Source organism: Actinoplanes sp. NPDC049802 (assembly GCF_040656595.1).
Taxonomy (GTDB): Bacteria; Actinomycetota; Actinomycetes; order Mycobacteriales; family Micromonosporaceae; genus Actinoplanes.
On the sequence record NZ_JBFAMR010000028.1, the window covers coordinates 1 to 57,146 of the forward strand.

50 protein-coding genes (1 of these 50 running past the window's edge) are annotated in these 57,146 nt (G+C 70.6%); 30 read left to right on the forward strand and 20 right to left on the reverse strand.

The window, feature by feature from the left end; translation table 11 throughout:
• The first annotated feature begins 77 nt into the window (after window positions 1–77).
• A complete protein-coding gene (locus tag AB0I88_RS20370; RefSeq protein WP_361026720.1) occupies window positions 78–791 on the forward strand; it encodes a GAF and ANTAR domain-containing protein in 714 nt (237 codons plus the stop codon).
• Window positions 792–1,003: 212 nt separating this feature from the next.
• Complete coding sequence (locus tag AB0I88_RS20375) at window positions 1,004–1,447, forward strand: hemerythrin domain-containing protein (protein ID WP_361026437.1); 444 nt, start codon at window positions 1,004–1,006, stop codon at window positions 1,445–1,447.
• Window positions 1,448–1,573: 126 nt separating this feature from the next.
• Here AB0I88_RS20375 and AB0I88_RS20380 read toward each other — a convergent pair whose 3' ends face one another.
• Window positions 1,574–2,392, reverse strand: a complete 819-nt coding sequence (locus tag AB0I88_RS20380) for an SPFH domain-containing protein (RefSeq protein WP_361026440.1) — start codon at window positions 2,390–2,392, stop codon at window positions 1,574–1,576.
• 368 nt (window positions 2,393–2,760) lie between these two features.
• On the opposite strand from AB0I88_RS20380, the gene AB0I88_RS20385 reads away from it, so the two are divergent.
• The 4 genes from AB0I88_RS20385 (at window position 2,761) to AB0I88_RS20400 (ending at window position 4,655) form a co-directional block, all read left to right on the forward strand.
• Window positions 2,761–3,333: a universal stress protein gene (locus AB0I88_RS20385; protein WP_361026444.1), complete on the forward strand. Its 573-nt coding sequence runs from the start codon at window positions 2,761–2,763 to the stop codon at window positions 3,331–3,333.
• Between the two features lie 151 nt (window positions 3,334–3,484).
• Window positions 3,485–4,054 (forward strand): hypothetical protein, encoded by a 570-nt coding sequence (locus tag AB0I88_RS20390; protein WP_361026447.1) that lies wholly within the window; start codon window positions 3,485–3,487, stop codon window positions 4,052–4,054.
• Window positions 4,055–4,080: 26 nt separating this feature from the next.
• Window positions 4,081–4,260, forward strand: coding sequence for a hypothetical protein (locus AB0I88_RS20395; protein ID WP_361026450.1), 180 nt, complete (start codon window positions 4,081–4,083; stop codon window positions 4,258–4,260).
• Between the two features lie 41 nt (window positions 4,261–4,301).
• Complete coding sequence (locus AB0I88_RS20400; RefSeq protein WP_361026453.1) at window positions 4,302–4,655, forward strand: hypothetical protein; 354 nt, start codon at window positions 4,302–4,304, stop codon at window positions 4,653–4,655.
• Between the two features lie 132 nt (window positions 4,656–4,787).
• Here the strand turns inward: AB0I88_RS20400 and AB0I88_RS20405 are convergent, their stop codons facing one another.
• The 4 genes from AB0I88_RS20405 to AB0I88_RS20420 form a co-directional block, all read right to left on the reverse strand.
• The gene (locus AB0I88_RS20405; protein ID WP_361026456.1) at window positions 4,788–5,687 is read right to left on the reverse strand and encodes a dihydrodipicolinate synthase family protein; all 900 of its coding nucleotides are present in this window, start codon (window positions 5,685–5,687) and stop codon (window positions 4,788–4,790) included.
• Between the two features lie 244 nt (window positions 5,688–5,931).
• Window positions 5,932–7,341: an aldehyde dehydrogenase family protein gene (locus AB0I88_RS20410; RefSeq protein WP_361026459.1), complete on the reverse strand. Its 1,410-nt coding sequence runs from the start codon at window positions 7,339–7,341 to the stop codon at window positions 5,932–5,934.
• A 432-nt stretch (window positions 7,342–7,773) separates the two neighbouring features.
• Window positions 7,774–8,877 carry an alcohol dehydrogenase catalytic domain-containing protein gene (locus AB0I88_RS20415; RefSeq protein WP_361026462.1) on the reverse strand — a complete coding sequence of 368 codons (1,104 nt, stop codon included), beginning with the start codon at window positions 8,875–8,877 and terminating at the stop codon, window positions 7,774–7,776.
• A gap of 217 nt (window positions 8,878–9,094) precedes the next feature.
• A complete protein-coding gene (locus AB0I88_RS20420; protein ID WP_361026465.1) occupies window positions 9,095–10,891 on the reverse strand; it encodes a helix-turn-helix domain-containing protein in 1,797 nt (598 codons plus the stop codon).
• A 499-nt stretch (window positions 10,892–11,390) separates the two neighbouring features.
• Here AB0I88_RS20420 and AB0I88_RS20425 point away from each other — a divergent pair, with 499 nt between their 5' ends.
• The 11 genes from AB0I88_RS20425 to AB0I88_RS20475 all read left to right on the forward strand — a co-directional run bounded on the left by AB0I88_RS20425 (window position 11,391) and on the right by AB0I88_RS20475 (window position 22,891).
• Window positions 11,391–12,842 carry a 4-hydroxyphenylacetate 3-hydroxylase family protein gene (locus tag AB0I88_RS20425; RefSeq protein WP_361026468.1) on the forward strand — a complete coding sequence of 484 codons (1,452 nt, stop codon included), beginning with the start codon at window positions 11,391–11,393 and terminating at the stop codon, window positions 12,840–12,842.
• Window positions 12,843–12,859: 17 nt separating this feature from the next.
• Window positions 12,860–13,216, forward strand: coding sequence for a NifU family protein (locus AB0I88_RS20430; protein ID WP_361026471.1), 357 nt, complete (start codon window positions 12,860–12,862; stop codon window positions 13,214–13,216).
• A gap of 17 nt (window positions 13,217–13,233) precedes the next feature.
• Entirely contained in the window at window positions 13,234–14,562 is a 1,329-nt protein-coding gene (locus tag AB0I88_RS20435) for an acetyl-CoA hydrolase/transferase C-terminal domain-containing protein (RefSeq protein ID WP_361026474.1), read from the forward strand.
• A complete protein-coding gene (locus tag AB0I88_RS20440; protein WP_361026477.1) occupies window positions 14,547–15,704 on the forward strand; it encodes an acyl-CoA dehydrogenase in 1,158 nt (385 codons plus the stop codon). Before AB0I88_RS20435 ends, AB0I88_RS20440 begins: the two co-directional genes overlap by 16 nt.
• A 31-nt stretch (window positions 15,705–15,735) precedes the next feature.
• Window positions 15,736–16,527 (forward strand): hypothetical protein, encoded by a 792-nt coding sequence (locus tag AB0I88_RS20445; RefSeq protein WP_361026480.1) that lies wholly within the window; start codon window positions 15,736–15,738, stop codon window positions 16,525–16,527.
• A 1-nt stretch (window position 16,528) separates the two neighbouring features.
• Window positions 16,529–17,437, forward strand: coding sequence for an electron transfer flavoprotein subunit alpha/FixB family protein (locus AB0I88_RS20450; protein ID WP_361026483.1), 909 nt, complete (start codon window positions 16,529–16,531; stop codon window positions 17,435–17,437).
• Window positions 17,437–18,753 carry an FAD-dependent oxidoreductase gene (locus tag AB0I88_RS20455; protein ID WP_361026486.1) on the forward strand — a complete coding sequence of 439 codons (1,317 nt, stop codon included), beginning with the start codon at window positions 17,437–17,439 and terminating at the stop codon, window positions 18,751–18,753. Before AB0I88_RS20450 ends, AB0I88_RS20455 begins: the two co-directional genes overlap by 1 nt.
• Window positions 18,750–19,037: a 4Fe-4S dicluster domain-containing protein gene (locus tag AB0I88_RS20460; protein WP_361026489.1), complete on the forward strand. Its 288-nt coding sequence runs from the start codon at window positions 18,750–18,752 to the stop codon at window positions 19,035–19,037. Before AB0I88_RS20455 ends, AB0I88_RS20460 begins: the two co-directional genes overlap by 4 nt.
• A 726-nt stretch (window positions 19,038–19,763) precedes the next feature.
• Window positions 19,764–20,915 (forward strand): DegT/DnrJ/EryC1/StrS family aminotransferase, encoded by a 1,152-nt coding sequence (locus tag AB0I88_RS20465; protein ID WP_361026491.1) that lies wholly within the window; start codon window positions 19,764–19,766, stop codon window positions 20,913–20,915.
• 15 nt (window positions 20,916–20,930) lie between these two features.
• Window positions 20,931–21,662 carry a class I SAM-dependent methyltransferase gene (locus AB0I88_RS20470; RefSeq protein ID WP_361026494.1) on the forward strand — a complete coding sequence of 244 codons (732 nt, stop codon included), beginning with the start codon at window positions 20,931–20,933 and terminating at the stop codon, window positions 21,660–21,662.
• Window positions 21,659–22,891 (forward strand): class I SAM-dependent methyltransferase, encoded by a 1,233-nt coding sequence (locus tag AB0I88_RS20475; protein ID WP_361026497.1) that lies wholly within the window; start codon window positions 21,659–21,661, stop codon window positions 22,889–22,891. Before AB0I88_RS20470 ends, AB0I88_RS20475 begins: the two co-directional genes overlap by 4 nt.
• Window positions 22,892–22,936: 45 nt before the next feature.
• Here AB0I88_RS20475 and rfbC read toward each other — a convergent pair whose 3' ends face one another.
• From rfbC to AB0I88_RS20500, 5 genes are read right to left on the reverse strand one after another with little or no spacing between them, the layout of a single operon-like run.
• Window positions 22,937–23,557: a dTDP-4-dehydrorhamnose 3,5-epimerase gene (gene rfbC / locus AB0I88_RS20480; RefSeq protein WP_361026500.1), complete on the reverse strand. Its 621-nt coding sequence runs from the start codon at window positions 23,555–23,557 to the stop codon at window positions 22,937–22,939.
• Complete coding sequence (locus AB0I88_RS20485) at window positions 23,557–24,855, reverse strand: nucleotide disphospho-sugar-binding domain-containing protein (RefSeq protein ID WP_361026503.1); 1,299 nt, start codon at window positions 24,853–24,855, stop codon at window positions 23,557–23,559. The genes rfbC and AB0I88_RS20485 overlap by 1 nt, the downstream gene beginning before the upstream one ends.
• Before the next feature lie 12 nt (window positions 24,856–24,867).
• Window positions 24,868–26,172, reverse strand: a complete 1,305-nt coding sequence (locus AB0I88_RS20490; RefSeq protein WP_361026506.1) for a TfuA-like protein — start codon at window positions 26,170–26,172, stop codon at window positions 24,868–24,870.
• Window positions 26,169–27,356 (reverse strand): YcaO-like family protein, encoded by a 1,188-nt coding sequence (locus tag AB0I88_RS20495; RefSeq protein ID WP_361026508.1) that lies wholly within the window; start codon window positions 27,354–27,356, stop codon window positions 26,169–26,171. Before AB0I88_RS20495 ends, AB0I88_RS20490 begins: the two co-directional genes overlap by 4 nt.
• Before the next feature lie 58 nt (window positions 27,357–27,414).
• Window positions 27,415–29,076, reverse strand: a complete 1,662-nt coding sequence (locus tag AB0I88_RS20500) for a long-chain fatty acid--CoA ligase (RefSeq protein WP_361026511.1) — start codon at window positions 29,074–29,076, stop codon at window positions 27,415–27,417.
• A 146-nt stretch (window positions 29,077–29,222) separates the two neighbouring features.
• Here AB0I88_RS20500 and AB0I88_RS20505 point away from each other — a divergent pair, with 146 nt between their 5' ends.
• Window positions 29,223–30,671 (forward strand): MFS transporter, encoded by a 1,449-nt coding sequence (locus AB0I88_RS20505; RefSeq protein ID WP_361026514.1) that lies wholly within the window; start codon window positions 29,223–29,225, stop codon window positions 30,669–30,671.
• A 170-nt stretch (window positions 30,672–30,841) separates the two neighbouring features.
• On the opposite strand, the gene AB0I88_RS20510 is transcribed toward AB0I88_RS20505, so the two are convergent.
• From AB0I88_RS20510 to AB0I88_RS20535, 6 genes are read right to left on the reverse strand one after another with little or no spacing between them, the layout of a single operon-like run.
• Window positions 30,842–31,552: a DUF899 domain-containing protein gene (locus AB0I88_RS20510; RefSeq protein ID WP_361026517.1), complete on the reverse strand. Its 711-nt coding sequence runs from the start codon at window positions 31,550–31,552 to the stop codon at window positions 30,842–30,844.
• An 11-nt stretch (window positions 31,553–31,563) separates the two neighbouring features.
• The gene (gene rfbB, locus AB0I88_RS20515; RefSeq protein WP_361026520.1) at window positions 31,564–32,586 is read right to left on the reverse strand and encodes a dTDP-glucose 4,6-dehydratase; all 1,023 of its coding nucleotides are present in this window, start codon (window positions 32,584–32,586) and stop codon (window positions 31,564–31,566) included.
• A 43-nt stretch (window positions 32,587–32,629) separates the two neighbouring features.
• On the reverse strand, window positions 32,630–33,370 hold the full coding sequence (locus tag AB0I88_RS20520) for a methyltransferase domain-containing protein (protein ID WP_361026523.1): 741 nt from the start codon (window positions 33,368–33,370) through the stop codon (window positions 32,630–32,632).
• A 23-nt stretch (window positions 33,371–33,393) separates the two neighbouring features.
• Complete coding sequence (locus tag AB0I88_RS20525) at window positions 33,394–34,368, reverse strand: NAD-dependent epimerase/dehydratase family protein (protein WP_361026723.1); 975 nt, start codon at window positions 34,366–34,368, stop codon at window positions 33,394–33,396.
• A gap of 8 nt (window positions 34,369–34,376) precedes the next feature.
• Window positions 34,377–35,726: a nucleotide sugar dehydrogenase gene (locus AB0I88_RS20530; RefSeq protein WP_361026526.1), complete on the reverse strand. Its 1,350-nt coding sequence runs from the start codon at window positions 35,724–35,726 to the stop codon at window positions 34,377–34,379.
• 38 nt (window positions 35,727–35,764) lie between these two features.
• Window positions 35,765–36,949: an acyl-CoA dehydrogenase family protein gene (locus tag AB0I88_RS20535; RefSeq protein WP_361026529.1), complete on the reverse strand. Its 1,185-nt coding sequence runs from the start codon at window positions 36,947–36,949 to the stop codon at window positions 35,765–35,767.
• A 175-nt stretch (window positions 36,950–37,124) separates the two neighbouring features.
• Between AB0I88_RS20535 and AB0I88_RS20540 the strand changes: the two genes are divergently transcribed.
• Complete coding sequence (locus AB0I88_RS20540; RefSeq protein WP_361026532.1) at window positions 37,125–37,838, forward strand: class I SAM-dependent methyltransferase; 714 nt, start codon at window positions 37,125–37,127, stop codon at window positions 37,836–37,838.
• Here AB0I88_RS20540 and AB0I88_RS20545 read toward each other — a convergent pair.
• Window positions 37,831–38,931, reverse strand: coding sequence for a DegT/DnrJ/EryC1/StrS family aminotransferase (locus AB0I88_RS20545; protein WP_361026535.1), 1,101 nt, complete (start codon window positions 38,929–38,931; stop codon window positions 37,831–37,833). The two genes, AB0I88_RS20540 and AB0I88_RS20545, sit on opposite strands and share 8 nt — an antisense overlap.
• Window positions 38,932–39,075: 144 nt before the next feature.
• Between AB0I88_RS20545 and AB0I88_RS20550 the strand changes: the two genes are divergently transcribed.
• Entirely contained in the window at window positions 39,076–40,269 is a 1,194-nt protein-coding gene (locus tag AB0I88_RS20550) for a dTDP-4-dehydro-6-deoxyglucose aminotransferase (RefSeq protein ID WP_361026538.1), read from the forward strand.
• 139 nt (window positions 40,270–40,408) lie between these two features.
• Window positions 40,409–41,764 carry a dTDP-4-amino-4,6-dideoxy-D-glucose ammonia-lyase gene (gene desII, locus AB0I88_RS20555; protein ID WP_361026541.1) on the forward strand — a complete coding sequence of 452 codons (1,356 nt, stop codon included), beginning with the start codon at window positions 40,409–40,411 and terminating at the stop codon, window positions 41,762–41,764.
• Window positions 41,765–41,815: 51 nt separating this feature from the next.
• Here desII and AB0I88_RS20560 read toward each other — a convergent pair whose 3' ends face one another.
• Window positions 41,816–42,367, reverse strand: a complete 552-nt coding sequence (locus tag AB0I88_RS20560; RefSeq protein ID WP_361026544.1) for a copper resistance CopC family protein — start codon at window positions 42,365–42,367, stop codon at window positions 41,816–41,818.
• Window positions 42,368–42,369: 2 nt separating this feature from the next.
• A complete protein-coding gene (locus AB0I88_RS20565; RefSeq protein ID WP_361026547.1) occupies window positions 42,370–42,927 on the reverse strand; it encodes a hypothetical protein in 558 nt (185 codons plus the stop codon).
• A gap of 176 nt (window positions 42,928–43,103) precedes the next feature.
• Between AB0I88_RS20565 and AB0I88_RS20570 the strand changes: the two genes are divergently transcribed.
• On the forward strand, window positions 43,104–43,898 hold the full coding sequence (locus AB0I88_RS20570) for a TIGR03084 family metal-binding protein (RefSeq protein ID WP_361026550.1): 795 nt from the start codon (window positions 43,104–43,106) through the stop codon (window positions 43,896–43,898).
• Window positions 43,899–44,043: 145 nt separating this feature from the next.
• On the opposite strand, the gene AB0I88_RS20575 is transcribed toward AB0I88_RS20570, so the two are convergent.
• On the reverse strand, window positions 44,044–44,316 hold the full coding sequence (locus AB0I88_RS20575) for a chorismate mutase (protein ID WP_361026553.1): 273 nt from the start codon (window positions 44,314–44,316) through the stop codon (window positions 44,044–44,046).
• Between the two features lie 292 nt (window positions 44,317–44,608).
• On the opposite strand from AB0I88_RS20575, the gene AB0I88_RS20580 reads away from it, so the two are divergent.
• From AB0I88_RS20580 to AB0I88_RS20615, 8 genes are all read left to right on the forward strand, one after another.
• Complete coding sequence (locus tag AB0I88_RS20580; RefSeq protein ID WP_361026556.1) at window positions 44,609–45,718, forward strand: carboxymuconolactone decarboxylase family protein; 1,110 nt, start codon at window positions 44,609–44,611, stop codon at window positions 45,716–45,718.
• A gap of 30 nt (window positions 45,719–45,748) precedes the next feature.
• Window positions 45,749–46,723, forward strand: coding sequence for a DUF1702 family protein (locus tag AB0I88_RS20585; protein WP_361026559.1), 975 nt, complete (start codon window positions 45,749–45,751; stop codon window positions 46,721–46,723).
• Window positions 46,724–46,756: 33 nt separating this feature from the next.
• Entirely contained in the window at window positions 46,757–47,722 is a 966-nt protein-coding gene (locus tag AB0I88_RS20590) for a DUF1702 family protein (protein WP_361026562.1), read from the forward strand.
• A gap of 81 nt (window positions 47,723–47,803) precedes the next feature.
• The gene (locus AB0I88_RS20595; protein WP_361026565.1) at window positions 47,804–53,614 is read left to right on the forward strand and encodes a type I polyketide synthase; all 5,811 of its coding nucleotides are present in this window, start codon (window positions 47,804–47,806) and stop codon (window positions 53,612–53,614) included.
• Between the two features lies 1 nt (window position 53,615).
• The gene (locus tag AB0I88_RS20600; protein WP_361026568.1) at window positions 53,616–54,065 is read left to right on the forward strand and encodes an acyl-CoA thioesterase; all 450 of its coding nucleotides are present in this window, start codon (window positions 53,616–53,618) and stop codon (window positions 54,063–54,065) included.
• Entirely contained in the window at window positions 54,062–54,577 is a 516-nt protein-coding gene (locus AB0I88_RS20605; RefSeq protein WP_361026570.1) for a flavin reductase family protein, read from the forward strand. Before AB0I88_RS20600 ends, AB0I88_RS20605 begins: the two co-directional genes overlap by 4 nt.
• The gene (locus AB0I88_RS20610; RefSeq protein ID WP_361026573.1) at window positions 54,574–55,932 is read left to right on the forward strand and encodes a cytochrome P450; all 1,359 of its coding nucleotides are present in this window, start codon (window positions 54,574–54,576) and stop codon (window positions 55,930–55,932) included. Before AB0I88_RS20605 ends, AB0I88_RS20610 begins: the two co-directional genes overlap by 4 nt.
• A 153-nt stretch (window positions 55,933–56,085) precedes the next feature.
• Window positions 56,086–57,146, forward strand: partial view of a CRTAC1 family protein gene (locus AB0I88_RS20615; protein ID WP_361026576.1) — the 5' portion only. 913 nt of this gene lie beyond the right edge of the window; only the first 1,061 of its 1,974 coding nucleotides appear in the window; its start codon is at window positions 56,086–56,088; the stop codon falls past the right edge of the window.

Here is a 57,146-nt window from a genome sequence, read left to right on the forward strand (position 1 = left end):
CGTCCGCAGCCAACGACAACAACGCTGGGGCCGACCCCGACTCAAGGCCGCCTGAACCTCAGACCCGGCAAACGTTCATGGACAACGCACTAGCGTCGATCTTTGTCGAGGTCGCCGACACCCTTGTCGAAGAGTTCGACCTGATCGACTTCCTGCACATGCTCACCGACCGGACCGCGGACCTGGTCGGCGCGGCCGCCGTCGGGCTGATGCTCGCCGACGGCCGCGGCAACCTCGAGTTCATGGCCGGGTCGAACGAGAACGTCAAGCTGCTGGAACTGTTCCAACTGCAGACCAGGGAAGGCCCGTGCCTCGAGGCCTACCGCACCGGGCAGGCGGTCATCAACGTCGACCTGAGCACCGCCACCGCCCGGTGGCCCCGGTTCGCGCCGCGCGCGACCGACTCCGGGTTCCAGTCCGTGCACGCCTTTCCCCTGCGGCTGCGCAGCCAGGTCATCGGGGCGTTGAACGTGTTCGGCGACACCAAAGGCGGCGACTTCAGCGGCGCGGACGTACCGATTGTGCAGTCCCTCGCGGATGTGGCTGCCATCGCACTGCTGCAAGAACGTGCTCTTCGTCGCGGCGAAGCACTGACCGAACAACTTCAGGGCGCGCTCAACAGCCGGATCATCATCGAACAGGCCAAAGGCGCCGTCGCCTACGCCCAAGCAATCACCGTCGACCGGGCATTCACCCGGATCCGGAACTACGCCCGGAATCACAACCGCAAGCTGACCGAGGTCGCACAGGCCATCGTCAACGACCAGACCACCCCACCGGAGCTTGACTGACGCTTCGCTCTCTCAGCGGCCGGGCGGGAGGCCGACACGGCGCCGCGGCATTCGGTGCGGGAGGCGGAGTACCGTGGAGATGTCAACCACAACGCTCCGGACCTCGGCGTTTCATCGTTCTGATTCAAGATCCGGGGTTCGGTCATGAGGTTCTCGATCCACATCGCCTCGCACACCACCACCCATCCGTGTGATGCGGCCAGGTGGTTCTGATGGGCTACTCCGACGTCATCGACCTCCTGTTGGAGCAGCACAACGAGATCCGCCGGCTGTGCGCCGGCGTCGAACGCTCTCAGGGAACGCAAAGAGAGCGGCAGTTCGCGGAGCTTGCCGAGCTGGTTCACCTGCACGAGCGCGGCGCACGGGTGGTAGTCCATCCCGCCACCCGCAACGGCACCGCCACCGGGAACATGGTCGGTGTGGCTCGCCTGCTGGAGGGAGCCGCCATCGAACGGGCCCTCACGGCACTGCACGACCTCGGCACCCGCCACCTTGATTTCGAGAACGGGTTCGCAGCACTGCACCGCGCGATCCTGGAACACGCCACGCGGGAGGAACTGGACGAGTTCCCGATCCTGCGCGTCCAGGTGCCGGTCCAGCGGTTGCACATGATGGCCGGTGAGCTGCACGACGTCCAGGTCATGGATGCCGCCTGACCGCACGGACTCCTGTGGGCCGCCGGGCCCCCTCGCCCGGCGGCCCACAGGACTCCTCTACTCGGGAAAAGCTGGTTTCTCGCCTCGCCGTCACCGATCACGGACGCCACGTGGGAGATGCCGCCGTCAGGAGGTCGGCGTCATCGGTACGCCGTTGATCAGCGGCATACCGGGCGGCGTGGCTGCCGCGGCACTCTCCCGGGCGAGGAACGAGCCGAGCTCACCGATGGTGCTCATCAGCGGGGCCGGGAACACGACGGTGCTGTTCTTGTCGACACCCAGCTCGACGAGGGTTTGCAGGTTGCGCAACTGCAGGGCGAGCGGGTGGGCCATCATGATGTCGGCGGCGGTGCCCAGTGCGTCGGCGGCCAGCGCCTCACCCTCAGCGGCGATGATCTTCGCGCGCTTCTCCCGCTCGGCCTCGGCCTGCCGCGCCATCGCCCGTTTCATGCTCTCCGGGAGCTGAATGTCCTTCAGCTCGACCAGGGTGACCTGGACGCCCCAGTCCTCGGTGGCGATGTCCAGGATCGTCTTGATGTCGACGTTGATCCGGTCGGTCTCGGACAGGGTCTCGTCGAGGGTGTGCTGGCCGACGACCTTGCGCAGGGTGGTCTGGGCGATCTGGTTGATCGCCGTTCCGACATGCTCGATCGCCACGACTGACTTCTCGGCGTCGACGATCCGGTAGTAGGCGACCGCGGAGACGTCGACGCTGACGTTGTCGCGGGTGATGATGCCCTGCGACTGGATCGGCATGGTGACGATCCGCAGGCTCACCCGGTTCAGCACGTCCACGAACGGGATGATCACGGTGAGGCCGGCTTTCCGGACGGCGATGACCTTGCCGAGCCGGAACAGCACGCCCTGCTCGTACTGCTTGACGACCTTCACAGCGAGAAACGCCATGGCGAACAGGACGATGAGGGCGATCCACAGGTACCACATGGTGGGGATCCTGACTTCGGCCGTAGCCGGATACTCGTGCCCGAGAACAATCTGCGTGAGGAACGCAGCCGATCGCTGCGGAGGCGAGAAACGCCGAACACGCACAGCAGCCAACTACCTGGCCACCGGGGTCTCGGGCGACACCTCGACACTACCCCTGTTCACGACACCCGGCAGTGGAGCCGCGCCCAGATTCGGCAGGCGCGGCAAAGAGAGCGTACGGTCGAAGTGCCGCCCAAGACCCCAGTGGCCGCCGAGACCCACCGTCGCTGAGCTGGAGACTCTACCGAGCGGCCGCGGAGGCCGCGGCCGGAGCACGGCCGGCCGCCCTGAGCAGGTGGCGCCGCTCTCCGCTCGTTTCCGCCGACGTGCTGAACGCGCGACGGAACATGGGCCATGGAGATCCGGAGGAACCCGTATACGCCTTCGGTAACCCCGCAAGGCGTACACCACCTCGCCCGCGCACTACACCGCTGAAGGGAATGGACATGGCAGACCACGCTGTCGAGAACACCCACCGCATCGTCGTCGGAGTCGACGGTTCGCCGGGTTCGAAGAACGCACTGAAGTGGGCCATGAATCAGGCACGGCTGACAGGCGCGACCGTCGAAGCGATCACCAGCTGGCAGGATCCCGCCAAACACGGAACGGCCTTCGGCTGGACTTCCGCGGCGTTCGAAGGTGACACGTACGCCATCACGATGGTCAGGGTTCTCGACGACACCATCGCCGAGGTCGCCGCTCAGACGTCGCATCCCGGCAAGGTGCTCGCCCAAGTCGTCGAAGGTCACCCGGTCGAGGCGCTGGTGCGTGCGGCCACCGGAGCGGATCTGCTGGTGGTGGGCAGTCGCGGGCACGGCACGTTCGCGGGCATCATGCTCGGTTCGGTCAGCCAGCAATGCGTTCAGCACGCACCGTGCCCGGTCCTCGTCGTCCGGTGAACGGATGACCGGTGAACGGATGACCGGTGAACGGATGAGCAGCATCCGGCGGCGCTGCGGGGTGAGTCGCACAGCACGACGGCCGCTGTGCCCAGTTTCATGGCCCTACTACTGTCCTGGGTGACATCCGCTGAGCTCCCGGGGAGACGACATGCTCGCCGAGCACCTTCGCGACGCCGCGGTGACCACGGCGGTGTTCGGCTTCTTCGCCGCAGCCTGGTTCGGCTGGGCTCAGGAGGCTCCACCGCCTGCCTGGCGCAAGCCGCTCATCGCCGGCACGGTCGTGTCCTACCTGGTGTTGATCGCGGGCGGGCTGCTGGCATGGCGGTACTGGCATGACGGGAGCGTGTTCGATGCCCCCACCAGCCGCGCATTCGGCATCATCGTGGGCGTGGAGGTCGCAGCCGCCGCGCTCGGAGCCGTGGCGCTCACGGTACGGCGCCACCGAGAGCTGATCCCGGTCTGGATCGCGTTCGTGGTCGGCGTCCACCTGTTCCCGGTCGCGTCACTGATCGCGTACCCGGCCGTCCACGTGGTTGCCGCGCTGGTCACCTTCGCCACCGTGGTCTCCGTCCCGGTGGCCCGGTCCCGTTCGATCACCCCGAGCGCCGTCGTGGGCACAGCCACGGGCGCCGTGTTGCTCGCCGGCGCCTTCTTCTCCCTAGCCGTGGCAGCGCTCGGCCATCCCGGCTCCCTATGGGCAACCGGGATGCCGGCGTAGCCGAGGATCCGCCAAGGCTGTTTACGATGGTGTTGAGTGACGGCGTGTTCCGGACCGATCTGCCGGTGACGTGGTTGGTCAACGCGGTGCAGTACATCCTGCACGGCGCCGCGGAGGAAATCCGTCTGGGCCGTCTCGATCCGGCGGAGGCGCCCGGTGTCGTGACCGCCACGGTGCAGTCGATCCTGGCCGTTCCGGCACGCTAGGCGGACCGGTGAGGAAGCCTCCGGGGCTCAGCATTCCGAACGTGCTGAGCCCCGAAGGCCTCTTGCTGTGCGCGGTCTCCATCCTCATGCAGATCGCTGGGGGCGCCGACTACCCCACCGTCCCGCCGGGTGCGGTGATCACCGCGGCTGCCGGTCTCATCGTGCTCTTCGTGTCGAGCCGTTACATCGTCATCCTCGGCCTGCTCGTCGCCGCGTTCATCACGTTCGGCGCGTTCGCGGCACCGGACACCGCCGAGCATCTCGCCGAGCCCGGCGAGTTCCTCGTGTTCCTCGGTTCCGTGGTGCAGATCGCCGCGCTCGCCGTTGCCGTCATCGGCGGCCTGGTGGCCACGGTGCGGGCCTTCCGCCGCAGCCCGGCCGTGACCCCGCGGTAATCGACCGGCCAGGTCCTTGCCGCTTTTACCGCGCAGACGGACCGCTTCGGAGGCTGAGGTCAACGTCGGCCAGCAGCAGGCCGACGATCTCCGACAGCCGGGCCCCGGTATTGGCGTACGTCCAGCCCGAGTTCATCCGGTCAGGCCGAGCCGTTCGATGACCTCCACGACCTCGGCCCGGGCGGCTGCGGACAGGCCGCGGATCGGCCGGGGCAGGGCCGGCGCGGTGACCAGGCCCAGGTACTCGGCGACGGCCGCGACCACCCGCAGGCTGCCGCCGTGCTCGGCGAACAGGTTCCACAACGGCTGGAGCCGTGCCGACTCGGCCGTCGCCGTGGCGCTGTCGCCGGCCTGCGCGGCGCGGGTGATCGTCAGCGCCGGCTGCGGGAGGGTGCCGCCGACGACCGAGTACCAGGCGTCGCAGCCGGCGACCAGTCCTCCGGCGCCGTACGCGTCGCCGGAGACCCCGAGGGTGACGTGCGCGGGAAGCAGATCGCGCAGCCGGGCGACGTGGGCCCTCGCCGCGGCCGGGTCGGCAGGCACACCGGGGATCTTGATCGAGGCCACGTTCGGCAGTGCGGCGACGGCCTGGTAGAGCTGGTCGGTGAAGGTGAAGTGGGTGGTTCCCGGGTTGTCGTACACGGCCAGTGGCACGGACAGCTCCCGGGTCACGTCCTCGTACAGGCCGAAGACGTCATCGGCGGTCAGCGCCTGGTACGACACCGGCGCGAGCAGCACGGCCGACACACCGGCCTTCTGCGCGTCCTCGGCCAGGGCGAGGACGTCACGGGTACGGGTCGCGCCGATGCTGACCATGACCGGGACACCGGCGGCGTGTGCCACGGCGAGGCGTGTCAACCGGGCGCGTTCCTCCGGGCGCAGGTAGGCGTACGAGCCGGTCGATCCGAGCGGTGCGATCGAGTCGGCCCCGGCCGCGACGAGGCGATCCACCAGCGCGGTGAAGGCTTTCTCGTCGACCGTTCCGTCTGCGGCGAAGGGGGTGAGGGGGAAGGCGCTGAGGCCGGTCAGCATGATCGGTTTCCTTCGGTGAGGGTGTGCGGCTCGGCGGCCGTCGCGTTCGCCCGGACCTGGCCTGCCCCTGATCGGCGACAGGCTGCCGGGACGGCGGGAAGCACACGAAGGGGCCTGTGCGGACTCGACGTCCGCACAGGCCCCTTCGTCACCAAAGGTGAGAGGCTTCATCCGGGTCAGGACGGTACCTTCCGCACCCCAGGGAGGGGTGGGCAGGCCTACCGGCCGGGATCAGCCCTGGGGATCATTCCGCCCAGATCGCCTCGTCGGTCGGGATCGGGCCCTCATTGCGCAACCCGATCTGGGACACGTTGATCAGGTGCGTGAAGTTGAGGTTCTCCGAGATGCTGTTGTTGCCCCAGGAGCCACAGCCGAGCGTCGTCGTGGGCGAGAAACCGTTCATGAGGTTTCCGCCGGCGCCCGTCGACGACGGCTGGTTGACGACCACGCGGCTCACCGGCAGCACCTCGCCCACCCGGCGGATGTTCTCGTCGTTCGCGGAGTGGATCGCGGCGGTGTGCCCCTTCCCCTCGTAGAAGAGGTTGCTGCGGGCGATCGACATCGCTTCGTCGAACGTGTCGTAGGGAATGGCGACCATGACGGGGCACATCTTCTCTTTGCAGAGAACGTCCTCCCTGCCGACACCCCGCGCCTTGAGCAGGATGATCTTCGTGTCCTGCGGAACCTCCACGCCCGCCATCGCGGCGATCTGCTGAACGCTCTGGCCGACGACGTCCCTGCTGATCGCTCCGCCGTCCGGGAAGATCGTGTCCGCGAACTTCTGGACCTGCTCCGGGTCCTCGATGTAGAAGGCGCCGTTCTTCTCGAAGGCCCTGATGATCTGGTCGAAATCGTCCTTCGGCGCGATCAGGCTCTGCTCGCCCGAGCAGATGATGCCGTTGTCGAACATGCGACCGGCGATGATGTCCGCCGCGGCCCGGTCGTAGTCGATCCCGCGGTCGACGATCACCGGGACGTTCCCCGGGCCGACACCGAACGCGGGCTTGCCACTGGCGTAGGCCGCCTTGACCATGGCGGCCCCGCCGGTCGCGACCACGACGTCAGCGTTCTGCATGACCTGCTTGGTGATGTCCAGAGACGGGCGTTCCACGGTCTGGATGAGGTCCTCGGGCAGGCCGAGCTTCTTGAGCTCCGCCCGGAAGAGGTCGATCACGTACTTGTTGACCTTCGCCGCGCGCGGGTGCGGCGTGATGATGATCGCGTTCTTGCCCTTCAGCGCGAACATGGAGTTGCACAGGGGCGTGACGACAGGGTTCGTCACCGGGGTGACGGCACCGACGACACCCTTCGGCTTGGCGACCTTGATGATGCCGGCAGCCTCATCCACCTCGATGATGCCGACCGACTTCTTGCCCTTCAGGCTGTTCCAGATCGTCTTCGACTTGCCCTTGCACTTGGCGACCTTGTCCGTGTAGACGCCCATCCCGGATTCGTCCACGGCCATCTGCGCCAATTCCTCGGCGCGGTTGTAAACGACTTGACCGAGTGCTCGAACGGCGGCATCCACCAACGCCTGGTCCGCTGTCTCCTCGAACTCTTTCTGGGCCGCGCGGGCCTTTTCGAACATCTGGCTCATCGACACCTGGCCGGTGGCTTCGGAGTCAGAAGTTGGCGCCAATGACAGCACGGACATGTTTGTTCCTTCGCGAGATCAGGCAAGGAACGTCCGCGGTCGGGGTCACCGAGAAGTGACTCATGACCAGGTTCCTTGCTCGAGGATGTTGAAGTCGGCAGGCGTGCCGGATCAGCACCTCACGGGGCGCATCACAGTGGTTGCACCGTGTGGATTCCCACCACGTTTCCTGCTCGAGTCGGGGCCCGGACCTCAGCGTCTCGAGCGCCCGTTTGATTCACCGGGCACGCACGAAATCATACGCCTCACGAGAACGTGTGGATTACTGTCGATCGTCAGGACGAGTCCGGGCCGATGGCCCTGGATTCATTGTTCACCGACCGCGGAGCAGGAACACATCGCTCCGCGGCCAGTGACGCAATAGACAAAACACGGCTGCGGATACTAATCGTCAGGTATGGCGGCCTGTCACACAGTTCACCGGTGTGACGTTCAAGACAGATCGATGATCTGCCGCAGAGCGTGGCCCTGCGCCAGAGCGTCCATCCCCTCGTTGATCTGGTCGAGCGTGATGTGACTGGAGATCAGGGCCTCCACCGGAAGCTTGCCGTCCAGCCACATCTGGGCGTAGACCGGGATGTCCCGGGCGGGAATGGCGGAGCCCAGGTAGCTCCCGATGATCGTTCTGGCTTCGGCGGTCATCACCGCGGCCGAGATGGCGGACTTCGCCTCCGGGTGCGGCAGCCCGACGGTCACGGTGCGCCCGCCCGGAGCGGTGATCGCGAACGCCGTCTCCAGCGCGCGGGGGTGACCGGCGGCCTCGATGACCACCGGCACCCTGATCCCGGCGGCGATGGCCTCTTCCGGAGTGTAGGTGGCCTGCACGCCGAGTTCCCTGGCCTTCTCAAGCTTGTCCGGCAGGGCGTCGACCCCGATCACCCGGCCACGGCCGAGCGCGACGGCGGTGATCACTGCCGCCATGCCCACCCCACCCAGGCCGACCACGGCGACGTCCTCGCCCTGGTCGGGCTTCCCGGCGTTCATCACCGCTCCGCCGCCGGTGAGAACCGCGCAGCCCAGGACGGCGGCGATGTGCGGGGGCACCTTCTCGGACACCGGCACGACCGAACGTTCGTCGACGACGGCGTGGGTCGCGAAACCGGAGACGCCGAGGTGATGCAGGACGAATCCACCTTCCCGGTGGATCCGGATGCCACCGGACAGCAACGTCCCGGTGGCGTTGGCGGCGCTGCCGGGGACACAGGGCAGCCGGCCGTTGGTCAGGCATCCGGAACACTTGCCGCAACGCGGGAGGAAGGCCATGACGACCCGCTGTCCCACCTCGAGGTGGGTCTGGGAGCCGACCTGCTCCACGATGCCCGCCGACTCGTGCCCCAGAAGCATGGGAGCCGGCCGGGGCCGGGCACCGTTCACCACCGACAGGTCGGAATGGCAGATGCCTGCCGACTCGATACGGACCAGCACCTCGGTGGGCCCCGGCGGATCGAGTTCCATCTCCGAGATGGTGATCGGGCGGCTGGTGGCATACGGTGCCGGCCGGCCGATCTCCTCGAGTACGGCTCCTCTGATCCTCATTGCTGTCCTCGCTTTCGCGCTTGCTCGTCGGCTCGCACGATCGTCATTGGTGGCGGCGCCATAATCATCGTCTGCGAAACCCGGAGTAGGACGGGTCGTTGGTCACGGCCCCCTCCTGCCACCCGGCCCGCCATCACGTTGCAGCAGCGCACGCGAGGTGCTGCCGTGGTTCGACGGGCTGAAGCGTCTCGGACTGCCCGGCCCGAAGCCCGCCGTGTCAGCCGGACGTCGAGTGCGCCCGTTGGCGCAACCGCCACAGTCGTAACGCGAACTGGGTGTCCACCATCGATGCCGTCCGCCGCCACCCGCTGCCCAACAGCTTGTCGATCCGGGCCACACGCTGCTTGAGCGTGTTCGGATGAACGTGCAGCGCCTCCGCGGCGGAGGCGAGTCGCCCCTGGTGTTCCAGGTAGTGCCAGGCGGTCTCGGTCAGAAGGGTGCCACGCCGCTGATCGTAATCGAGAAGGGGACCGACGAAACGCCCGATCACGTGGTCGGCAACCGCGGGGTCGGCGCCGCTCAGCAGCAGGCCGGCGACGCCGAGGGAGGTCACGTCGTGCACCTGCACCACCTGCGCCGAGCCGAGGGCCAGCGCCGCCCGGGCCACGTCGACGGACTCCTGGTGGACCGGCCTCAGGCAGCCGGGGACCACCCCCTCCGATCGTGCGATCCCGATGGCGGCGCGGACATCCGACCGCACCAGCACCTCCCGCACGGTTTCACCCAGCGCCCACCCGTCGCTGCTCGCGATCAGGGCACAGACATGTCCCGCGTGAGGCGAGACGATCGCTCGCCTGTCGCGCAGGGCATTCCTCACCAGCCCGGGGTCCCAGGACACGCCGCCGTCAGCGGTGAGGATGCACAGGGAGGTGACCACTGTGCGCTGGCCGATGCCGTGCTCGGCCAGCCGCTGCATCAGGCCGACCGGGCGCCGATCGGGATCCGACATCAGCAGGTCCTCGATGAGCCGCGAATCGGCGCGCTGGTCGGCGTCGGCGAGTGTGCTCTCCACCAGCATCGCCGCACCGACGAAACTGGCGGCACGCCGCAGCAGTCCGGATTCCGCGCCGCCTGCGCCGGGCATCGCGAGCGTTCCGAGGTGCCTGTTGCCCGCGGCGATGCCCATGACCGTGAACTGTTCGTCCCGCAGTCGCAGCGTGGCCGGCTCCGCGGCCGTCGACGACGCGTTGACGGCCCCGTTCACCTGCTGGTTCTCCTCGACGGTCGACCTGTCGGGCAGCACGGGCTCGCCCATCAGCAGGTCGCCGGCCGGGTTGTAGAGGCTGACCGGCCGATCCAGGATGCCGGCGAGGACCTCCAGGACGCCGCCGGGGTCCGTCGCGCTGACCAGCCCGCCCATCAAACTGTCGTCGAGGTCGAGCATGCGTTCCAACTCGCGGAGGCGGCTCGCGGTCGAGGCGTCTCGCGCACCGATCTCGTCCCGCAACTGTTCCACCTCGTTCGAACGCGCCACCTGGTCGATCACGATCGCCGCCTGAACCGCCAGCTGTTCCAGGGCGAAACGTCCCCGCTCCGGCAGCACGGCCCGGGCCCGATGCGCCACCAGCAGCGCCCCCACGATGCGCCCGCGGGTCTGGATGGGGACGCCGGTCACCGTTCTCACCCCCTCTCCGGCGACGATTCCATCGATCTCGGGGAAGTGGGCCAGGTCGGAATCGGTGAGGTAGTCGATGGTGTGGGCCGCCGACTTCCCTGCCGCGATCTTGCCGAGGACACCCGTGCCCAGGGGCATCCGGATCGCGCGGTACGCCTCGGTGCGGACGCCGTCGGTGGTGTGGATGAAGGTCTCGCCGCGGGCGAGGTCGTTCAGGCTGATGTACGCCATGTCGGAGCCGAGCAGCAAGCGGGCCCGCCGTACGACGCCCTGCAGGACGACGCGCCGGTCCCGGATGCTCACCAGATCTGCGCCGCAGTCCTGGATCACCTTGAGGATGGCCCCGGGAGAAGGCGATGCCAGCCGGATCGTCTCCGGGTTCTCGACGCCGCGGGCCACGAGGCACCTCCACTATGTGTTGATCGCAGACATCTTCTGATCTGAAGTGTGGCCGACATCGACCTGTTGATTCCCATCGGGGCGCAGCATGATCAAGAGAGCTGATCCGAGTGGGTCGGTCACCGGTGTCGACCGGTAAACAGATGCAGCAAGGAAGTGCGCGATGGCAGCCGTGCAGGATCACGTGCTCCCGCCAGCAAGATCATCATTGAGGTCGCCCTCGGCCACGACGCCGAGCATCTGAAGCGCTCCGGTTCGACCGGCGGCAGCTTCTCCGATCGACTTTCCGTGGTCTTCTACGACTTCGCCGGCGCTGGCCGAACGTTAAGACCGGCACAGGTAGTCCCTGCAGCCACGTCGTCCTGTCACGAGAACGACCTTTGATCGCGCGCGGCGGTTCCCCTGCCCGCCCGGAACAGCCCGGGAGGCGGGTGTTCCGCAGAGGCGGGTTCCCGGGCGGCACCCCGCGAACACGATCCATCGCAAAGGAGCCAACCTAATGCCACTCAAAACCGGCGAAGAGTACGTCGAGAGCATCCGCAGCCTCAACCTGAAGATCTACATGTTCGGTGAGCGCATCGAGAATCCGGTGGACCATCCCATCCTCCGTCCTTCGCTCAACTCTCTGAAGGCGACCTACGATCTCGCCCAGAACCCGGAGTACAGGGATCTCGCCACCACCAAGTCTCCCTTCACCGGCGAACGGGTCAACCGGTTCACTCACATCCACCAGAGCACCGAAGACCTCACCAACAAGATCCGGATGCAGCGGGTCCTCGGGCAGATGACCGCCTCCTGCTTCCAGCGGTGCGTCGGCATGGACGCCCTCAACGCGGTGTTCAGCACGACCTTCGACATCGACAAGGCCAAGGGCACCCCGTACCACGAGCGCTTCCTGACCTACCTGCGCTACCTGCAGGAGAACGATCTGGTCGCCGACGGTGCCATGACCGACCCCAAGGGCGACCGCGGACTTCCTCCCCACAAGCAGGCCGACCCGGACATGTTCGTCCACGTCGTGGAGCGGCGCGCGGACGGCATCGTCGTCCGTGGGGCGAAGGCACACCAGACCGGCGCGAGCAACTCCCACGAGATGATCGTGATGCCGACCCAGACGATGACCGAGGCGGACCGGGACTACGCCGTCGCCTTCGCTGTCCCGATGGACGCCGAAGGCGTCTTCATGATCGTGGGACGCCAGTCCTGCGACACCCGTAAGCTGGAGGACGGCACGCTCGACACCGGCAACCCCCGGTTCGGCGGCATGGAAGCCTTGATCGTCTTCGACGACGTGTTCGTGCCCAACGACCGGATCTTCATGGACGGCGAGGTCGAGTTCTCCGGCGATCTGGTCGAGCGTTTCGCCGGCTATCACCGCCAGAGCTACGGCGGCTGCAAGACCGGTGTCGCCGACGTCCTCATCGGTGCCGCAGCGCTCGCCGCCGACTACAGCGGCGTGGCCCGGGCATCCCACGTGAAGGACAAGCTGATCGAGATGGTCCACCTGAACGAGACTCTGTGGGCCTGTGGGCTCGCGTGCTCGTTCGAGGGCAAGGCGACCGCGAGCGGCAACTACCTGGTCGACCTCATGCTCGCCAACGTGTGCAAGCAGAACGTGACCCGGTTCCCGTACGAGATCGTGCGCCTCGCCTCCGACATCGCCGGCGGCCTGATGGTCACGGCTCCGTCGGAGACCGACCTGAACCACCCCGAGCTCGGACCGATCGTCAAGAAGTACTTCCAGGGCGTTGCCGGAGTGCCGACCGAGGACCGGTTCAAGGTGCTGCGCTTCATCGAGAACATGAGCCTCGGCACCGGTGGGGTTGCGTACCTGACCGAGTCGCTGCACGGCGCCGGTTCCCCCCAGGCCCAGCGGATCATGATCGGCCGGCAGGCCGACCTCGGAGCCAAGAAGAACCTGGCCAAGTCCGTCGTCGGCATCGATTACTGAGCGCCGGGGAGCCCATGATGAACAGCCACCTTCTCGATGAGGTCGAGCAGGTCCTCGATGCCCGGGTCCGACCGACGATCCACGCCCACGGGGGCTACGTGGAAGTCGACCGCCTCACCGAGGACGGTGTGCTCCACATCCGGTTGCTGGGCGCCTGTGCGGGGTGCCCGGGAACCGACTACTCAATGAAATACCTGGTCAGTGAAGAAGTGGTCGGAGCGGTCGAGGGTGTCACCGAGGTCCGGCTGGTCCAGAGCGTCAGCGACGACCTCATCTTCCAGGCGCTGCGGTTGATGCGCGGAGCCGCTGATCGTAACGCCACCCGGTCCGCCCCCTGGTCCGCCGACCGGCGGCCCGCATCCGTTCAGAGCTGAGCAGGAGAGAAACACCAATGGATTGGCAAAGCCTGTACCGGGCGAGGCTGACCACCGCCGCCGAGGCTGTCACCCGGATCAAGCCGGGCGACCGTGTCGTGCTCGGTCACGCGGCCGGATCCCCCGAGGTGCTCGTCGAGGCGATGGTCGCCAACGCCGCGGCCTATCGCGACGTGGAGATCGTGCACCTGCTCCCGATGGGTCCGACCGCCTACTGCGAGCCGCGGTACGCCGCGAACTTCCGCCACAACGCCCTGTTCGCCGGCGGCCCCACGCGCACGGCGATCGAAGAGGGCCGGGCTGACTTCACGCCGGTGTTCTTCCACCAGACCCCGCGACTGCTGCGGACCTCGCTGCCTGTCGACGTGGCCATGGTCCAGGTCAGCCCGCCGGACGAACACGGCTACTGCAGCCTGGGAGTCTCGGTCGACTACACCAAACCCGCCGCCGAGGCCGCCCGGCTGGTCATCGCGCAGGTCAACCCCAACATGCCGCGTACGCACGGCGACAGCTTCCTGCACGTCAGCCGCCTCGACGTCGTGGTGGAGACCGATGTGAAGCTGATCGAGCTGCCCCGGCCGCCGATCGGTCCGGTCGAGGCCGCCATCGGGCGCAACTGTGCCGAGCTGGTGCATGACGGCGACACCCTCCAGCTCGGCATCGGCGCGATCCCGGACGCGGTCCTGGCCCAGCTCGGAGGCAAGAAGGACCTCGGCATCCACTCCGAGATGCTCTCCGACGGCATCGTCGACCTGATCGAGGCCGGCGTGGTGACGAACGCCCGCAAGTCGATCAACGTCGGCCGCTGTGTGGTCACCTTCCTGATGGGTTCACAGCGCCTCTACGACTTCGTCGACGACAACCCGCTGATCCAGGCGGCACCCGTCGACTACGTCAACGACCCCCGAGTGATCGCCCAGAACGACAACATGGTCGCGATCAACTCCTGCATCCAGGTCGACCTGTCCGGACAGGTCGTCGCCGGTTCGGTCGGCCCGCGGCAGATCAGCGGGATCGGCGGCCAGGCCGACTTCGTCCGGGGTGCCACGCTGAGCCGGGGCGGCCGGGTGATCATGGCGATCCCGTCGACCGCGCGCGGCGGCAAGGCCTCGAAGATCGTGCCTTTCATCGAACCGGGGGCAGCGGTGAGCACGATGCGCTGTGACACCGACTACGTCGTCACCGAGTTCGGTATCGCCCAGCTCTGGGGCCAGACCCTCAAGGAGCGGGCGCGCCGGCTAATCGCGATCGCCCACCCCACTTTCCGGGAAGACCTCGCCGCGGAGTTCCAGCGGCGTTTTGCAAGCCCACTGTCCGCAGAGGAGAACTCGTGCGTTTCGAGCTGACCGAAGAGCAACAGCTCATCCGGGACTCGGTGAAGGAATTCGTCCAGTCGGAGATCGCCCCCCTGGCCGCTGAGATCGACCGCGACCACAGGCCGCCGCTCGAGACCATCCCGAAGCTGGCTGAACTCGGCTTGCTGGGCATGTTCGTGCCCACCGAGTACTCGGGTGCGGGCCTCGACGCCCTCAGCTACGTGATCGCTGTGGAGGAGATCGCGAAGGCGTGCGCCACGACAGCGGTGATGGTCGAGGCTCACAACAGCCTGGCGATCTGGCCCATCCTCCACTACGGCACCGAGGAGCAGAAGCAGGCCTACCTGCCCGGGATGGCGACCGGCGAGACGATGGGAGCGTTCGGGCTCACCGAGCCCGGGGCCGGAACCGACGCGGCAGCGCAGTCGAGCACGGCCGTCCCCACCGAGGACGGCTACCTGCTCAACGGGCAGAAGGTGTTCATCACCGGCGCCGGCTACGCCAAGGTCTTCGTGGTCTTCGCGCGTACCTCCAACGAGGGGCCCGCCCACAAGGGGATCAGCGCCTTCATCGTCGACCGCGACCTGCCCGGCTTCGACATCGGGGAAGGGGAGCGCAAGCTCGGCATCCGCGCCTCCAGCACGCCGCCCCTGATGTTCTCCGACGTCCGCCTGCCGAAGTCGGCACTGCTCGGCAAGGAGGGCCAGGGCTTCGAGATCGCGATGCGCACCCTCGACGGCGGTCGCACCGGGATCGCGGCGCAGGCGCTCGGCATCGCCGAGGGCGCACTGGCCGCCGCGACCGACTACGCGCAGCAGCGGGTGCAGTTCGGTCGCCCCATCAGCTCCATGCAGGCGATCCAGTGGATGCTGGCCGACATGGCCACCGAGATCGAGGCCGGCCGGTTGCTGGTCTACCAAGCGGCCTGGCTGGAGAGCCAGGGTCTCCCCCACGCCACCGCCGGGGCGATGGCGAAGCTCTTCTGCGCGGAGATGGCCTCCCGGGTCGCCGGCAAGGCGATCCAGGTGCATGGCGGCAACGGATACACCGAGGCGTACCCGGTGGAACGGTTCTACCGCGACGCCAAGATCACAGAAATCTACGAGGGTACCAACGAGGTACAGCGCATCCTGATCGCGAAGAGCCTGCTGAAGAGCACGCGCCGCGCCTGAGGCACCAAACGGAACGAGCAGGAGTAGTCAGTTGAGGATTGCAGTGGCCTACAAGTGGGCCGGAGATCCGCAGGAAGCGAACGTCGGCCCCGACGGGGTCGTGGACATGAGCCGGGCGAAGCCGGTGGTCAGCGACTACGACGCGGTGGCCATCGCGGTCGGACGGCAGCTGGCCGACAGCAACGGAGCCGAGCTCATCGGCCTGTCGGTCGGCGATCCCGCTGCGGCGGCGTCGATGGCGACCAAGACCGCATTGGCGCGAGGCCTCGATCGAGTGGTGGTCGTCACCGGTGCGGGACTGACGTCAGCCGGCGCCACCCGCACGGCGTCCGTCCTCGCCGAGGCCGTACGCAGGATCGGCGGGGTGGACCTGATCCTCACCGGCGACTCGTCGATCGACGCCGGAGCGAAACTCGTCCCCGCGATGCTGGGCGGCATCCTCGGTTGGCCGACGCTGACCGACGCCGACAAGGTCAGCATCAGCCAGGAGACGGTGACCCTGACCCGGGTCGTCGGCGATCAGGAGGAACAGCTCGCCGCCGGCCTGCCCGCCGTACTGGCTGTGTCCACCGACGCGGCCGCGGTGAAGGCCCCCGGCATGAAGGACGTCCTGGCAGCGGGGAAGAAGCCGGTCGAGGTGATCGCCGTGACCGATCTCGCCGACGCCCACGCCGGTGAGGGCGCGGTCCGCAGCGCCCGGCCGCTGGACCCTCCCGCACGTCGCCGGGTCCGCATCGACGCCACCGACCCCGCCGAGGCCGCGCGCACACTGCTCGAGTCACTGCGCGCCGACGGCGTCCTGGCTCTCCGGAAAGGGGAATGACATGCCCACTTACCTGATCGTTCCCCCCACCGGAGGCGTGGACCGGCTACTCGGTATCGCGGCTCCACTCGACGGCCCGGTCGTGGCACTGGTCGTGGGTGACACGGCCCGTGCGGAGAGCGTCGCGCACAGCGGCGTCGACGAGGTGCGCTGGATCGAGGCAGCGCCACAGGTTCCGGCCGAGGCGTACGCCGCGGCCGTGGCCGGCATCGTCACCTCGGCGCCCGGCGTCCTGCTCGCGGGGCGCGACCCGGCGTCGCGGGTCCTACTCGGCGCGGCTGCCGGCGCCATCGGCGCGCCGGTCCTGGTCGGTGTCGACGAGGTCTCCACCGAAGCCGGGACGGTGGTCGTCCAGCACGGCGTCTACGGCGGAATCGCCCAGCGCACGACCGTGTTCGACGGCCCCGTCGCGCTGATGATCGACGCCGGTGGCGTGACGGCCCAGGCCGGTGCGGCACCGATCACAGCGGTCGAGGCCACCCCCCAGAGCATCACCCTGGTCTCTGCGCGGTCCACCGGAGGCGGGGCGGTCGACCTGCCCGCGGCGCGCCGGGTGCTCGGTGTCGGTCGTGGCGTCAAGGCGCAGGCCGACCTCGCCCTGGCACAGGATCTCGCCACTGCCCTCGACGCTGAGCTGGGCTGCACCAGGCCACTCGCCGAGGGGCTGGAGTGGCTGCCGAAGAACCGCTACATCGGCATCTCCGGCGCGCACATCCAGCCCGACCTGTACCTGGCCGTCGGAGTGTCGGGACAGCTGCAGCACATGGCTGGGGTCCGGGCCTCGGGAACGATCGTCGCGATCAACTCCGATCCGTCCGCCCCGGTCATGGACGACGCGGATTACCAGGTCGTCGGCGACCTCTACAAGGTCCTGCCGGCACTCGTCGCCGAACTCGCAGGAAACGCGTGATGGGAACCACCCCAGTAGAGCCGGACTTCGACGTCATCGTGGTCGGTGGCGGTATCGCCGGATGCGTCACCGCCTATCTGCTCGCCCAGAGTGGCCACTCGGTCGCGCTCCTCGAACGCGGCGAACAGGTGGGCTCGAAGAACCTGTCCGGCGGCGTCTTCTACGCCAAGGTGATGGAGCAGGTCTTCCCCGACTTCCTCACCACCGCACCGGTCGAGCGCCGGATCGACCGCAACCAGCTCGTCTTCGTGAACGACGAGTCCTGGGTCGGAGTCGACTACACCGACTCCCGGCTGAGCAACACCGGCACAGCCGTGACCGTGCTGCGCGGTCGCCTCGACGCGTGGCTCGGCGAACAGTGCGAGCAGGCCGGTGTCATGGTCATGCCCGGCATCCGCGTCGACGAACTGCTCCGCGAGGGCTCCGCGGCCGATCCGCGCATCGTCGGCGTACGGGCCGGCGAGGACGAGTTGCGGGCTCGCGTGGTGGTGGCGGCCGACGGGGTGAACTCGTTCCTCGCCCGCGGGGCCGGTCTGCGCACGGCTCCCCCGCTGCACCACCTGGCGGTCGGCGTGAAGGGGCACATCACCCTCCCGCGGCGAAGCATCGAGGAGCGGTTCGGCTTGACCGGCGACCGGGGCGCGGCCCTGGCCCTGGTCGGCTCTGTCACCAAGGGTGTCGGTGGCGGCGCGTTCCTGTACACCAACACCGAATCGATCTCGCTCGGCGTGGTGCTGCGGCTGGACGACCTGACGGAGAAGGGGCTGTCCTCGGCGGAGATCTTCGACGACTTCCTCGCCCACCCGTTGATCGCCGGGTACGTCGAGGGTGGCCAGCTGTCCGAGTACGGATGCCACCTGGTGGCCGAGGGCGGGCTCGCCATGCGCGGGCGAGTGACCTGGGACGGCCTGCTGATCGTCGGGGAAGCCGCCGGCATGACCATCAACAACGGACTCACCGTCCGGGGGATGGATCTGGCGGCGCAGTCCGCGATCAGTGCAGCGGGCGCGATCACGGCCGCGCTCGCGGCCGACGACACGTCCTCCGCGGGCCTGGCCGGCTACGAAACGTCCCTGGACGCCTCGTTCGCCGGCGCGGATCTCAAGACCTACGCGAAGGCCCCGGCCTTCATGGAGAACCCTCGGCTCTACAAGGACTACGGCCCGCTCCTGGCCGACGTGATGCACGGCGTCTTCGGGCTGGACGCGACGCCCCGTCGCAGCCTCCTCACGGTGGCCCGCCACGCACTGAAAGGATCTCCGGTGACCTTGAAGAACCTTGCTCTCGACGCATGGGGAGCGGTGAGGGCGCTGTGAAACTGCCGTCCCTGCCCGAGCGGCTCGCCGTGAACCGGTTCGTCACGGACGACGAGTCGTGCCACATCGTCGTCGACCAGGAGATCGCCCGGTCCACCGGCACCGTCCAGCGCCTGATCTCCTGCTGTCCCGCGGGCGTCTACTCCGTGGGCGCGGACGGAAGCCTCGAAGTGGAGCATGCGGCCTGCCTGGAATGCGGCACCTGTGCCGCCGTCGCGGCGCCCGGAGCGCTGCGCTGGGAGTACCCCCGTGGCGGGTTCGGAGTCCAGTTCCGCGACGGCTGATCCGTCTATCGAACAGTGAACGGGCAGATGGCGGCCCCGGCGGTGGTCACGATGCAGACCTCCGCCGGGGCCGCCGCCGTTGCCCCACGGTGTCCCGGACCGGGAGGACCCCATCAGGGCCCGCCCGGGTTTCCACAGCCGCCCAGGACTTGGCCCCGCGAGTGCGGCCGGCCCCGGTGCGGCTGCACCTGACGGCGGACGAAGGCGTACGGGTCGACACGGCGAACCGCCAGTCGCTGCGGGCTCGCCGGACCCCGCACACCATCCCTGAACGCGATGACGGCCCGCCCGCTTGTGACCATCACGCTGCCTGGATCGGTGGCGTTCAGCCGCCGGACCTCGGCGCACTCGGGCGGTCCCAGCCGCGAGGCGCCGGCAGCCGTCCCGCTTCCGATGCCACCTCGGTGCCGGTCCAGCGTTCCCGGAACACCCGGTCGTGCGAGACCCACCACCACTGGCCCGCCGGCGCCGGGTCGCGCGTAGTAACGCATGAGGGTGGCCGGGTCAACAGATGCGTCCGACGTCCGGTCGTCGCGACGACCCGCCCGGCATCCGCGTTCTCCGAGGTTGCGGACCTGCCCGCGACGTCTTGAAGGGCCCTCTCGCCGCTGCCTACGGTGACCGAGTCATCCACCGCTGACACCGATCCACGATCGCGGTGTCGCCGGAACGACGGCCACCGCGCTGTTCCCCCGCCGCATGCCCTCGCGAGCAGATGAGAGTGACATGGCCACGACGATCAACGTGATGCAGCCCGAACTCGGTGAGGCGGAGCTGGCCGCGGTCCGCGAGGTCTTCGAGAGCCGCTGGATCGGCCGGGGCCCCCGAACAGCCCGGTTCGAGCGGATGTTCGCCGAGCACCTCGGCGCGGACCCCGGGCAGGTGACCTCGACGAGCACCTGCACCGAGGCGACCTTCATCGCCGTGCAGCTGCTCGGCCTCGGCCCCGGCGACGAGGTGGTGATGCCCACCGTCCACTTCGTCGGCGCCGCCAACGCCGTCGCCGCCAGCGGCGCCCGGCCGGTCTTCTGCGACGTCGACCCGCACACCCTCAACCCGAGCGCCGAGGACGTCGCCGCCTGCCTCACCCCGGCCACCCGGGCCGTCCTGGTACTGCACTACGCCGGCCACCCGGGCGACATCGCGGCCATCGCCGACCTGTGCCGGCGCCGCGGCCTCCCGCTCATTGAGGACGCGGCGAACGCTGTCGCCTCCCGGGTGGACGGGCAGGCATGCGGCACCTTCGGTGACATCGGTGTGTGGAGCTTCGACCACGGCAAGATCGCGGTCTCCGTGGACGGCGGAATGCTCTGGGCCCGCGACCCGGCACTCGCCGAACGCGCCGCCCGGCTGGCGTTCCTGGGCATGGAGCAGCGCAGCGGCTTCGACCAGGCGATGCGCGTCGCGACCCGATGGTGGGACTTCGACGTCAGCTCGTTCTCGCGGCGCGCGGTGCTCAACGACGTGCTGGCCGCGATCGGGTGCGTGCAGCTGGAGCGGCTCGGCGCGTTCGTCCGGCGGCGCCGCGAGGTGGCCGCCCGCTACGACGCCGCGCTGGCGGAGGTGAAAGCGGTGCGGCTGCCGCCCCGCCCGCCGGCCGGGCACGAGCACTCGCACTTCCTCTACGCCGTCCAGATGGATCCGTCGGTGCGCGACCGGGTGGCCCGCGAACTCTACGAGAACGGGATCTACACGACGTTCCGCTACCCCCTGCTGCACGAGGTTGCCGCGTACGGGTCGGGGGTGCGCCTGCCACGGGCCGAGCACGCCGCCGCCGCGACGCTCTGCCTGCCGCAGCACCAAGGACTGTCCGACGCGGACGTGGATTCCGTGGCCGCCGCTCTGACCGACGCGCTGGCGACGGCGCCCGCGCTCTGAACCGGGAGGGAACCGATGCTGTACGGAGCCGATCACGCCGAGGTCTACGACCCGGTGTTCCGCAGCCGGGGCAAGGACTTCGCCGACGAGGCCGAGCAGCTCGTCACACTGATCCGCCACTGGTCGCCCGGCGCGCGGTCGTTGCTCGACGTCGCGTGCGGCACCGGCGCCCACCTGGCGACCCTCGAGGAGTTCTTCGACCCGGTGGCGGGCGTCGAGTACTCCCCCGACATGCTGGCCGTCGCCCGGCGCAGGCTGCCCGGCCGCTCGCTGCATGCCGGGGACATGCGCGACTTCGACCTCGGCAGGACCTTCGACGCGGTCACCTGCATGGGCAATTCGGTGGCGTGCATGGCCACCGAGGCGGAACTGCAGGCGGCGGTGGGCCGGATGGCGGCGCACCTGAATCCGGGCGGCGTGCTCGTCGTCGAGCCGTGGTGGTTCCCGGACAACTTCATCGACGGGCACGTGGGCGGCCACACCATGCACGAGGACGGCCGGGTCGTATCCCGGGTGACCCACTCCCGCGAGGTCGACGGCCGGACCCGCCACGAAGTCCGGTTCACCGTGGCCGACGGCAACGGGATCCGCGACTTCAGTGAGGTGCTCATGCAGACCCTGTTCACCCGGGAGCAGTACGCGGACGCGTTCCGCGGCGCCGGATGCACGGTCGAGCTGATCAACGGCTTCCAGCTCGCCACCGGGCGGCCGAACAGCCCCGGCCTGTTCATCGGCAGCCGGTCGTGACCGCCGCGCCGCAAGCCACCTGCCGGATCTGCGCCGGCCCGGTGCGCCCGTTCATCGACTTCGGGCGCCAGCCGGTCTCCGACACCTTCCCCCGGCCTGAGGAGGCCGGCAACGAGGTCTTCTTCCACCTGGCCGCCGGGGCGTGCCGGTCGTGCACGATGGTGCAGCTGGTCGAGGAGGTTCCGCGGGAGAAGATGTTCCACGCCGACTACCCGTACCGGTCGTCGATGTCGTCCTTCATGGTCAAGCACTTCCGGTCGCTGGCCCAGGACCTGCTGGGGACCGAGTTGACCGGGCCCGACCCGTTCCTGGTCGAGATCGGCAGCAACGACGGGACCATGCTCCGCGCGGTCGCCGAGGCGGGCGTGCGGCACCTCGGCGTCGATCCGGGCGTCACCGGCAACGCCGACGCCCGCACGGCCGGCGTCCGGGTGCGGACCGCGTACTTCGAGGAGGAGACCGCCCGGGCGATCGCCGCCGAGGAGGGCCGGGCCGACGTCATCTTCTCGGCCAACACGGTGAGCCACCTGGCCTACCTCGACTCGGTGCTGCGCGGCGTCGGCGCGTTGCTGACCGAGGACGGCGTGCTGATCCTCGAGGACCGCTACCTCGGTGACATCCTGCGCCGGACCGCCTTCGACCAGATCTACGACGAGCACTTCTACCTCTTCTGTGCACGGTCGGTGGCCACCCTCGGTGAGCGGTTCGGCCTCGAACTGGTCGACGTGCGGCACCTCGACGTGCACGGCGGCTCGATGCGCTACCACCTGGCGCGAGCCGGGCGGCGACGACGTTCCCCCGCCGTCGAGGAGCTGCTGGCCCAGGAGAGCGCCGCCGCGCTGACCGCGCCGGCCACGCTGGACGCGTTCACCGCCCGGGCGGACAGCGCCTGCACCGCGCTGGTGGAGCTGCTGCGGCGGTTGCGGGCGGAGGGCCGCCGGGTGGTCGGGTACGGCGCGACGTCGAAGAGTGCCACCGTCATCAACTACGGGGGCATCACGCGCGACCTCATCCCGTACGTCTGTGACTCGACACCGGTCAAGCAGGGACGCCTGCTCCCGGCGTCGCACATCCCGATCCTTCCGCCGTCGGCGTTCGGCGAGCCGTACCCGGACTACGCGGTGCTGTTCGCCTGGAACCACGCCGAGGAGATCATCGCCAAGGAGCGCGCGTTCCGCGCCGCCGGCGGCCGCTGGATCCTGTATGTGCCCGAGGTGCACGTCGTCTGACCCGCACGACACAGACCGCGGCCCGCCGATCGGCGGGCCGCGTTCTCAGTTCGTACGACGTGTGCCGAGGCCGGTGCGGCGTGCATCGAGATACGCCCGGCAGTCGTCGTAGCCCGGCAGCAACCCGGCCGCCTCGGCCGCGGCGAGACCGGGCGCTGCGGCGTCTTTGCCGGACAGTCGCGGCTCCGTGGTCGGCCACGGGATGCCGAGCGAAGGGTCGAGCGGGTCGACGCCGTGCTCGTGCCCGGGGCGGTACTCCGCCGAGCACAGGTACATCATGGTGGCGCCCTCGGTCAGCGCGCAGAACGCGTGCCCCAGGCCCTCGGCCAGGTAGACGGCGCGCCGGTCCTCGTCGTCCAGGCGCACCGCCTCCCACCGGCCGAAGGTGGGCGAGCCCACCCGCAGGTCCACCGCCACGTCGAGCACCGCGCCCGCCACGCAGGTCACCAGCTTCGCCTGGCCCGGTGGCACATCCGCGAAGTGGATCCCGCGCACCACGCCGCGGGCCGAGGTGGACAGGTTCGCCTGGACGAGTTCGACCGGGTGACCCAGCAACCGGGCGAACTCGTCGCGGCGGTAGCACTCCAGCAGCATCCCGCGCGCGTCGCGGTGCTGCACCGGGGTGATCTCCAGGGCACCACCGACAGCCAACGGCCGGATCCTCATCACGCGCAGCGGGGTCGCATCTGTGCGGTCAGCCGCTCCAGCACCGGAACGACGTCGACCGGGCTGGGCATGGCCAGCAGATCCTCGTACACCCGGTCCGCGCCCTGCCGGAAGGACGGATCGGTGAGCACCAGCTCGAGCTGCTTGCGCATCGCGTCGGGCGAGCCGGCGATGTCCAGCGTGAGGCCGGCGCCCCGCCCGGTCACGTACGCCGCGGTGGACGGCGCCACCGGGTACTTCATCGAGACCGGCGCTTCCATGTCGGTGATCAGCTGCGGAACCCGGTGATTCGCCGCCGACGCGAACGTGCCGACACCGCCGTGGTGCACCAGCGCCGAGCACGTCGGCAGCAGCTGGTTGAGCGGCAGGTAGTCGACGGTCCGCACATTGGCCGGCAGGCTGTCCAGATCGGCCAGCTGCGCCGCGTTCAGGGTCGCGACCACCTCGATGTCGAGCGTGGACACGGCCTCCATCAGACCGGGTATGTAGTCCCAGCCGCCCTCGATGAACTCCCGCTGCGACAGGCCCAGAGACAGGGCCACCCGCGGCCGTTGCGGCTGCTCGAGCAGCCACTCCGGCAGGACCGTCTGGGTCGGCGTGAACACCATCCGCACCGGCACCCGGCGGGTCGTGGTGGGCAGGCCGAACCCGTCCGGCAGCGTGTCGATCGAGAACTGGCCGACGAGCAGTTCGGGGGTCAGTTCCACGCCGTACCGGTCGGCCACCGGCCGCAGCGCCTCGGCCAGCGGGTGGTCGAGCACGTCCACGGCGGCGGACGCGGCGTACCGGTCGACGGTCCAGGCGAAGTAGTCCTGGCTGTAGAGAAGCCGGGCGTGCGCCGCGCCGGAGGCGGCCGCCGCGACCGCGGCGGCCGGCCAGCACGGGTCCCAGATCACCAGGTCGGGCTGCCACCGGCGGGTGAAGTCCACCAGGTCGTCGACGCCCGGGCGCGGGTGCTCCGGCGGCGTGCCGGGCGGCAGGAAGTCCCAGATCCCGGGCAGCAGGAAATGCCGGAAGATCTCCCACGGGTCGCTCTGCGCCGGATCCAGGGCCAGCAGCCCGGTGGCGCCCTCCAGCTTCGGAAGCTCGGCCTCCGGGTACGGTGCCCCCGGCCCTTTGGCCGGCTGCGCCTGGTCCCCCACCGCCACCGCGGGCAGGCCCAGGGACGTGATGGTCGCCGCCATCGAGTGGTGGGATCCGACACGCACCTCGTGCCCGGCGCTCTGCAGCGCCCACGCGAGCGGGATCGACGGGTGGAGGTGCGCCGATCCGGGCCAGACGACGAACAGGACTCGCATGACATTCACTCCTCACATTTGGGCGTCGTTCATCGCGACCACCGCCCGGGCCGCCATGAAGTACGGTCGCGCCTGGTCGCGGAAGTCCCCGAGAGACCGGAACCCGCGGTCGAGGACCTGGGTCGGCAGCTCCTCGGTGCGCCACAGCGCGGCGAACATGGCGTCGATCGAGCCGGCCGGGACGTCACCGGGATGGAACTTCGGGTTGACGCGCATCGCGCGCTCGGTGAGACCGAGCAGCCGGGTGCTCTGCCGGATCAGTTCCGGCAGGTCGGCGGACAGCTCCGCCGGAAGCTCCTCGTAGACGAGCCGGCCCGAGCGGCGGCGGAAGGTGCGCACGAGCACACGGATCGCCCGGCTCCTGTCGTCCAGGGTGGCCGCCTCGCCTGTGGTCAGGATGCGACGGGAGACCAGCTCGTCCGGCGACAGCCCGGCCAGCCAGGGCGGGGGGAAGTCGTCGAGCGCGAGTTGCGGGTACTCCGGGCGGAGGTTGGCCAGCACGTGTGCCTCGTGCCGATCGGGGAAGTCCGGCAGGAACAGCTGCGCGTACGCGAGAACCTGGCGCTCGGTCGGGCCGTGCGGGTCGTCGGTGGCCGGGGTGTGCTGCAGGCGCCACTCCCGCCGGTACGAGGTGACCGGCACCACCACCTCGCCGGCCGGCTGAGCGGGCGTCCCCCCGTCGAGCAGCGTACGGACGGCCGCCTCGGCGTCGATGCGTTTGATGTCGCCGAGCCGGTCGGGACGCAGCTCGTCGACGATCAGCCGCATCGTCCCGATCAGGCCCGCGTCGTCCGCCGCGGCCAGCAGCGCACGATTCGTCCGCGTGCTGAAGTGCACCGTCCGGGCGAGTTCCACGATCCGCGACGCCAGGTCCGGGTCGAGCCGGCCGGCAGCGACCAGACGGTCGGCGACGCTCAGGATGCTCACGATGGCGTGGGTGAAGGCGCGGTAGTCGACATCCGCGTCACCGTGGGTCAGGGCCACGTCGGCGTCGGAGAACACCCGGCCGTCCTGGTACCAGCCGAAGACGGTGCCCAGCCCGGTCATGCCGTAGCCGTGCAGTTCGCTGGCCCGCAGCGCGCCGAGGCTGGCCGTCCCGTAGACGGCGACGCCTTCGGCGTACAGGTCGAGGATCTCCTTGTGGCGGACCGGCGCGGTGTGCTGGTAGACGCCGTCGACGATGAGGACCGCCTCCCCGGCGTCGAGCCGGAGCCGGTAGACGTCACCGTGGGCGATGGGCGGGTGCGGGCAGACCCCGTCGAGGTCGAGCACCGGCGAGTCGGCCAGCGAGGGGCCGGCGAAGACGTGGATGGTCATGAGTGCTCCGTAGCGGGGTCGGGGCGGCGCGGCAGCTCCTCGTTGGCCTCGTGATGGCCCTCGGGCAGGCCTGGCACGACCACCTTGCAGGTGGCGAACGGTTCGCCCGGCGGTGTCATGTCGACGCGCAGCACCGGCAGCCCCGTCACAGCGCTCGCCTGCTCGGACAGCAGGGCGCAGAGCCGCTCGCTGGACAGTCCGGCGTCCAGCAGCGGCGCCTCGATCCGGTCCCAGGAGTGGTTCGGCTCGACGGCCGGCGGGGCGACCGGATACCGGACGCCCCGGTAGGAGACGGCGGCGATGTCCTCCCGGGTGCCGCTGATCACGGACATGCGGCTCTGGACCGCCTCGCTCAGGGCTCGCTGCAGGGCGATCTCGGGCAGGATGTGGCATCCGCCCCCGGCGTAGAGGCTGGGCATGTCGGAGCGCCAGAGGAACACCGCGAACGCCGGCGCACCGGGAACGGCCGAACAGTCCACCACCTCGGTCCAGAAGCCCATCGCGAGCAGGTGCCGGATCAGGTCGCGGCTCCAGCAGTCGGGCAGGGTGTCGAGGTCGACCACCCGGCGCTGCCGGATCGGCGTGCGGGCCATGCCCGCGGTGGAGAACCGTTCGATCACTTCGAGCAGGGCGTGCACGGTGGCCTCGGCGAGGGTGTTCCCACTCGCCAGGCCGTTGGACGAGCAGAACTGCGTGGGCGGGCGCCAGGTTCCGTCGCAGACGCCGTCCATGGCCACCGAGCGCAGCGGGACGAAGGTGTCGGTGCCGTCGCGCAGCGACACCGCCGGGACCCAGCTCATCGGGTACAGGTCGGAGACGACCGAGCGCTCGGTGGGCGTGACCTCCGTCGTGGAGTACGGCAGGCCCAGCTCCGCGGCGGACGCGACGAAGGCGTCGGGCGTGGTGAAGTAGCGCTCGCAGATGCTCAGTTCGATGGCCTCCATCACCGCCGAGATCTTCGCCAGCAGCGGTGTGGCGCCCTTGCCCTGGCTCACTCCCACGGTCGTCGCCAGTGGGCGCACGGCCATGTAGACCGGCATGCCGATGGTGTCCAGGCCGGTCAGCTCGGCGACCCGGGTGACGCCGTACGCGCCCATCCGGGGCCGCACCCGCTCCCAGGTCTGCTCGGGTGCCCGGTCACGCAACAGGCCGGGGGCAACACCGGCTCGGGTGGTTACCGTCACGACGGACTCCGCATCACTCGTCGGGCTGCGCTCTCATGGTCGGACACCGGCCGGCGGGTCACTTCTCCGAACGTGCGTACAAGGCGTCGATCTCCGCCGCGTACTTCTCGGCGATCGGCCCGCGCCGCAGCTTCATCGTCGACGTCACCTCGTCGCCGCCGGGCCGCCAGAACACCGGCAGCACGGCGAGCCGCTTGATCTGCTCGATCCGGGACAGCCGCCGGTTGCCCGCCTCCACGCTGGCCCGGATCTCGCGCAGCACCCGGTCGTCGGCGGCCAGCACCGCAGGGTCCGCCTCCAGGCCCGTCTCGGCGGCGAAGGCGGCGGCCGCGTCCGGATCCAGGGTCACCAGCGCCACGTTGTACGGCCGGTCGTCGCCGAACGCCAGTACCGGCCCGATCAGGGGCGAGCCCGCAGCGACGGCGTGCTCGATGGCTGCCGGTGACATGTTCTTACCGCCGGAGTTGATGATCAGTTCCTTCTTGCGGCCGACGATGGTGAACGTGCCCTCGTCGTCGACCGTGGCGAGGTCCCCGGAGCGCAGCCAGCCGTCCGGGCCGATCGCCTCGGCGGTGCCCGCCGGGTCGTTGCGGTAGCCCCGCATCATCCACGGCGTCCGGATCAGCAGCTCGCCGTCCGCGGCCAGGCGGGCCTCGGCGCCCGGGGCGACCTTGCCGACTGTGCCGATCCGGGACTCCGCCGGCGGGGATCCCGTGCCCAGCCCGCACTCGGTCATGCCCCACCCCACCACCAGGTTCAGCCCGAGCTTCTGCCAGAACCCGTAGACGTGGTCGGAGATGGCCGCGGTCCCGGTCAGCGCCCACTTCAGGCGATCGAAGCCGGTCTGCGCCCGAATCGCGCGCAGCAGTCCGGGGTCGCCCGCCTCGAACGCCGCGGCGGCGCCCGGATCGGCCAGCAGCTCCCGCTCGACGCGGGCCTTCAGCTTCTCCCAGGTCCTGGGCACGGCCGCGAACGCGGTCGGCCGCACCCCGGCGACCACGTCCGCCAGCCGCGCGGGGTCGGCCAGGCAGGTGACCTGCGCACCGCGTACGAGGGCGTAGTAGTGGCGGTAGAAGCGGTCGCCGGAGTGGCTGGACGGCAGATAGGAGATGGTGGTGTCCCCGGCCTCCAGCGGCCAGATCCGGGACACCGCGTCGACCATCCGGAGCCAGCCCCGGTGGGTGTGCTCCACGCCCTTGGGCGGGCCGGTCGTCCCGGAGGTGTAGAGCAGGCAGAGCAGATCGTCCGGCCGGACAGCGCGCCAGGCGGCGTCGAAGTCGAAGCCCGGCGCCGGCCGGAGGCGCGCGAGGTCGCCGTCCTCCAGGATCAGCAGGTGCTCCAGCGGCGCGCCGGACGCCGCCATCGACTCGGCGAACTGTCGCTCGCACACGCCGATCCGGGCGCCGGAGTGGGTGAGCTGAAACCGGATCTGCTCGGGCGAGCTGGTGTTGTAGATCGAGAACGTGACCGCGCCGAGATGCGACGCCGCCACCTCGGTCACGTGGAACTCGGGGCGGTTGGTCAGCATGGTCACGAACGTGTCGCCGCGCCGCAGGCCGAGCGATGCCAGCCCACCGGCGATCCGGCGCACCTCGTCGCCGTACTGCCGCCAGGTCAGCGTGACGCTGTCGTCGGGGGTGCGCAGCGCGACGTCGCCGGGGTGGGCGGCAACGGTCCGCTGGAACGCCTCGGCGAACGTGGCTGGTGGTGGCGTGGTCACCGGGGAAGCCTCGCAACAGAATCATGGGCGAGACATCTCGGTGATTGCTCTGCCGTACTGCGCAATCGTGAAGACATAGCCGGAATCGGAATTACGTAACGTCTCCCGCGACAGTCAAAGAGACCTTCGCGACCACGGGAGACACGGTGACTCCACCTCCTTCGACCCGGCGCTGGCTCGCGCTGGCCCTGCTGGCCACGACCCAGTTCGTCCTCATTCTCGACACGGCGATCGTGATCGTCGCCATCCCGTCGATGGAGATCGACCTAGGCTTCACGCCCGAGGAACTGCCGTGGGTGGCGAACGCCTACATCCTCGCCTTCGGCGGCCTGCTCCTGCTGGGTGGCCGGCTGGGCGACATCGTGGGACGCCGCCGCATGTTCCTCGGCGGTCTGACGTTGTTCGCGCTGGCATCGCTGGCCGGTGCGCTCGCCACCGAGCCACTGTGGCTGATCCTCGCCCGGGCGATGCAGGGCGTCGGCGCGGCGGCGATCTCACCTGCGGCGCTGGCCCTGGTCATGACCCTGTTCACGGAGACCAGCGAGCGCAACAAGGCGCTCGGTGTCTGGGGTTCGGTGGCCGCCGCCGGAGCCGCCACCGGCTACATCATCGGTGGCCTGTTCACCGAGGCGTTCGGCTGGCAGGCGGTGCTCTGGATCAACGTTCCGATCGTGGCCCTGATCGTGGCGCTCACGCCGTGGCTGCTGCCCCCGGCGGCCCCGGCGACCCGCGGACCGGTCGACGTCGCCGGTGCCGTCACCCTCACCGGCGGCATCACCCTGGCGGTCTACACGCTGATCGACACCCGGCACGCCGGCTGGGCCTCGGCCCGGACGCTGGGCCTGTTCGCGCTGGCCGCGACCCTGCTCGCCGCCTTCGTGGTGCTCGAGCGGCGGAGCAGCCAGCCGTTGATCGACCTGGGCATCTTCCGGATCGCCTCGCTGCGCAACGGCAACATCCTCACCCTTCTCCTGCAGGGCGCGATGACGCCGATGTTCTTCTTCCTCACCCTCTACCTGCAGCACGTACTGGACTTCAGCCCGATCCAGGCGGGGCTGGCCCAGATGCCGGCGGCACTGAGCTTCGCGCTGCTCGGCACCCCGGTCTCCAAGCTGATCAGCCGGATCGGATATCAGCTCCCGGCGGCGGCCGGCGGCCTGATCGCCGGCGCCGGGATGATCTGGCTGGCCCAGGTCGAGGTGGGCGGCGACTACTTCACCGACGTGATGGCCCCGCTGACCATCACGGCGATCGGCGCCACGCTCAGCGTCATCGCGCTGATGATCGCCGCCACCGCCGATGCGCCGATGAACAGCGCCGGCCTGGCCTCCGGACTGGTCAACGTCACCCAACAGCTGGGCGGCGCGATCGGCCTGGCGGTGCTCGCCACGGTCGCGGCGTCGGCCGGCGCGCGGTCCGCCGGGCGCGGCGGTGACGAGCTGACCGCGCTCACCGACGGGATCGGCTCGGCGCTACTCGTCGGGGCCGGATTCGCCGTCGCCACGGGAGTCCTCGCCGCGGTACTGCTGCGCAAGACCCGGGCCGTCGCGGCACCCGCCGAGCCTCGGGTCAGCGAGGAGATCGCGGCCCACTGACGCGGCACGCGACTCGACTCGTCAGGGCGCTCCGTGGCCAGGAGCGCCCTGACACGTTCGCGGGACCGGCACAGCGCCGGGAACAGCCCGGCGAGCACCGCGACGGCCGCATCGGCGAGTTCCTGGTACGAGAGGAACCCGCCGACCCCGACCGCCGCGGCGCGAACCCGTCAGTACTCGTCGTGCCGGCGCCACCAGGCACCGGCCGGGGAGTCGGCCCGGCCGGGCGGCTCCTCCCAGAACTCCTGCCGGCCCAGCGGCGTCAGGTCGAGGTAGTTGGAGGCGCCGGTGAGCAGGTCGGTGCCGCGCGCATACGCCGAGTACGTGTGGAAGACGACGTCACCATCGCGGAGGAAGACGCTCACTCCCGGCGCCTCACCGGACTCGCCGGGCATCTCCTGGAAGTTGTACACGACCGGCGACACCACCGACTCGTCCAGGGTGACGTGGAAGTCGTAGTTGAAGGAGCTGCCGTAGGAGGAGTACCAGGGCACCGTCCAGCCCATGCGCTTCCGGTACGCCAGCAGCTTGGGCAGCGGCGCCCGCGACACCACCACCAGGTTCGTGTTGCGGGCGTGCAGGTGCGCCGGATGCCCCATGTGGTCGACCACCCGCGAGCAGCCGGGGCACCCGGCGTCCCAGTCCGGGTCGAACATCATGTGGTACGTGATGAGCTGGCGGTGGCCGCCGAACAGGTCGAGCAGGCTCACCTCGCCGTCCGGCCCGGCGAACACGTACGGCTTGTCGATCCGCACCATCGGCAGCCGGCGCCGTTCCGCGTTGAGCGCGTCCCGCGCGCGGGTGAACTCCTTCTCCATGGCCAGCAGCCGCTTGCGGGCGGCCAGCCACTCCTCCCGGGACGCGGTGTCGGGCAGGTTCATCGGCGCACTCCTCAGACGGTGGTCATGGGTACGTCCCGCTGCTCCGGCCGGGACCAGACGGCACGCTCCTGCAAGGGCTCCCACCAGGCACGGTTCTCCCGGTACCAGCGGATCGTCACGGCCAGGCCGTCGTCGAAGGCGATCCGCGGCGCGAACCCGAGTTCCTCGCGGATCTTCGTGGTGTCCAGCGAGTACCTGCGGTCGTGGCCGGGCCGGTCGGGTACCCATTCGACCAGGTCCCAGCCGGCGCCGAAGGCCTCCAGCAGGCGCTCGGTGAGTTCCACGTTGCTGAGCTCCGCACCGCCGCCGATGTGGTAGATCTCGCCGGACCGCCCGCCGTTCAACACGAGCTGGATGCCGCGGCAATGGTCGGACACGTGCAGCCAGTCCCGCCGGTTGCGCCCGTCGCCGTACAGCGGAACGGGTTTGTGATCCATCAGGCTGGTCACGAACAGCGGGATGACCTTCTCGGGAAACTGGTAGGGCCCGTAGTTGTTGGTGCACCGGGTGACGACCACGTCGAGTCCGTGGGTGCGCTGGTAGCTCAGCGCCATCAGGTCCGAGGCCGCCTTGGCCGCGGCGTACGGAACGTTGGGGTTGACCCGGCACCCCTCGTCCCAGGACCCCTCCGCGATGGAGCCGTACACCTCGTCGGAGGAGACGCACACGAACCTGCCGACCCGGTGCCGCAGTGCCGCCTCCAGCAACGTGACCGTGCCGAGCACATTGCTGTGCGCGAACGCCAGACCACTCTGGATCGAGCGGTCGACGTGGGTCTCGGCGGCGAAGTGCACGATCACGTCGTGCCCGGCGACGACCTCGTCCATCAGGGCCGGATCGGCGATGTCACCGTGCACGAAGCGGTATCTCGGGTTGTCGGCGACCGGATCGAGGTTCGCGAGATTACCCGAGTACGTGAGCTTGTCGAGCACGGTGACCTGCGCGCCCTCGGAACCCGGCAGTTCGTCGCGGAGCACCGCGCGGGCGAACTCCGAGCCGATGAAACCGGCGCCCCCGGTGACGAGGATTCTCATGTCCAGCTCCGCTCGTTGCTTGAGTCATCGCATGACCTGGCGTTCAGAGTCCGGCGACCAGGTTCAGCCGGCGGTGTTCGGTGGTCAGCGGCGCGGCGTCCTCCCCATAGCCGTCGACCGTGGCGAAGCCGGCCGCCTCGAGCCAGGCGCGCAGTTCGGGAAAGGTGTGCAGCCGGTGCCACGACGGCTCACGCCGGATCTCGCCGTCGCGGACGGTGGTCCGGGTCGCGATGCTGCTGCCGGCCACCGGATCGAAACGGCGGATGTCGACCACCAGATTTCCGTCACGCTCGGTCGCGGAGTACGGCGTGTACTCGCGGATGTACCGGGGATAGTTGATCGTCTCGAGCAGGAGCCGGCCGCCGGGCCGCAGCACCTCGGCGATCCGGGCGAGGACCTCGCGGTCGTCGGCATCGGTGTGGAAGCCGAACGCGTTGCCCCAGTTCACCACCCGGTCGAAGCGGCCGCTCCCGGTCAGGTCCCGCATGTCCTCGTGGAGGTACTCGACCGTCACGCCACGCTCGGCGGCGTCCTGCCGGGCTCGTTCGAGGAACACGGTGGACAGGTCTGTGCCGGTGACCCGGCAGCCGCGCGCGGCGAGCCGGTTGGTGATGCGGCCGTGGCCGCAGCCGAGGTCGAGGACCTCCATCCCGGGCTCGAGGCCGAGCAGTTTCCAGATCCGGTCGGCATCGGCCTCGGCCTTCTCCTCCAGCATGTCCGCGAAGAAGTAGAGGTAGTCGTCGTCGAACACGGCGGTCGAGTCGGCGGGTGGCTCCGTCATCATTCTCCCAGGCTAGGGTCCGGTGGTCAGCTCGCGCCGCTGTCCGGCAGGGCGAGCCACCACGGGTTGGCGCGGGCCCAGCCGACCGTTCTCGCCAGCCCGTCCGCCAGGTCGGTGGTGGGTACCCATCCGAGGACGTCGCGGGCCTTGGTGTTGTCGGGCACGCGGCGGTTCAGGTCCTCGTAGTGGGCGCCGAGGGCGGCCCTCGTGTCGACCTCGACGGTCCGCGGCCCCTCGCCGCCGGCCAGTTCGGTGACCAGGTCGACGACCTCGCGCACCGTGGTCTCGCGCATGCTGCCGATGTTGAAGATCTCACCGGCCGCGGCGACATGGTCGCCCGCGATCACGGTGCCCGCGACGGCGTCGTCCACGAACGTGGGACAGCGTGTCTGCCCGCCCTGGTCGTAGACCGGTACGGGGTGGCCGTTGAGCGCCCGGTGCACCGACCGGCTGATCAGGAAGGCCGGACGCTGGCGCGGACCGTACACGTTGAAGTAGCGGACGACGGCGGCCTCCAGCCCGTACTGGCGGGCGAAGGCGAACACCATGTGCTCGATCAGCGCCTTGCTCGAGGAGTACGTCCACCGGTCGGTGGTGGTGGGTCCGAGGACCCGGTCGTCGTTCTCTCGCCACGGCACGGCGGGATTCTTGCCGAACACCTCGCTGGTGCTGGCATGCACCACCCGCGCACCCGCGCGCAGGGCCGCGTCGAGCACCGCGCGGGTGCCCAGGACGTTGATGTCGATGACGTCGAGTGGGCGCGCCAGGTAGCGGTCCACGCCGACCACGGCGGCCATGTGATAGACGACGTCCGCGCCGGCGGCGGTCTCGGTGAGGCGGTCGCCGTCGCGGATGTCGCCCTCGACGAAGCGGGCGTGGTCGCGGGCGATCACCTGATCCGGCCCCGGCGCGATGCTGTCGAAGACGGTCACGGTGTCACCCCGGGTGACGAGGTGTTCCACGAGGTGGCTGCCGAGGAATCCGCAGCCACCGGTGACCATCACCCGGCTCACGCCGCCCGCCCGATGCCGCGGTAGTGGTAACCCAGCTCGCGCAGCGAGTGGATCTTTCCCTTCGAGTAGTACGCCCGGCCGTCCAGCACCAGGCAGTCGGCCGCCACGGGCAGCGTCGCGAAGTCGAGGTCCTCGAGCTGGCGGTGCAGCGCGAGCACGGCCACACAGTCGGCCCCGCGCACCGCGTCCTCGATGGACGCCGAGACCGGGATGCCGAACACGTCCTCCGCCTCGGCGGCGTCGACGAGCGGGTCGAAGATGCGGACCTCGGCGCCGGCCTTGGTGAACGCCGCGATCGTGGGTTGGGTCGGCGTCGCCCGCAGATCCCCGGTGTTGTTCTTGAACGCCAGGCCGAGTACCGCGATCGTGGCCGTGTCCGGGTCCTTGCCGAGGTCCGCCAGGGCGGACAGTGCCAGCTGGGCGGTGTATTCCGGCATACCCGCGTTGATCTCGCGGGCGGCCGGCACCGTGAGGATCTCCACGCCCCTCCGCCGCGCCGACTGCCACACCATCCACGGGTCCTTGGTGAGGCAGGAACCGCCGACCCCCACGCTCGGCAGCAGTATGTTGATCATGCTGGAGCCCTTGGGGATGGTGTTGGCCGCGGCGATCACCTCGATCACGTCCACCTCGTGCACGGCGCAGAACTTCGCGAGTTCGTTGGCGAGCGCGATGTTGGCGTCGATCCACCAGTTGTCCGCCAGCTTGACGATCTCCGCGGCCTCCGGCGACTCCAGCGGGATGGCCCGTACCCCGAGGCTGCGGCGCCAGAACTCGGCCGCGGCCGCCGCGCTGTCCGGATCCAGGCCACCGGCCACGATCGGGAAGGTCTTGAGTTCCCGCAGCGCGACACCCTCGGAGAGCCGCTCCGGTGAGAAGGCCAGCCCGAAGTCGATCGAGCCGGTCAGCCCGGACCGCTCCAGGGTCTCCCGGACGATGGTGCGCGTGGTACCCGGCGGCACGGTGCTCTTCACGACGAACAGCTGCCCCCGGCGCAGATGCCTGCTCAGCTCGGCGCAGGCGGCGCGCAACTGGCCGTCGGCCAACGAGCCGTCGGCGAGCACCGGCGTCCCGACGGTCACCAGGACCACATCGGCGTTCCGGGTCTCGGCGTAGTCGGAGGTGATCCGCAGCCGGCCGGATGCGAGGCCGTCACCGAGCAGCTCGGCGAGCCCTTCCTCGCGGAATCGGCAGCGGCCGGCGTTCAACTCGGCGACGAGGTTGCCGTCGGTGTCGACACCGATGACGTCGACACCGCGGTCGGCCAGCGTGGCCGCGAGGCATGATCCGACGTACCCGAAGCCGACGACGGCCACGGTGATGTCGCCGTCACGGAGAAATCGCATTCTTTCGCTCCATTCGACGCTCGGGACGACGGCCTCCGTCAGAGGTAATGGGTGTCGGGTTCCAGACCGCAGACGATGCGGCCGTACAGCTCCAGGTTCGTGTTCGGGTGCATCACGCCGTGCAGGTTGAGCGCTTGCACGTCCCGCATGATGCGCTGGATCGGAACGTGGCTGTAGATCGACGACCCGCCGCTGGCGGTGTTGAGGACGTCGGCCGCCTCCTTGGCACGAAGACACGCCGCGCCCATGTCGAGCCGGACCCGCGCCCGTTCCTCGGTGGTCCAGTTCTCGCCGCCGAAACTCTTGGTGTCCACCAGCGTCGCGGCGCGCTGCGCGTGGAACTCCGCCTCGTCCACCTTCACGGTGGCCTCGGCGATCTGCAGGTGGGTCAGCGGTGCCTCACGCTGGTCGGCGTAGCCGGTGTAGGAGATCTTCCGGCCGGGCAGCCGCTCCTGGAACGCCTCCAGAGCCGCCCTCGCCAGACCCTGCGCCGTGGCGCTGACCGTCGAACACGCGGTCGGCAGCAGCGGGGCCCGGTAGATCGGGGTGTCGGCGTTGAGCACCGAGGAATACCGCTCGTGCAGCACTGGCCCCATCGCGAGGACCCGCTCCTGCGGCACGAACACGTCCTCCGCGACCGTGCTGACGCTGCCGGACCCGCGCAGGCCCGAGGTGTACCAGTCGTCGACGATCCGCAGCTCACTGACCGGGATGGCGGTCATCACCGGCTGCGGCTCGCCGTCCGGCCCGATCAGGATCACCGAGTTGGTGTTCCAGTGGCTGTGCTGCACGCCCGAGTTGAACGCCCACCTGCCGTTGACGACGATGCCGCCGTCGGCCGGCACGGCGGTGGCGGTCGGGCTCAAGATGCCGCACACCCGCACTCCCGGAGTGGAGAAGATCTCGTCCTGCGCGGAGTCCGGGAAGAGACCGGCGATCCAGGTGCTGATGTTCCACACAGCCACGGTCCACGAGGTCGAACCGTCACCGCGGGCCAGCTCGGCGATCACCCGCGACACCGTCCGCAGGTCGCACTCGTAACCCCCGAAGCGAGCCGGGACGCGCATCTTGAACAGGCCCGCGTCGACGAGTGCCTCCAGCACGTCGTCCGCCAGCCGGCGGTTCTCGTCCATCCAGCCCGCCCGCTCCCGCAGCAGCGGCACCAGCTTCGCGGCGCGGCTCACCAGCTCATCTGTCGTCGGTTTCAGGGCGGTATCCACCATGGGCTCCTCGAGCGTCATCAGCAATCGGGGAAGAGACTTCTCGGCAGAGCCTGGCACGGGCCGGATCGGCGGCACACCTCCGCGATTGCGCAGCGTCGTTCTCGCAGAATGCGCAGTTCCGGAAATGCGCGCCGGGACCCGTTTTCCATGCGCCGGCGTCCATATCATGGCCTCCATGTACGACAGTGAGGTCGCCGAGATCTGGGACGCCATCTACACCGGCCGCGGCCGGGACTACGGGGCCGAGGCCCGCGATGTGGCCGAGCTGATCCGCAAGCTCCGTCCGGACGCCGACTCGTTGCTGGACGTCGCGTGCGGCACCGGCGAGCACCTGCGCCACTTCCGCGGCCTCTTCGGCCACGTCGAGGGTGTGGAACTGTCCGGCGACATGATCGCGGTGGGCCGCCAACGGTCACCGTCACTGCCGCTGCACCAGGGCGACATGCGCTCCTTCGACCTCGGCCGCCGCTTCGACGCGGTCACCTGCCTGTTCAGCTCGATCGGGCACATGCGCACCACCGCCGAGCTGAACGCCGCGATCGGCCGCCTGGCCGCGCACGTCGGCCCCGGCGGGATCGTCGTGGTGGAGCCGTGGTGGTTCCCGGACACCTTCGCCGACGGGTACGTCACGGGCGACGTGGTCCGCTCCGGCGAGCGCGTGATCGGGCGCGTGTCCCACTCCCGCCGGGAGGGCGACGTCTCGCGCGTCTCGGCACACTTCACCGTCGCCGAGCCGGAGGCCGGCCTGCGCCACTTCACCGAGGAACTGCTCATCACGCTGTTCACCCGCGAGCAGTACGAGGACGCCTTCCGTACCGCGGGCGGCACGGTCGAACATCTCCCGCAGGGTCCCGCGGGCCGCGGGATGTTCGTCGGCGTGTTCAGCTGATCCGGCGAACCGCGGCGATCACCGCGTCCGTCTGGGCGGGTGTCTGGTGGGGCCCGATCGGCAGGCTCAGCACCTCGGCCGCGAGGCGCTCGGCGAGCGGGAAGGCCCCCGGCCCGAACCCCAGGCCGGCGTACGCCTCGCTGCGGTGCACCGCGGCCGGGTAGTGCGGCATCGTCTCCACGCCGTCCGAGCCGAGCAGGCCGCGCAGTGTCTCGCGCCGCCGCGACCGCACGACGAACAGGTGCCAGACGTGCCCGGCCCACGAGGCGGTCGCCGGCAGCACCAGGTCGTCCACCGCGCCCAGCTCGTTCAGGTAGCGGTGCGCCAGTACCACGCGGCGGGCGTTCCAGTCGTCCAGATGGCGCAGCTTGACCCGCAGGATCGCCGCCTGCAGCTCGTCGGTCCGCGAGTTCGTGCCGATCACCTCGTGGGCGTACTTCGACCGGGCTCCGTAGCTACGCAGCAGCCGGATCCGGCCGGCCAGCGCGGCATCGGTGGTGACCACAGCGCCGCTGTCGCCGACGGCCCCGAGATTCTTGCTCGGATAGAAGCTGAACGCCACCGTCGACGGCGCGGCGCCGATCCGGTCACCGCGGTGGACGGCGCCCGCCGCCTGCGCGGCATCCTCCACCACGGCCAGGCCGTGCCGGGCCGCGACGTCGCGCAGGGACGCCAGGTCGGCCGGCTGGCCGTAGAGGTGCACCGGGAGGATCGCGCGGGTCCGTGCGGTGATCGCCGCCTCCGCCGCGGCCGGGTCGATGGTGAAGGTCCTCTCGTCCGGCTCGACCGGCACCGGTGTCGCGCCGACGGCCGACACGGCGAACCACGTGGCGATGAACGTGTGAGCCGGCACCAGCACCTCGTCGCCCGGCCCGATCCCGAGGGCGCGCAACGTCAGTTCCAGCGCGCTGCACCCGTTGCCCACCGTGACGCAGTGCGCGGCGCCGCAGTAGGTGGCGAACTCACTCTCGAAGGCCTCGACCTCGGGCCCGAGCACGTACCAGCCCGACCGCATCACCCGCTCGTAGGCGGCGTCGATCTCGGTGCGCAGCTCCGCATAGGGCGCGCGAAGGTCAAGGAAGGGGACCCGCATCCCGTCATCGTCGTGCCGGCTCCGCCGGGCGGGCATCTCCGATGTTGCCGGACCTGCCGCGCCCGGCAATCGAGGAGATGCGGCGGCCGCCCGCCTTCACGAGGGTGGAGGGCGCCGGCACGGTGAGCGGAGGATGGGGGCGGCGTGAAACGCGACATCGGTGACCTCGCCTTGTTCGGCGGGCGTGCGGCGTTCCTGCACCCGTTGACCTCGCACCGGCCGAACACGTTCGACCGGTCCCGGCTGTTCGACCGCCTCAACTGGGCGCTCGACAACCAGTGGCTGTCCAACGGCGGCCCGCTGGCCCGCGAGTTCGAGGACCGTGTCGCCGAGCTGGCCGGCGTCCGCAACTGCGTCGCCACCTGCAACGCCACGGTGGCCCTGCAGTTGCTGCTGCACGCCGCGGACCTGTCCGGCGAAGTGATCATGCCATCGCTGACGTTCGCGGCCACCCCGCACGCCGCCCGCTGGCTCGGCCTGGAACCGGTGTTCTGCGACATCGACCCGGTCACCGGCTGCGTCGATCCCGCCCTGGTGGCCGGGGCGGTCACCGAACGGACGTCCGCCATCGTCGGGGTGCACCTGTGGGGCCGCCCATGCGCCGTCGCCCCGCTGGAGAAGATCGCCGCGGACCACGGCATCCCGGTCTTCTTCGACGCCGCGCACGCCATCGGCTGCACCACCGGCGGCCGGGCGATCGGCGGCTTCGGGACCGCCGAGGTCTTCAGCTTCCACGCGACGAAGGTGGTCAGCGCGTTCGAGGGTGGGGCGATCGTCACCGACGACGACCAGTTCGCCGACCGCGTCCGCGCGCTGCACAACTTCGGCAAGGGGCTGACCACGGTCAGCCAGGCCGGCGGGACCAACGGCAAGATGAGCGAGGCCGCGGCCGCGATGGGCCTGACCTCGCTGGACACCTTCGGCGACACGGTCCGCCACAACCGCGCCAACTACGACGCCTATCGCGACGAACTCGCCGGTGTGGACGGTGTCACCTTCTTCGCCTTCGACCTCCACGAGAACAACAACTTCCAGTACGTCATCGTGGAGATCGACGAGGAGACCGCCGGGCTGAACCGGGACGTGCTGCTCGACGTCCTGCACGCCGAGAACGTCCTGGCGCTGCGCCCGATCGGTTCGCCCGCGTGTCACCAGCTCGAGCCCTACCGCTCCGGGCGGCTGCCCCACCTGCCGCACACCGAGCGGCTGGTCGCGCGCGTCGTCTCCCTGCCGAGCGGCACCACCGTGAACCGCGAGGAGATCCGCCGGATCTGCTCGATCATCCGGTTCGCCGTCTCGCACGGCGCGGGCGTGACCGCGCGCCACAGGCAGGGGTGACCGTCCGGACCGCACCCTCGACGAAAGGCCGGCCATGACCGACGTAGTGCACCTTTCTCAATCCGGCATCGGGCCGAGGCCGCCCGATCGTGCGACCGGCGCCGGGCCGACGCGTTCTCGCCACGGCGAAGAAGGTTCGGTGCAGAGCCGTACCGCGCACCCTCCGGTGGATCCCGCGGACGCCCTCCTCGACCGGCTCGTCCATCGGTACGGGACCAGCCCGTTCACGCCGCTGGAGACCGCCCGCCTGGAACTGGGGGTGGACCGCGCGCACTTCGCCCGTCTACTGGCCACCGTCGAGCAACGGCCGGACCTGCGCGAGCGGGTGATCGCCGGCCCCTCCGGGAAGTACTGGTCGAACACGATCCTCCCGCTGGAGCGCAAGGGCGTCATCGACGACGTGCTCGACCGGAACGTGGTCTACCCGCACATCATCGCCCTGTACCCCGGCCCGACGTGCATGTTCCGCTGCCACTTCTGTGTGCGGGTGACCGGAGCTCGCTACCAGAACTCGGCGCTCGCCGACGGCAACGCCATGTTCGCGTCGCTCATCGACGAGGTCCCGACCGGCAACCCCTTCGCGATGTACGTCTCGGGCGGTCTCGAGCCGCTCACCAACCCGGGTCTGGGCGACCTGGTCGCCCGGGCCGCCCGGCGCGGTTTCAAGCTCGTGCTGTACACCAACGCGTTCGCGCTCACCGAACAGACCCTCCGGCGCCAGCCCGGCCTCTGGGACCTGCACGGTTTGCGTACCTCGCTCTACGGGCTCAGCGACGAGGAGTACGAGCAGACCACGGGCAAACGGGCCGCGTTCGGCCGGGTCCGGGCCAATCTGATCCGCTTCCAGCAGCTGCGGGCCGAGCGGGGCCGTCCGTTCCGGCTCGGCCTGAGCTACATCGTGCTGCCCGGCCGCGCGGCACGGCTGCCGCGGCTGGCCGACTTCATCGCCGAACTCAACGCGGCGGCACCCGATCACCCGGTCGACCACCTCGACCTGCGCGAGGACTACAGCGGCCGGCCGGACGGCAAGCTGTCCGCGGCGGAGCGCGCCGAACTGCAGGACGCGCTGGGCGCCTTCGCCGACCGCGTGGCCGAGCGGGCGCCCACCCTGCGGGTCGACTACGGGTACGCGTTGCACAGCCTGCGACTCGGTACCGAATCCGAACTCATCCGGATCGGCCCGGACGAGATGCGCCCGACCGCCCACATCCAGGCCGGGGTGCAGGTCGACATCCTCGGAGACGTGTACCTCTACCGGGAGGCGGGCTTTCCCGGCCTGCCCGGGGCTCAGCGGTACATCGCCGGCCGGATCGGCCCGGGCCGCGGGCTGGCCCAGGTGGTGGAGGAGTACGTGACCGGTGGTGCCGGGATCGCGCCGTTGCCCGGGGACGAGTTCTTCATGGACGGCTTCGACCAGGTGGTCACCGCCCGGCTGAACCAGATGGAGGCCGACGTCGCGGCGGGCTGGCGGGACTTCCGCGGCTTCCTGCGGTAGTCCCGCCGGGCCGGCCGGCGGAGCAGCCCTGCCCGCGCGGGCCGGCCACGATCAGGTCCGTCGGCGCGGGCCCGGCCGGCGGAGCAGGAGGACGGCGACGGCGAGCACCGCGCCGAAGTCGATCAGCAACAGGACCGCGCTGACCGGGTCGACACCGTGTTCGTGCGCTCCCTCCACATCGACCGCGGGCCCCGGGCCGGCCGGAACCGGCCCGGCACCGACGGCGAACCGCAGCGATCCGGTGGCCTTGCCGCCGTCGACGCCGACGACGTGGTAACCGAGGGTGTAGACGCCGTCGAGGTCGCCTTCGATCGGCACGCGCAGCACGGTGCCCGGCCCGGCGCCCGGCGCTCCGGTCGGCACGGTTCGCCCGGCTCCGTCCACGACGGCGACGTGCGACAGCGACGGGTCGGCCGGCGCGGACCACGTGAGCGCCACCACGGTGGGCGCCGTCCGCAGGACCGCCCCGGCGAACGGTTCACTGGCCACCAGGGTCATCGGCTGTGGGGCGGCCCGGTCCCGTCCGGCGACCGTCGCCAGCCACAGCAGGGCGGGCAGCACGATCAGGACGGCCGTCAACCGCCGGGCGACCGGGCCGGACATTCTCAGGCCCCCGCGGTGATCAGCCGGGCATCCGTGCGGACGCAGTCGCAGTAGGTCCGCTCCAGTTCCTTCTCGTTGGGCCGCAGGTGCAGATACATCGCGATGAGCATCGGCAGGAAGACCACGGAGTTGTAGAACAGGTGCACCTCAACCCGGGGGTAGATCAGCTGGAGGATGCTCGTGGGCACCGGCTGGCCCCAGAAGTTGTGGTGGATCTGCGCCTGGATCAGCAGCAGCAGGTGTTCGAGGTGGTGCCAGGCCTGGATCGCCAGGGCCACGGTCCACCAGATGCGGGCACGGCCGACGAAGGCCGGCCGCAGCAGGACGAGACCGACCAGCATGATCAGTGCGTAGAGATAGTGCATCCACTCGGACGTGACGAGCCAGGGGTAGAACTGGCCGAGCACACCTCGCGACTGCGGCCGCGGCATGTTCAGCACCCAGATCTGGTAGGCCTGGACGAGGTGCTCGGCCCAGTGGGCGAGCACGATGAGCATGTAGACGCCGAGGGCCGTACGGTGATGATCGCGATTAAGCCAGCGATTGGTCGTCTCGGGCATGGGGTCGTTCCTTTCTGGAGTTGATTCTCTGCCACGTGGCTCTCCTCGAACTCTCCGGCGGTGCGCAATGCGCCGTCACCTTCGGGAATGCGCAATGTGGAGGTAGAAATGCGTTGGGCCCGAATTAGCGTGAGGTTCCTGGATCGACGTGGGAGTGGCAGCTGAGAGGAAACCCGATGACAAAGCCCGACATCTATCTGCAACTGACCGCGGCCGGCGAGGGGATCGACCGTCTCGTCGCCGGTCTCGACGCCTCGGGGTGGACGCGTGTGACGCCCGCTCCGGGCTGGACGGTGGCCCATCAGGTCGCCCACCTGACGGCGACCTTCCAGCTCGCCGAGTTGTCCGTCCGCGCGCCGGAGAAGTTCGAGAAGCTCACCGCCGGGCTCAGCCCCAACTTCGACGCCAACGTCCGCCACGCGATGGCACCTCACCTCGCCGAGCCGCACGACGTGCTGTTCCGGCGCTGGCAGGCGCAGCGCACGGCGGTCGACGAGGCGCTCGCCGCCACGCCGCCGTCCCAGCCGGTGCCGTGGCTGGTCCGTCCGCTGCCCGCCGCCGTGCTGGCGGCCGCGGGCATGATGGAGATCTTCGCGCACGGCCAGGACATCGCCGACGCGCTCGGCGTGCGGCGTGAACCGCCGCCCGGTCTGCGCCACACCGTCGAATTCATCACCCGGACCTGGGACTTCGGATATCAGGCCCGCGGGATCGCGACGCCCGGTGTCCAGCTGCGGTTCGAGGTGACCGCCCCGGACGGGGAGATCTGGGGTCTGGGCCCGGCGGACAGCGACGAACGCATCACCGGACCGGCCGTCGACCTGTGCCTGCTCGCCACGCGCCGCCGGCACCGCGCCGACCTGGCGCTGGCCGCGTCGGGCGCAGAGGCCGACCGGTGGCTGGACATCGCCCAGGCCTACCGCGGACCGGCGGGCGAGGGACGCACCCCCGGACAGTTCGCGGCGGCGTAGCCGCGGTTGCCGTGCTGGCGGCGGTCGCCCGAGCGGCCGCCGCCAGTCGCACGCCCGCCTCCACCGCCGCAGGGGGGACACCACAGAGCGAGGCATCGGCGCGCACGGCAACGCGCGCCGATGCCTCGCCCGGTCGGCCGGGCCGTCAGAGCGGGCCCCGGCCTGCCCGGAGAAGCAGCAACGCCAGCTGGACGCCCTCGGTCCCGATACCTTCCCGGAAACGTTCCAGCACCTGACGCTCGCGGCTCAGCACCAGCCGCGTGCCGCCCGCGGCGAGCCGGGTGGCGCCGATGATCTGCGACAGCTCGGCCCGCTCCCGCCACAGCGCCATCAGCGCGCCGTCGATCTCGTCGATCCGCTGCCGCATGTCGCCGATGTCGTCGACGGCGACCGTATTCGCCTCAGCGATGGATTTCATCATTCCCCTTGATTCGATCCGCTCGGATGAAGCCGCACAAGATTTACGAAACAAACCTTTCTCACCCCCGGCGAGGGCCGTCCTCCCGGCGCCGGGGGCCGGGCCGGAAGACATCGGCCGATGCCGGGCCGAGAAAGGTTCAATGCAGTCTTCCAAGATCACGGCAACCCGGGCTTCTTCCCCCGTGCGTTGTGCCGGCACGCGATTCTTCCGTCGTGCGGCCCGTGTTCGAAAAGGCTCTGCGGCGACGGGAAAGCATTGATACTGGCAATTCCGCGGAAGGGAGATTCCGATGATCGCCGGTCGAGTGGCGGCATCCGCCGTCCAACGCCAGGTCCGTCACGTCACCCCGGTTCCGGCGTCGACCGCGACCGGCCCGGTCGGCCGCACCTACGGGCAGGTGGCCGGGGAGATGCGGCTGGTCATCCCACCGGCTCTGATGCACTCGCCGTCACCGCGGTCCCTGGCCGCCTACTGGATGCTCATGCGCGAGGCGGTGCTGGTCAGCGGTGCCGCCGACCGGGCGAGCAAAGAGGCGGCCGCCACGGCGGTCGCGGTGGCGACGATCTGCCAGTACTGCGTGGACATGCACTCGGTGAGCCTGTACGAGTTCACCGGCGAACACGACGCCGAACGGCTCGCCGCCGACCAGGTCGGGGACATGAACGACCCCCGGATCCGCGCGATCAGCGCCTGGGCCCGCACGGCGCACGAGGCCCCGGGCGCCGTGCCACTGCCGCCCTGGCTCACCCCGGCCGCCCGGGCCGAGCTCATGGGCACCCTGGTCGCGATGCACTACCTGACCCGTACGGTGAACGTCTTCCTGTCCTCCTTCCTGCTGCCACCCGGACTGACCGGCCGGGCCCGGCGCCGCATGAAGCGCGGACTGAGCAGGCTGCTGCGCCCGACCCTGCACGCCCGCCTGGAGCCCGGACTCTCCCTCGACCTGTTGCCACCGGCCCCGCTGCCGGAGGACGCGGGATGGGCGGCGGCCAACCCGTGGATCGCCGGCGCGGTGTCCCGCGCGAGCGCGGCGTTCGACGCGGCCGGCCGGCGCCGGCTGTCGCCCGAGGTCCGTGCCGTCGTCCGCGACCACCTGGACCGGTGGCGCGGCGAGGAGGCCGGGATCTCGACCGCCTGGTGCGAGGACGCGCTGGCCGGGCTCGGCCCCGAGGATCGCGCCACCGGCCGGATGGCGCTGCTCACCGCCGTGTCGTCGCACCAGGTCGGCGACGAGACCATCGCCCTGTTCCGGCGGCACCTGCCCGGCGACGACGCGCTCGTGGAGGTCGTGGGCTGGGCCGCGTTCGAGGCCGCCCGGCGCATCGGCGCCCGGCAGTCGGCGGGCGGCGACGGCGCACGACAGGAGACGCGTCCAGGACCGCCCGCACAACACAATTGATTGATCTCCGGTGATGTCAGGAAGGTCGACATGTCCACACTGATCGGGTCCGTTCGCCGGCTCGTGCTGAGCCCTTCCCTGACCGAGGTGAGCTTCGCCGGCCGTGGCTTCCCGGTGACACCGACCGATGCGACCCGGGCCCTGGAGCGGATCCCGCAGGCCGTGATCTGCGGCTTCGAATGGGGCATCGACATCCGCCGGCTGACCGACCTCACGCTGCGGCTGAACCTGGTCGACGCCGAACTGCGCGGCTTCGCCTACGAGGGCGCGACGATGGCCCTGACCGTCCGCGACGCGATGACCGGCGGCCGGGGCACCCGTGCCAGGGCACTGCTCACCGGCCCCGGGCGGCCGCACACGTTCCTGACGTACATCGGCATCGGGTTCGCCATGGCCCGGCTCCCCCGGCCGTTGTGGCGCACCGTCCTGCCCGACTTGACCGGCACCCCGTACTACCCGGTGATGAGCTGGCTGGCCGTCGACGGGTACGGCTTCGATCGCGCCTACTTCGACACCGAGACCGTGGTGACCCGGCAGCGCCGGCCCGACCCGTACCCGTGGCAGGGCCGTGCCGACTATTTTCCCCGCGCCGTCGACCAGGGCATCGGCCGCGCACTGTGGTTCATCCACGGCGGCGTGCCGGACGCGGTCGGCGCGGCGGTACGCCGGTTCGCCACGGAACGGCACGCCGACCTGTGGAGCGGGGTGGGGCTGGCGGCCACCTTCGCCGGCGGGTGCGACGAGACCGGACTCAAGGCGCTGCGCGAGGACGCCGGCGAGCACCGGCCGCACCTCGCCCAGGGCGCCGTCTTCGCCGCCAAGGCCCGCGACTTCTCCGGCTTCGTCGCCGAGCACACCGCGATCGCGCTGCAGGCCCTGGCCGGACTCTCGGTACCGGTGGCGGCCGCCCTGGCCGACGACGTCAGCCTGAGCGCGGCGGCGTCCGGCGAGCCGGACTACGAGTCCTGGCGGCGGCAGGTCCGCGAGCGCGTCAGCCATGCGTGAGACACCCGACCCAACGCTGAAACGGAGGCCCGCATGCGGGCGTGGCACAGGCTGCGACGACAGATCCTGACACCCGACATCTCGGAGACGAGCGTCGCGGTCCGCAAGTTCCACGTGAAGTCCCCGGACGCGGTGGAGCGGCTGGAGACGGTGGGCAGGTCCTTCCTGGCCGGCTACGGCGCCGCGGCGGCCACCGGCCGCCCGGACGACGTCGCGGCGGCACTCGCCGACCTGTCCGACACCTACCGCGGCTTCGCCTTCGAGGGCGCCGGCATGGCGATGGGCGTCCTGGACGGACTGCCCTTCGGCCACACCCACCACGTACGGGACTTCCTGGCCGGCCCTGGCGCCGCACACATCTACATGGTGTACGTCGGTGTCGGCTGGGCGATGGCCCGCCTGCCCCGGTTCCGCTGGTCCACGCTGTACGCCCCGGACCCCCTGCTGCGCTGGCTGGTCCTCGACGGCTACGGCTTCCACCAGGCCTACTTCCACACCCGGCGGTACGTCCACGAGCATTACCGTGAAGAACGCTTCCCCTGGCCCGCCGGGGGTCCCGCCGGCCACGCCGCCCAGGTCATCGACCAGGGCATCGGACGGGCCACCTGGTTCGTCGGCGGTGCCGACCCGGAGCGGGTGGCCGCCCTGCTGGACGCGTTCCCGGCGTCCCGGCGGGCAGATCTCTACAGCGGCGCCGGACTGGCCGCCACCTACGCCGGCGGGGTCACCCGGGCGGAACTGGAACGGTTCGCCGAGCTGGCCGGTCCCGACCGCGGCGCGGTGGCCCAGGGTGCCGCGTTCGCCGCGCAGGCCCGCCTGCGGGCCGGGCTGGTCGTCCCACACAACGAACTGGCCACCGAGGTGCTCTGCGGCACTGACGTGGTCACCGCGGCGGCGGCCACCGACCGCGCCCGCGAGAACCTCACCGACACCGACATCCCCGCCTACACCGTCTGGCGCAGGCGGATCGCCGCGGCGTTCGCCGCACACACCGGTTGACCGCCCGTCACAGACGCCCGCCCGGCCGGTGCCGGGCCGGCGTCGCACCGCGGCACGCCGCGAAAGGAGTCACCGATCCTCATGTCCCGAATCGCCGTGGTGGGTATGGCGTGTCGCTACCCGGATGCCACCAACTCCAGGGAACTGTTCGACAACGCGATCGCAGGCCGGCGCGCGTTCCGCCGCCTTCCGGACGTCCGGATGCGGCTGGAGGACTACTGGGATCCCGATCCACGAACGCCCGACCGGTTCTACGCCCGGGAAGCCGCGGTCATCGACAATTACCACTTCAATCGGATCGCCTACCGGGTGGCGGGCAGCACGTACCGCTCCACCGACCTGACCCACTGGCTGGCACTGGACACCGCCGCCGACGCGCTCGCCGACGCCGGCTTCCCGATGGCCGAGGGGCTCCCCCGCGACCGTACGGGCGTGATCGTCGGCAATACCCTGACCGGTGAGTTCACCCGCGCCAACGTGCTCCGCCTGCGCTGGCCCTACGTGCAGCGCACGCTGAGCGCGGTGCTGCGCGAGCGCGGCTACGGCGACAGCGAGCTGGGCTCGCTGCTCGACGACCTCGAACGGGTCTACAAGAGCCCGTTCCCCGAGGTCGACGAGGACACCCTGGCCGGTGGCCTGTCCAACACCATCGCCGGACGGATCTGCAACCACTTCGACCTCAAGGGCGGCGGCTACACCGTCGACGGCGCCTGCTCCTCGTCGCTGCTGTCGGTGGCGACCGCCTGCAAGGCCCTGGTCGACGGGGAACTCGATGTCGCGGTGGCCGGCGGGGTCGACCTGTCGATCGACCCGTTCGAGATCATCGGCTTCGCCAAGACCGGCGCGCTGGCCACCGGCGAGATGCGCGTCTACGACCGCGGCTCGAACGGCTTCTGGCCGGGCGAGGGCTGCGGGATGGTCGTGCTCATGCGCGAGGCCGACGCGCACCGCGGCGGGCACCGGATCTACGCCTCGGTGGCCGGCTGGGGCATCTCCTCCGACGGCAAGGGCGGGATCACCCGGCCGGAGACCCGCGGATACCACCTCGCGCTCTCCCGGGCGTACGCCCGCGCCGGTTTCGGCATCGAGACGGTGTCGATGTTCGAGGGTCACGGCACCGGCACCAAGGTCGGCGACTCCAACGAACTGACCGCGCTGACCGAGCACCGGCTGGCCGCCGACCCGTCGGCCCCGCCCGCCGCGATCGGGTCGGTCAAGGCGATGATCGGCCACACCAAGGCCGCCGCCGGCATCGCCGGTCTGATCAAGGCGTCGATGGCGCTGCGCAACGAGGTCATCCCGCCGACCGTCGGGTGCGTCGACCCGCACGAGATCTTCGCCGCGGACAACCCGGCGCTGCGGATCCTGCGCAAGGCGGAGCCGTGGCCGGAGGGCCGGCCGCTGCGCGCCGGTGTTACCGCGATGGGCTTCGGCGGCATCAACACCCACATCGTGCTCGACAGCGGCGAGCCGGCCCGGCGGGTGCGCTACGGCGCCCGCATCGACGCCATGGCGGCCGGCGCGCAGGACGCCGAGCTGCTGGTCTTCGACGCGCTGACCCCGCAGCAGCTTCGCGACCGCGTGGACCGGACCGCACGGTTCGTACCGGCGGTCAGCTATGCCCAGCTGGGCGACCTCGCCGCGACGCTGCACGGCGAACTGCGGGACCTGCCGTGGCGGGCCGCGGTGGTGGTCCGGTCGCCGAATGACGCGACCGATCGGCTGGCGGCCGTGATCGCCGCGATCGACGCCGGCGAGACGTCACTGTCCGCCGACGACGGCCGTACCTCCTTCGGGCACGTCGGCGACGGCCGGATCGGTTTCCTCTTCCCCGGCCAGGGCTCCGGGCGCGGCGTCACCGGTGGCGCCCTGCGCCGCCGGTTCGCCGAGGCCGACCGGGTCTACCGGCGGGCCGCGCTGCCGGCCGGCCCCGACACCGTCGCCACCGAGGTGGCCCAGCCCCGCATCGTCACCGGGTCGATCGCCGGCGAGCGGGTGCTCAGCATGCTCGGCATCGAGGCGCAGGTCGCCGTCGGTCACAGTCTCGGCGAGCTGACCGCGTTGCACTGGGCCGGTGCCCTGGACGCCGAGACGCTGCTGCGCCTGGCCGGGCAGCGCGGCCGCGCCATGGCCGAGCACAGCTCGTCGGGCACGATGGCGAGTCTGGCCATCGGTGCCGAGCAGGCACAGCAGCTGATCACCGGGCTGCCGCTGGTCGTCGCCGGCCACAACGGCCCGGCACAGACCGTGATCGCCGGCGAGGAGGAGGCCGTCGGCGAGGCATGCCGGCGCGCGGCCGACGCGGGCATCGGCGTCACCCGGCTGCCGGTGTCGCACGCCTTCCACTCCCCCTTGGTCGCCGGGGCCGCCGGGGCGTTCGGTGCGCTGCTGCGCGAGGAACGGTTCTTCGAGATCGGCCGGCGGGTCGTCTCCACCGTGACCGGCGCGGCGCTGGCGCCGGAGACCGATCTGGCCGCACTGCTCGAACGGCAGATCACCGAACCGGTCCTGTTCGCCGAGGCGGTCGCCCTGGCCGCCAAGGACGTCGACCTCCTCGTCGAGGTGGGCCCGGGCCGGGTGCTCAGCGGGCTCGCCCGCAACGTGGTCGAGGTGCCCGCGGTCCCGCTGGACACCGACGACGAGTCGTCGGTCGGCCTGCTGCGGGTGCTCGCCGCCGCGTTCGTCGCCGGCGCCACCGCCATCGAGCCCTCGCTCTTCCACGGCCGGCTGCTGCGGCCCCTCGAGGTGGGCACCACGTTCAGCTTCTTCGAGAGCCCCGCCGAGCAGGCGCCCCAGGTCCGGGCGCACCGGCCCGGCGCCCCCACGGAGAGCACACCGGCACCGCCGCGCCCGGCCGACGAGGCGGAACCCTCCGGCGGCGCGCCGGTGGCGGGCGACGACGAGTCGGTGCCCGAGCTGCTGCGGCGGCTCGCCGCCGAACGGGCCGAGCTGCCGGTCGACCTGATCGACATGAGCAGCCGTCTGCTGGACGATCTGCACCTGAGTTCGATCACCGTGGGACAGCTGGTCGGCACCGTGGCCCAGCGCCTGGAGATCTCTCCCACGCTGACCCCCACCAACTTCGCCACCGCGACGCTCGGCGAACTGGCCGAGACCCTCGAGTCGCTGCGCGGTGCCGAGAGGCCGGGGACACCGGTGGCCACGCCCACCGTGACCGGCGCGGCCGACTGGGTCCGGGCCTGGCGCATCGACCTCGACGAGCACACCGTACCGCCCGTGACCGGCGGCGGCGAGCGCGGCGCCTGGCAGGTGCACGCGCCCGGTGACGGCGGCTTCGCCACCACGCTGGGCACGGCGCTGGAGGTCGCCGGGGTCGGCAGCGGTGTCCTCGTCGCACTGCCCGCGGACTGCTCCGAGGAGGATCTGGCCACCGCGCTGACCGGTGCCCGGACCGCGGCCACGGCGCCGGAGAGCAGCCGGTTCGTGCTCGTCCAGCACGGCCGGGGCGCCGCCGGCCTGGCCAAGACGCTACATCTGGAGGCCCCGCAGGTCCGCGTCACCGTGGTCGACACCGCCCCGACGCCGGACGCGGTCAGCCGGATCGTCGAGGACGTCGCCGCCACGACCGGTTTCGCCGAGGTCCGGTACGCCGCGGACGGCACCCGCCGGGTGCCCGTACTGCGGCCCCTGCCGGTTCGCGCGGACCGCACCGTTCCAGCGCTGGGCGACGGTGACGTGCTGCTGGTCACCGGGGGCGGCAAGGGCATCACCGCCGAGTGCGCCCTGGCGATGGCCGAGGACAGCGGCGCCCGGCTCGCCCTGCTCGGCCGATCCGACCCGGCGTCCGATGCCGAGCTGGCGGCCAACCTGGCCCGGCTCGCCGAGCGCGGCGTCACCGCCGCGTACGAGCGGGCCGACGTCACCGACCCCGCCGAGGTCCGGGCCGCGGTCGGCAGGCTGGCCGAGCGGCTCGGCGGCCCGGTCACGGCGATCCTGCACGGTTCCGGGCGCAACGAGCCGGCCCCGCTGACCGCCGTGCACACCGGCATGCTGCGCGACACGCTCGCGCCCAAGGTCGACGGCCTGCGCCACGTGCTGGACGCCGTCGACCCCGGCGAGCTGCGCCTGCTGGTGGGGCTGGGCAGCATCATCGGCCGGGCCGGCCTGCGCGGGGAGGCGCACTACTCGGTGGCCAACGAGTGGCTGGCTGACCTGATCACCCGCTACGGTGCCGACCACCCGTCGTGCCGCACGCTGGTGCTGGAGTGGTCCGTCTGGTCCGGCGTCGGCATGGGCGAGCGGCTGTCCGTCGTCGAGGCTCTGAATCGTCAGGGCATCACGGCGATCACACCGGACCAGGGCCTGGCGATCCTGCGGCGGCTGCTGGCCGACCCCGAGGCACCGGGCACGGTGGTCATCAGTGGGCGCACCGGTGGGATCGACACCGTGGCACGCGATCAGAAGCCGCTGCCGTTGCTGCGGTTCGTGGACCGGTCGCTGGTGCGCTACGACGGCGTGGAACTGGTCGTCGAGACCGACCTCAACGCCGGCACCGACCCCTACCTGGCCGATCACTTGCTCGACGGCAACATGCTGTTCCCCGCCGTCCTGGGCCTGGAGGCCATGGCGCAGGTGACCACGGCCCTGACCGGGTGGACCGAACCGCCGGCGATCAGCGACGCGGTCTTCTCCCGGCCGATCGTGGTGCCGCCGAACGGGTCGACCACGATCCGGATAGGCGCGGTACGCACCGACGACGACGTGGTCGACGTGGTCGTCCAGAGCGCCGAGACCGGCTTCACCGCCGAGCACTTCCGCGCCCGGCTGCACCGTCACGCCGAGGGCGCGCCCGACGGCCCGCCGGCGCAGGTGGACGAGAGCCTGCCGCCGGTGCCGCTCGACCCGGCCGCCGAACTCTACGGTGGCCTGCTGTTCCAGGGCACCCGGTTCCAGCGGCTGCGTTGCTACCGCCGGGCCGCGGCCCGCGACGTCGAGGCCGTGGTCGAGGCTCTGCCCGGCACCGGCTGGTTCGCCGGCTTCCTGCCCGGTGAGCTGCTCCTTGGTGACCCCGGCGTGCGGGACGCCCTGATGCACGGGTTGCAGGTCTGCGTCCCGGACGCCACCCTGCTGCCGGTACGGGTCGACCGGATCGACCCGGCCGGGAAGCGGCTGCCGGAGCAGACCGAACTGCGCTTCTGCGCCACCGAGCGCAGCCGGGACGGCGACGAGTACGTGTACGACATCGCGCTGCGCGACCCCGCCGGCACCGTCGTCGAACGCTGGTCCGGCCTGCACCTGCGCGCGGTGCGCAAGCGGGACGGCAAGGGGCCGTGGCCGCCGGCGGTGCTGGGATCCCTGCTGGAGCGGGGGCTCGGCGACGTGGCCGGAATCCGGGCCGCGGTCGTGGTCGAGCCGGACGCTGCGGGTGACGAGACCGGTGACGAGGTGACCACGCGGCGCCGGCGGACGGCCCGCGCAGCCGACCGGACACTGGGCCGGCCCGCTGGCCTGCGGCATCGGGCCGACGGCCGGCCGGAGATCGACGAGGGCTCGTTCAGCGCGGCGCACGGTGCCGGGCTCACCCTCGCGGTGGCCGGCTCCGGCATGCTCGGTTGTGACCTCGAACCGGTCGTGACCCGGCCGGCGGAGGACTGGCGGCAGCTGCTCGGACGCCATCATCCGCTGGCCGAGCGGATCACCGCGGCCGGTGCCGAGTCGCCCGACGTCGCCGCGACCCGGGTCTGGGCGGCGGTGGAGTGCCTGCGCAAGGCCGGGCACTCGGCGGACGCGCCGATCGTCCTCGGCACGTCCGACCGGCCCGGCTGGGTCGTGCTGACCTCCGGACGGGCCCGCATCGGTGTGGTGGTGACCACCGTTCGCGGTGATGAGCCGCCGGTGGTGTTCGCAGTGCTCGCGGAGGAGAGCAGGTGACATGAACGACTACTTCGAGTACCGGCACGTCGTGGGGTTCGAGGAGACCAACCTCGTCGGCAACGTCTACTACGTCAACTATCTGCGCTGGCAGGGCCGGGCCCGCGAACTGTTCCTGAAGGAGCGGGCAGGCGCGGTCCTGGACGACCTGCGCGACGACCTCAAGCTGTTCACGCTCAAGGTGGACTGCGAGTTCTTCGCCGAGATCTCCGCCTTCGACGAGCTGTCGATCCGGATGCGGCTGCTCGAGCTGGGCCAGACCCAGCTGCAGTTCGGTTTCGACTACGTGCAGCTCACGCCCGGTGGCGGGGAGACCTTGGTGGCCCGTGGCATGCAGCGGGTGGCGTGCATGCGCGGCCCGAACACACGGACGGTGCCCACCCGGGTACCGGACTCGTTGGTGCAGGCCCTCGAGCCGTACACGCACCATCTGGCGAGGGCTCGGTCATGACCGGCCTGCGGGCGGACGTCCCGGCCTCCCGGGCACAGGACAGCACCGCGCTGCGGCGGACGTTCGGCGCGTTCTGCACCGGCGTCACCGTGGTCACCGTCGGCGGCGAGCAGCCGCGCGGCATGACGGCGAACAGCTTCACCGCCGTCTCACTCGATCCGGCGCTCGTCCTGGTCTGCGTCGCACGGGACGCCGTCATGCACGAGCTGCTGCTGCGCAACGACATGTTCGGCATCTCGGTGCTCAGCGCCACACAGGAGCAGATCGCCCGGCACTTCGCGAGCCGGCGGCCGCGCGGCGCCGAGCAGTTCGCCTTCGTCGACACGCTGACCGGCGAACTGTCCGGCGCTCCGATGATCGCCCGTGCCGCGGCCCACTTCGAATGCCGGCTGTGGCGCACGTACGACGGCGGAGATCACACCATCGTCGTCGGGCGGGTGCTGGCCATCGGCGGCGCGAGCGACGAGGACGTGCTGTTCTTCCTGCGCGGCCGGTTCGGGAGCGCGGCATGACCGCGATCGCGACGGCGGCGGGACGGACGCCTCCGGGGCCGTCGCGGGCGGCGGCGCTGAGCATGCTGGCCCTGATGAACCGCGATCGGCTGGCCATGATGACCGGCGCGGCGCGACGGTGGGGCGACGCGTCCCGACTGCCCGTGGGGCACAAGACGCTCTACTTCTTCAACCACCCCGACCACGCCAAGCACGTGCTCGCCGACAACGCGGCGAACTACCGCAAGGGGATCGGCCTGGTGCACGCACGGCGCGCGCTCGGTGACGGTCTGCTGACCAGCGAGGGCGACCTGTGGCGGGAACAGCGCAAGGTCATCCAACCGGCGTTCCAGAGCCGGCGCGTCGCCCAGCAGGCCGACGCGATCGCGGCCGAGGGTGCCCGGCTGGTCGGCCGGCTGAGCGGCCGCATCGGCACCGGGCCGGTCCGTATGGTGGACGAGCTGACCTCGCTGACGCTGGGCGTGCTCGGGCGCACCCTGCTCGACGTCGACCTGCACGCGTTCGAGCGGATCGGCAGCGATTTCGGTGCCGTGCAGGATCAGGCGATGTTCGAGCTGGCCACGCTCAGCATGGTGCCGATGTGGATTCCGCTGCCACACCAGGTGCGGTTCCGCCGGGCCCGGCGCCGGTTGTCGGGGATCGTCGACCGGCTGGTGGCGGAGCGGCGGGCCCGGGCCGACGGCACCGACGACGTGCTGTCGCGGCTGATGACCTCGACCGGGCGGGAGCCCGACCCGCGGGTCGGGCAGGCCCGTCTGCGAGACGAACTCGTCACGTTGCTGCTGGCCGGGCACGAGACGACGGCCAGTACGCTGAGCTGGTCCCTGCACCTGCTGGACCGGCACCCGTGGGCTTGGGAACGGGTGCACGCCGAGGCACGCGAGGTGCTCGGCGACCGGCTGCCCGACCACCGTGACCTGGCCGGCCTCCGGTACACCCACGCGGTGATCGAGGAGGCCATGCGCCTGTACCCGCCGGTGTGGCTGCTGCCCCGGATCGCGGTGCAGGCGGACGTCGTCGGCGGCTACCGCGTGCCCGCCGGGGCGGACGTGTTGATCTCGCCGTACACGCTGCACCGCGACCCACGGTTCTGGGACCGGCCGGACAGCTTCGCACCGGACCGGTTCGCCGCCGGCACCAGCACGGACCGGCCCCGCTACGCCTACATCCCGTTCGGCGCGGGACCGCGGTTCTGCGTCGGCAACCACCTCGGCATGCTGGAGGCCGTCCTGGTCCTCGCCATGCTCTGCCGCGACCTGCGCCTGACCGGTGTGCCGGGGGAGCCGGTCGTCGCCGAACCGATGCTCTCGCTGCGGATCCGCGGCGGCCTGCCGGTGACGGTGCACCAGGCCTGAGCGGCCCGGGCGTGCCGGACCGCATGGCACGAGAAGCAATACGTACGGCCGTCGGCCGACGATGAAACAGGACCGCCGGTGTCCGCTCCCGGATCGGATCGACTCTCCGAAATCGCGCCGTGGCGATCCCGCGCGTCTACGTAAGGGGGAACCTTGCCTACCCAACCAGCCGGACTCCTGCGCCGGCTCCTGCCCTCGCTCTTCGTCGTACTGCTGGTCGGCGCGCTGTATCTGATCGCACAGACGCCGACCGCGTCGGCGAGCGCGCGCCACGAGATCGCCTCGCGGTACCGGTTCACCGGTCTGCCGATCGCGCTGCCTCCCGGACTGCCGCACAACACCGTGCGCCGGGTCAACACCGACTACGAGCACATTCGCTCCTGGGTCTCCTCGGTCGGCGCGGCGATCGCCATCAATGACCTCACCGGTGCCGGCACCGCCCAGGACCTGTGCTTGGTCGACACCCGCAGCGACGCGGTCGTCGTCACGCCGGCGCCCGGCACCGGTGACCGCTTCGCACCGTTCGTGCTCGACCCGGCGCCGCTGCCGACCGGTCCGGGTGTCGCGCCGATGGGCTGCAATCCGGGCGACTTCAACCAGGACGGCCGGATGGACCTGCTCACCTATTACTGGGGCCGGACCCCGGTCCTGTTCCTCAACAAGCAGAGCGCGACCGGCCCGCTGAGCAAGGCCAGTTACCGGGCCACCGAGCTGGTGCCGCAGGCGCCCTCGCCGGACGGCACCTACCACGGTCCGCTGTGGAACACCAACGCCGTGGCCGTGGCCGACTTCGACAGTGACGGCCACCCCGACATCGGCGTGTTCAACTACTTCCCGGACAGCGGGGTGCTCGACCCCGACTCGCCGGCCAACGTCAGCATGAATCACTCGATGTCGCGGGCGGAGAACGGCGGCGGCGCGCACATTCTTCGCTGGATCGCGGCCACCGGCGGCGACGAGCCCTCGGCGAGCTATCGCGAGCAACCGGGCGCCATCGACCCGGCCAAGGCCTCGGGGTGGACGCTGGGTTCGGCCTCGGCCGACCTCGACGGCGACATGCTGCCCGAGCTGTACCTGGCCAACGACTTCGGCCACGACCACCTGTTCCACAACGTGTCCACCCCGGGCCGGATCAAGTTCGCGAGCACCAGCGGCCGCCGCGGAGCGGCCACGCCCAAGTCGATGGTGCTCGGCCACGACTCGTTCAAGGGCAT

What these genes read in the sequence shown, in the direction of transcription:
- AB0I88_RS20610 (WP_361026573.1), top strand. Translation starts at nt 54,574, where the DNA reads ATGACCGCGATCGCGACGGCGGCGGGACGGACGCCTCCGGGGCCGTCG.
- AB0I88_RS20560 (WP_361026544.1), bottom strand. Translation starts at nt 42,367, where the DNA reads ATGTCCGGCCCGGTCGCCCGGCGGTTGACGGCCGTCCTGATCGTGCTG.
- AB0I88_RS20600 (WP_361026568.1), top strand. Translation starts at nt 53,616, where the DNA reads ATGAACGACTACTTCGAGTACCGGCACGTCGTGGGGTTCGAGGAGACC.
- AB0I88_RS20390 (WP_361026447.1), top strand. Translation starts at nt 3,485, where the DNA reads ATGCTCGCCGAGCACCTTCGCGACGCCGCGGTGACCACGGCGGTGTTC.
- AB0I88_RS20450 (WP_361026483.1), top strand. Translation starts at nt 16,529, where the DNA reads ATGCCCACTTACCTGATCGTTCCCCCCACCGGAGGCGTGGACCGGCTA.
- AB0I88_RS20545 (WP_361026535.1), bottom strand. Translation starts at nt 38,931, where the DNA reads ATGCGGGTCCCCTTCCTTGACCTTCGCGCGCCCTATGCGGAGCTGCGC.
- AB0I88_RS20565 (WP_361026547.1), bottom strand. Translation starts at nt 42,927, where the DNA reads ATGCCCGAGACGACCAATCGCTGGCTTAATCGCGATCATCACCGTACG.
- AB0I88_RS20395 (WP_361026450.1), top strand. Translation starts at nt 4,081, where the DNA reads ATGGTGTTGAGTGACGGCGTGTTCCGGACCGATCTGCCGGTGACGTGG.
- AB0I88_RS20435 (WP_361026474.1), top strand. Translation starts at nt 13,234, where the DNA reads ATGGATTGGCAAAGCCTGTACCGGGCGAGGCTGACCACCGCCGCCGAG.
- rfbC (WP_361026500.1), bottom strand. Translation starts at nt 23,557, where the DNA reads ATGAGGATCCGGCCGTTGGCTGTCGGTGGTGCCCTGGAGATCACCCCG.
- AB0I88_RS20405 (WP_361026456.1), bottom strand. Translation starts at nt 5,687, where the DNA reads ATGCTGACCGGCCTCAGCGCCTTCCCCCTCACCCCCTTCGCCGCAGAC.
- AB0I88_RS20535 (WP_361026529.1), bottom strand. Translation starts at nt 36,949, where the DNA reads ATGGTGGATACCGCCCTGAAACCGACGACAGATGAGCTGGTGAGCCGC.
- rfbB (WP_361026520.1), bottom strand. Translation starts at nt 32,586, where the DNA reads ATGAGAATCCTCGTCACCGGGGGCGCCGGTTTCATCGGCTCGGAGTTC.
- AB0I88_RS20605 (WP_361026570.1), top strand. Translation starts at nt 54,062, where the DNA reads ATGACCGGCCTGCGGGCGGACGTCCCGGCCTCCCGGGCACAGGACAGC.
- AB0I88_RS20510 (WP_361026517.1), bottom strand. Translation starts at nt 31,552, where the DNA reads ATGAACCTGCCCGACACCGCGTCCCGGGAGGAGTGGCTGGCCGCCCGC.
- AB0I88_RS20585 (WP_361026559.1), top strand. Translation starts at nt 45,749, where the DNA reads ATGTCCACACTGATCGGGTCCGTTCGCCGGCTCGTGCTGAGCCCTTCC.
- AB0I88_RS20370 (WP_361026720.1), top strand. Translation starts at nt 78, where the DNA reads ATGGACAACGCACTAGCGTCGATCTTTGTCGAGGTCGCCGACACCCTT.
- AB0I88_RS20530 (WP_361026526.1), bottom strand. Translation starts at nt 35,726, where the DNA reads ATGCGATTTCTCCGTGACGGCGACATCACCGTGGCCGTCGTCGGCTTC.
- AB0I88_RS20595 (WP_361026565.1), top strand. Translation starts at nt 47,804, where the DNA reads ATGTCCCGAATCGCCGTGGTGGGTATGGCGTGTCGCTACCCGGATGCC.
- AB0I88_RS20540 (WP_361026532.1), top strand. Translation starts at nt 37,125, where the DNA reads ATGTACGACAGTGAGGTCGCCGAGATCTGGGACGCCATCTACACCGGC.
- AB0I88_RS20410 (WP_361026459.1), bottom strand. Translation starts at nt 7,341, where the DNA reads ATGTCCGTGCTGTCATTGGCGCCAACTTCTGACTCCGAAGCCACCGGC.
- AB0I88_RS20580 (WP_361026556.1), top strand. Translation starts at nt 44,609, where the DNA reads ATGATCGCCGGTCGAGTGGCGGCATCCGCCGTCCAACGCCAGGTCCGT.
- AB0I88_RS20525 (WP_361026723.1), bottom strand. Translation starts at nt 34,368, where the DNA reads ATGGTCACCGGTGGCTGCGGATTCCTCGGCAGCCACCTCGTGGAACAC.
- AB0I88_RS20455 (WP_361026486.1), top strand. Translation starts at nt 17,437, where the DNA reads ATGGGAACCACCCCAGTAGAGCCGGACTTCGACGTCATCGTGGTCGGT.
- AB0I88_RS20490 (WP_361026506.1), bottom strand. Translation starts at nt 26,172, where the DNA reads ATGACCATCCACGTCTTCGCCGGCCCCTCGCTGGCCGACTCGCCGGTG.
- AB0I88_RS20485 (WP_361026503.1), bottom strand. Translation starts at nt 24,855, where the DNA reads ATGCGAGTCCTGTTCGTCGTCTGGCCCGGATCGGCGCACCTCCACCCG.
- AB0I88_RS20520 (WP_361026523.1), bottom strand. Translation starts at nt 33,370, where the DNA reads ATGATGACGGAGCCACCCGCCGACTCGACCGCCGTGTTCGACGACGAC.
- AB0I88_RS20430 (WP_361026471.1), top strand. Translation starts at nt 12,860, where the DNA reads ATGAACAGCCACCTTCTCGATGAGGTCGAGCAGGTCCTCGATGCCCGG.
- AB0I88_RS20590 (WP_361026562.1), top strand. Translation starts at nt 46,757, where the DNA reads ATGCGGGCGTGGCACAGGCTGCGACGACAGATCCTGACACCCGACATC.
- AB0I88_RS20470 (WP_361026494.1), top strand. Translation starts at nt 20,931, where the DNA reads ATGCTGTACGGAGCCGATCACGCCGAGGTCTACGACCCGGTGTTCCGC.
- AB0I88_RS20380 (WP_361026440.1), bottom strand. Translation starts at nt 2,392, where the DNA reads ATGTGGTACCTGTGGATCGCCCTCATCGTCCTGTTCGCCATGGCGTTT.
- AB0I88_RS20425 (WP_361026468.1), top strand. Translation starts at nt 11,391, where the DNA reads ATGCCACTCAAAACCGGCGAAGAGTACGTCGAGAGCATCCGCAGCCTC.
- AB0I88_RS20375 (WP_361026437.1), top strand. Translation starts at nt 1,004, where the DNA reads ATGGGCTACTCCGACGTCATCGACCTCCTGTTGGAGCAGCACAACGAG.
- AB0I88_RS20575 (WP_361026553.1), bottom strand. Translation starts at nt 44,316, where the DNA reads ATGAAATCCATCGCTGAGGCGAATACGGTCGCCGTCGACGACATCGGC.
- AB0I88_RS20415 (WP_361026462.1), bottom strand. Translation starts at nt 8,877, where the DNA reads ATGAGGATCAGAGGAGCCGTACTCGAGGAGATCGGCCGGCCGGCACCG.
- AB0I88_RS20570 (WP_361026550.1), top strand. Translation starts at nt 43,104, where the DNA reads ATGACAAAGCCCGACATCTATCTGCAACTGACCGCGGCCGGCGAGGGG.
- AB0I88_RS20465 (WP_361026491.1), top strand. Translation starts at nt 19,764, where the DNA reads ATGGCCACGACGATCAACGTGATGCAGCCCGAACTCGGTGAGGCGGAG.